This window comes from Shinella sp. S4-D37, assembly GCF_040812195.1.
Lineage (GTDB): Bacteria > Pseudomonadota > Alphaproteobacteria > Rhizobiales > Rhizobiaceae > Shinella.
In genome coordinates this window covers 2543244-2598404 of the sequence record NZ_JBFNXL010000005.1, presented here as the reverse complement: position 1 = coordinate 2598404, position 55161 = coordinate 2543244, and the positions used below count along the sequence as shown (strand labels likewise).

Genomic DNA, 55161 nt, shown 5'->3' with positions numbered 1-55161 from the left:
AGAAGGGATATGCCGCGCCGGCTTCCCCAAGCGATGGTCGTTCGTCTGGCACGTCCCCTCTCCCCGCTTGCGGGGAGAGGGCTAGGGTGAGGGGCAAGCCCTCAATACGGCGCCTCGACCTTGCCCATCGCGACATACACCGTCTTCAGCTCCGAATAGTGCTCCAGCGCGGCGAGCGAGTTCTCGCGCCCGAAGCCGGATTGCTTGGAGCCGCCGAAGGGGATTTCCACGGGGGCGAGGTTGTAGGTGTTGATCCACAGCGTGCCGGCCTCCAGCCGGTCCACCACCCGGTGCGCGCGGGTGAGGTCCGTCGTGAAGACGCCGCCGGACAGGCCGAATTCCGTGGCGTTGCCGCGGGCGATCACCTCGTCCTCATGCTCGAAATCGAGCACGCACATGACCGGCCCGAAGATTTCTTCGCGCGCGATCGTCATGTCGTCGGTGACACCGGCAAAGACGGTCGGCTGGATATAGTAGCCGTCGCCCGAGACGTCGTTCGGAATGCCGCCGCCGGTCAGCAGCGTCGCGCCCTCGGCCTTGCCCTTCTCGATATAGTCGAGGACCTTGTCGCGCTGGGCCTTGGAAACCATCGGCCCGAGCTGCGTTATCTCGTCCATTGGGTCGCCGATGATAATCTTCTCCGTCCGTGCCTTGAGGCGCGACAGGAACCTGTCCCTGATGCCCTTCTGCACGAAGACGCGGGTGCCGTTCGAGCAGACCTGGCCGGTCGAATAGAAGTTGCCCAGCATCGCCCCGCCGATGGCGCTTTCGAGGTCGGCGTCGTCGAAGACGATCAAGGGCGACTTGCCGCCGAGTTCCATCGTCACATGCTTGAGATCGGAGGCTGCCGCCCCGGCGACCTTCTTGCCCGTCGGCACGGAGCCGGTCAGCGAGACCTTGGCGACGTCCGTGTGGTTGACGAGCAGCGGCCCCGTCGTCCGGTCGCCCTGGATGACGTTGTAGAGCCCCTTCGGCAGGCCGGCCTCGATGAGGATCTCGGCGATCTTCAGCGCGCCGAGCGGCGTGTTCTCCGACGGCTTGAACACCATGGCATTGCCGCAGACGAGGGCCGGGGCGCCCTTCCAGCAGGCGATCTGCTGCGGATAGTTCCACGCGCCGATGCCCACGCACACGCCGAGCGGCACGCGCTTGGTGAAGGCGAAATCCTGGCCGAGCGGGATGTAGTCGCCGTTGAGGCCCGCCGCCGCGATGCCGCCGAAGAATTCGAAGGCGTCCGCGCCCGAGGTCGGGTCGGCGACGATGGTCTCCTGGATCGGCTTGCCGGTGTCGAGCGTCTCCAGTTCGGAGAGTTCGCGGTTCCTCTCGCGCATGATCTCGGCAGCGCGCTTGAGGATGCGGCCGCGCGCCGTCGGGCTCATCGCCGCCCATTCCTTCTGGGCGCGCTTGGCGGAGGCGATCGCCTTTTCGACGATGGCCGGCGTTGCGGCATAGAGGCGCGCGATCACTTCGCCGGTGGCGGGGTAGAGGCTCTCGAAGGGCGTGCCGGCCGTGTCTTCCACATACGCGCCGTCGATGAAGTGCGAGGCTTTCGGTTGGGCTTTCATCTCATTCTCCCCGCGGGTAGCGTTTGGAATCCTCAAGGTTGTCGAGGTTCATGTGGTTGCGCATGTAGCGTTCGGAGGCCTTCTGCAGCGGCTGGTGGTCCCAGGGATAATAGGCGCCGTTGCGCAGCGCCTCGTAGACCACCCAGCGCCGCGCCTGGCTCTCGCGCACTGCGGCGTCGAAGGCGGCCATGTCCCAGCGCGCCTCGCGCATCTGCCGGAAGGCCGTGAGCGTCGCCTTGACGACGGGATCGTCCGAGGTCGCAAGGTTGCTGAGTTCGAGCGGATCGGCATCGAGATCGTAGAGCTGTTCCGGGTCGAGTTCGCAGTGGATGTACTTCCACTTGCCCTCGCGGATGCCGACGAGCGGCGCATAGGAGGATTCGGCCGCATATTCCATCAGCACGGGCGCAGTGCGTTCCGCGCCGTTGATGACCGGCAGCAGGCTCTCGCCGTCCGTCCAGGGCATCACCTCCTCCATGGAGATGCCGGCGAGGTCGCAGAGCGTCGGCGTCACGTCGAGGTTCGACGTCGGCGCGCGGTGCAGGCCGGGCGTGACGCCGGGGCCGGCCACCATCAGCGGCACGCGGGCCGAGCCCTCGAAGAAGTTCATCTTGAACCACAGGCCGCGCTCGCCGAGCATGTCGCCGTGATCCGAGCAGAACAGGATCAGCGTGTCGTCCAGCATGCGCGTGCGGGTCAGCGTGTCGACGAGTTCGCCGACCTTCTCGTCGAGATAGGAGATGTTGGCGAAATAGGCCTGGCGCGAGCGGCGCACGTCCTCGCCGCTGATGGCGAACTTTGCGTAGTCGCAGGAGGCGAGGATGCGGGCCGAATGCGGATCCTGTTCCTCCAGCATGCCGACCTCCGGCAGAAGATGCTCGCAGTCCTCGTAGAGGTCCCAGAATTTCTTGCGCGCCACATAGGGGTCGTGCGGATGGGTGAAGGAAACGGTGAGGCACCAGGGGCGGCGGGCCGCGTCGTCGTTCTCGCGGGAGAGGTGATAGAGCTTCTGGTTCGCGAGGAACGCCACCTCGTCGTCATACTCCATCTGGTTGGTGATCTCGGCGACGCCCGCGCCCCTCACCGAACCCATATTGTGATACCACCAGTCGATGCGCTCGCCCGGCTTGCGGTAGTCCGGCGTCCAGCCGAAATCGGCGGGATAGATGTCCGTCGTCAGCCGCTCCTCGAAGCCGTGCAGCTGGTCGGGGCCCACGAAGTGCATCTTGCCCGACAGCGCCGTGTAATAGCCGGCGCGGCGCAGGTGGTGCGCGAAGGTCGGGATCGAGGAGACGTATTCGGCGGCATTGTCGTAGACCCGCGTGCGGCTCGGCAATTGCCCGGCCATGAAGGAGGCGCGGGCGGGCGCGCAGAGCGGCGAGGAGGTGTAGTTGTTGCAAAACCGCGCCGAGCGGGCGGCAAGCGCCTTCATGTGCGGTGCATGCAGGAAGTCCGCCGGCCCGTCCGGGAAGAACTTTCCGTTGAGCTGGTCGACCATGATGATCAGGATGTTCGGCTTGTTGGCGGTCATGGGCGGGTTCCTGAAGTTGCGATTGTGTGCGGGGCTTCACCCCCCTGTGCCCTGCCGGGCATCTCCCCCACAAAGGGGGAGATCGAATCGTGGCACGGCCCTGCCACCAGCCGATCTCCCCCCGTGCGGGGGAGGTGCCCGGCAGGGCACAGGGGGGTATCTCCCGCCCCGTTCATTCCGCGTGCCCCCTCGGGCAGGCCGCGAGCTGCGCAGTCAAATAGCTCTCCGTCAGCGCGATGGAGGATTCGATGCTGACGGGGGCAGAGCGCAGGCCCTGCCGCAGGTAGAGCCCGTCGATCATCGCCGCCGCGCCGTCCGCGATGGCGGAGGCCTTTTTAGCGGGGCACAGCGGCTTGAGGCTCGACAGGAGGTTGGAATTGAGCCGCCGGGCATAGACGACGAGGAGGCGGCGCACGGCCTCGGACCGCTGCGCCTCGGTGTAGAAGGCCAGCCACGCCGCCACCGTCTCGGGCGCGAACTGGTGTGCCTGGAAATTGACGCGGATGATCGCCGACAGCCGTTCGCGCGGCGTCGCCGCCGCCGTCAGCGCCGCCACGGCGTCGGCGCGAAGCTGGCGCAAGAGGCTGCGGATCGTCTCGATGACGAGCTGTTCCTTGGAGCCGAAATAGTGGTGCGCGAGGGCAGGGGAGACGCCGGCGTGGCGGGCGATCTCCGACATGGTCACGGTCAGCGAGCCATGATCGCCGACCGCCCGCAGCGTCGCGTCCACCAGCGCCTTGCGGCGCACCGGTTCCATTCCGACCTTCGGCATGCTCCCTCCCTGATTTTCCGCAAGCGTATTTTTAATTGAGCGATCAATCAATAAAAATCTTCGCGGTCGTACAGGGGCTTGCGCCGGGGTTTCGGTCGGGGCTGTGCACAAAGTGGCAAGGCCCGAAGACGGGCGTCAGGCGACCGCTTTGGCGACAAGGTCCGGATGCCGGCCGATCACCCTCACATAGGCGATGGCGAAATCCGGCGCCGTCGCCCGGGCCTGTTCCCAATCGCGCAGGGTCCCGACGGGCACGCGGAAGCGCTCGGCGAATTCGGTCTGCGACAGGCCGAGCCCTGTTCTGGTCTTTCGGATGAGCCGGGCCCGCTGGCCGCGGTCCATGGCCTCGGCGGTCACGTCGAAATCCTCTGCATCCTCGGGGTCAGAGGGAAGAACGATAGGACTTTTCTTCACCCTTGTTGCTCCTTCTTACGGAAATGAACCGGGGCAGCTCGTCCCGCCACACAAAAACGCCGGTAAACAGCTTCTCTTCCACAAGGCCAATCACCTTGAAGCGCACCTCGCCGTCCTCGACGCGAAACGAGGGGAGGACAAGATGATCGTCATCCTCGAAAAGCCGGTCGCCAAAAGCGAGAGGCAGCTTGTGCTTCTCCCGGTTGACGGCGTCCTTTGTCGGATCGAACCTGTTTCCCATACCAGAATCATACGGAAATTCCGTATATCGGGCAAGGTGCCATACGGGATTTCCGCACCAACGGATGTGAAGGCAACGGACAATGAACTATCTGATCGTCTTTCTCGGCGCGGGCATCGGCGGGGCCGGGCGCCATGGGGTGAACGTGCTGGCCGCGCGGCTGTTCGGCACGGCCTTTCCCGCCGGCACGCTTGCCGTCAACGTGCTCGGCTGCCTGGTGATGGGGCTGGTCGCCGGCACCTTCGCCTTCCGCGGCCACCTGCCGCAGGAAATGCGGCTGTTCCTTGCGACCGGCGTGCTCGGCGGCTTCACCACCTTTTCCGCCTTCTCGCTCGACGCGGCGCTGCTCTGGGAGCGCGGCGAAATGGGCCTGGCCGCGCTTTATGTCGGGGCGTCGGTTGTTTTTTCGCTGCTCGCCGTGGCGGCGGGACTTGTCGTTTCGCGCCTCATGCTCGCGGGAGGTGCAGTGTGAAAGGGCGTGCGACATGCCGGCAGGCCCGTGACCCGGCCGTCGTCAGGGTCGGCGGCGCGCCTTTTCCATATGAGCGGCACATTTTTCAACTTCTTGTAGTTGCTGAAGTTTCATGAAATTGTCATACAATAGAAACGGAATTTTCAGGTCTCGGCGGAGAAACTTCGCGGCAACGTACACCTTTCGGAGCCCCGCATGTCCGCCGCCGAATTGCTTGCCCTTCGCCGCTTCGGAGACGGCGAGATCGTCACGCTCGCCAAGCTGGTGATCGAAACGGCCTTCCAGCCGATCGTCGAGGCCGCGACGGGAGCGGTCTTCGGCTACGAATCGTTGATGCGCGGCTTCGACCGCCTCGGCTTCCACTCACCGCTCGACCTGATCGACCGGGCGCATGAGGCCGGCCAGCTTCTGGCGCTGGAGCACATGGTCAACAGCCGCGCCATCGCCGCCTTCGCCGCGCTGCCGGATTTCCGCTCGCGCACGCTCTTCATCAACCTCGATTCGCGCCTGGTGCCCGAAGGGGCCGACCTCGTCGAGCGCCTTGCCGGCCATCTCGCCCGCGCCGGCATTCCGGCCTCCTCGCTCTGTTTCGAGATATCCGAGCGCTTCGACAACGACACGCAGCCGGAATTCGCCCAGCTTGTGCGGAAACTGCGCCTTGCCGGCTTCAAGCTCGCCATCGACGATTTCGGCGTCGGCCATAACGGGCTGAAGCTGCTCTGCGACCATCCGGTCGATTACCTCAAGATCGACCGCCACTTCATCTCGGGCATGGAGGCGGACGCCCGCAAGCGCCACCTGGTGCGCAACACCGTCAACGCCGCCCATGTGCTCGGCATCCGCGTCATCGCGGAAGGCGTGGAGAGCGAGGCGGAGTTCATCGCCTGCCGCGATGCCGGCTGCGATCTGGTGCAGGGCTGGTTCGTCTCGCGCCCTGTCACGGATTTCTCCGCGCTGAGCCCGGTCTATGCGCAGGTCGCGCGGGCCGGCGGGCGCCGCCGCTCCTCGCGCACGCTGGACAGCATCCTCATCCGCCGCGAGATCGAGCAGGTCGCGGTGCTGCGCGAGAACGAGAGCCTGGAATCGGTCTTCGAGTTCTTCCGGCGCGATCCCAAGCGCACCTTCTTCCCGGTGCTGAATGCCAATGACGAGCCGCGCGGCATCCTGCACGAATACCACGTCAAGGAACTCTCCTATCATCCCTTCGGCCGCGACCTCCTGAAGAACAGGCTCTACCAGAAGAGCCTGTCGCATTTCGTCACCATGGCGCCGATCGCCGACCTCGACACGCCCGCCGAGCAGTTGCTCGACGTCTTCACCGGCATGGGCGGCAACGAATGCGTGATCCTGACGGAGAACATGCGCTATGCCGGCATCCTGTCGGCCTCCTCGCTGCTGAAGATCATCAACGAGAAGCGGCTGAAGACGGCGGAGGACCAGAACCCGCTGACAGGGCTGCCCGGCAACCGCTCGATCCGCGACTACCTGCAGGACAAGGCGCTCGACGGCGACCAGGCCCGCTGCCTGTGCTATTTCGATTTCGACAATTTCAAGCCGTTCAACGATCACTACGGCTTCCACAAGGGGGACCTGGCGCTCTCGCTCTTCGCCTCGCTGATGCGCCGCGACTTCGTCGGCGAGGATGTCTTCATCGGCCATGTCGGGGGCGACGATTTCTTCGCCGGCATTTCCGGCCGGCCCGTCGAGGCGGTGCGCCAGGCGCTGGAGCGCCTGCTGGCCGATTTCTCCCGCGAGGTGCGCTCGCTCTATTCGCCGGAGGACCGGCTTGCCGGGGAGATCCGCGGCCGCGACCGCGCCGGCCAGGAGACGACCTTCCCGATGATGCGCTGCTCGGCCGTCGTCCTCGTCCTGCCGGAGGGCGAGGTGATCGGCGAGGCGGAGCTGATCAGCAGCCGTATCGCCGGCCTGAAGGCGGACGCCAAGGGCAGCGACGGCGGGCTCGTCCTGTCCTCGGCATCGGCAGGGCAGGACGAGCCTGCCGCCGCGCACAGGCTCGCACCTCCGGGCTCCGATTTTTCGCCTGCCGCGCAAAACCGCTGCGCACTTTCGCGCGACATGCTTTAGACTCGGCGCAGGACAACGCCACCTTACCCGCGCAGGGAGATAACCCCATGTCACTTCCCTCATCCATGGCCTATGTCGGGCTCACCGAGCATGGCGGCCCCGACAATCTCGTGGTGATGGAGGGCCGCACGCCGCAGCCGCGGCGCGGCGAGATCCTGGTGCGCGTGGCGGCCGCCGGCATCAACCGGCCGGACGTGCTCCAGCGCAAGGGCGACTATCCGCCGCCGCCCGACGCCAGCCCCGTCCTGGGCCTGGAAGTGGCCGGCGAGGTGGTGGCCATCGGCGAGGATGTCACGGGCTACGCGCTCGGCGACCGGGTCTGCGCGCTGGCGAACGGCGGCGGCTATGCGCAATATTGCGCGGTGCCGGCCGGCCAGGCGCTGCCCTTCCCGAAGGGTTTCGACGCGGTGCGGGCCGCAGCCCTGCCGGAGACCTTCTTCACCGTCTGGGCGAACCTCTTCATGATGGCGGGCCTGAAGCCCGGCGAGAGCGTGCTGATCCACGGCGGCACCAGCGGCATCGGCACGGCGGCGATCCAGCTTGCCGACGCCTTCGGCGCGCGCGTCTTCACGACCGCGGGCACGGCGGAGAAATGCGCCGCCTGCCTTACGCTCGGCGCCAGCCGCGCGATCAACTACCGCAGCGAGGATTTCTGCGCCGTCATCGCCGAGGAGACGGGCCGGGCCGGCGTCGACGTCATCCTCGACATGATCGGCGCGGCCTATTTCGAGCGGAACCTGAAGTCGCTTTCCCGCGACGGGCGCCTGTCGATCATCGCCTTCCTCGGCGGCACCTTCGCGGAGAAGGTGAGCCTCGCGCCCATCCTGCTGAAGCGCCTGCGCCTGATGGGCTCGGCCATGCGCCCGCGCACGGCGGCGGAAAAACAGGAGATCCGCGACGCGCTGCTGGAAAAGGCCTGGCCGCTCTTGGAGGAGGGGCGCGTCGCCCCCGTCATCCACGCCGTCCTGCCGTTCGGCGAGGCGGCGGCCGGCCATCGCATGATGGAGCACGGCGATCATATCGGCAAGATCGTGCTGACCTTCGACTGAGGCGCCGGCGTCAGGGCGCCTGTTCGATCCGGTCGCGGCCGAGGCGCTTGGCGCTGTAGAGCGCCCGGTCGGCGCGCTCGAACAGGTCTTCCATCGCATTGCCGCAATATTCCGCGACGCCGGCGGACATGGTGTAGGTGCAGCCGAGGGAGGCGCGGTGTTCCGCCTGCGCCACATGGCGGCGCAGCCGCTCCACGGCGCGCGTCGCCTCCCGCAGGCCGGCGCCGGGCATCAGCATGAGGAATTCCTCCCCGCCGATGCGCGCGAAGACGTCGCCGCCGCGGATCTGCTGGCGCCCGGCGGCGGCGAAGTGCCGGAGCACCTCGTCGCCCCGCGCATGGCCGTAGCGGTCGTTGATCGCCTTGAAGTGATCGAGGTCGATGAGCGCCAGCGAGAGCTGCGTGCCGTTGCGGCGGGCGATCCGCATCTCCGCATCGAGCCGGGCCATGGCCGCGCGGCGGTTGAGCAGGCCCGTGAGCGGGTCCGTGTTGGCGGCGAGCTGGGCCGCGTCGCGGGCGACCTGCAGCATGCGCTCGTTGGATTTGAGCATGGTGATGTCGGTGAAGGCGCTCCACAGCCAGCCGCCGGCAAGCACCGTCTCGTTCACCAGGAACCAGCGGTCGTCGCGAAGGTCGATCTCGAAGCTGCGCTGCGGGTTGCTGCGCCGCCGGGCGTGGGCCCTGGCGAGGAAGGCGTCGATGGGGCCGCTCACCTTCGGCCCGACGTCCTCGGCATGGCAGTGCTGCAGGATGTCGGCGAAGGTGCGCGCGCCTGGCTGCACGTCGAAAAGCGCGCGGAAGGCCAGCGAGCCGTAGGACAGTTCGTCATCGGGCGTAAACAGCGCGACGGCGACGCCGGAGGCGTCGAGCCCTGCGAGGATGAGATCGGTCGTCGCCCGGTCCCGGATGAGCGCCAGCGGCAGGATGGCGTCGGCATGCGCCATGCCGCTCCCGTCCGGCCACCTCTGCCCGTCGCCTCGTCTCACCCGTCGCGTTCCTTTCGAAGACAGAATCGCCGGGCATCGCGCCGGTCGATCCTCATCTTTTGTGGCAGAAGGCGGCCGGGTCGCAATGAAGACCGTCGGTTTCCGTTAACAAATCGTCAATCCGGCGCCGCGCCCCTTCCGGCCGGAAGGCGGATGGCGAGCAGCACCGCCAGCCCCGCCGGCAGGGCGAGCAGCACATAGAGCCAGCGCGCCGCCGACAGCGCGCCGTCGATGCCGCCGGGGGCGAGAAGGCCCGTCGCGTTGACGACGATGCCGGCGAGCGCCGCCCCGAAGGCGGCGCCGAGCGCCTGCATGGTGGTGATGGCCGCCGAGGCCTTGTCCGTCTCGCCGGCCGGCGCCAGGTGCAGCACATGGGTGACGAGATGGGCCCAGCCCATGCCGATGCCGAAGCCCATCAGGAAGATGAAGGCCGTGGCGGCGGCGAGCGGCAGGAGGCCGCCCGCCGGATCGTGCCGGGCGAGCGTGACGGCGAGGAGGGCGGTCGCCAGCGCCTCCACCAGCGCGCCGGCGACGATCGTCCGGTTGGCGCGCCGTCCCTTCAGGCCGGCGGTGGCGAAGGCCGCGGCCGTCCAGCCGAGCGCCAGCAGCGCCACGAGATAGCCCGAGACGAGCGGGCTCACGCCATGCAGCACCTGCAGGAAATACGGGATGTAGATATCCGAGCAGACCGTCACCAGCAGCATCAGCATGATGAGGTAGATGCGGGCGAGCGGCGAGGAGAGGCGCGCCGTGCCGGCCGGCAGCAGCCGCCCCTCCGCCCGCCGCTCGATGGCGACCGCCGCAAGGACGGCGGCCACGGCTGCCGCGGCGAGGGCGCCGCGCAGCATAGGCGCGGCGACCGAGCTTGCCAGCGACAGCACCAGCACGGCGGCGACGAGCAGCACGATCTGCGGGAACGGCGTCCTCGTCGTCACCCGCTCGCCTTCACCCGACGGCAGCAGCCTCGGCGCGCAGACGGCCATCAGCACCGACAGCGGCACGAGCAGCGCGAAGGCCTCGCGCCAGGCGCTGCCGGCCGCGAAGACGCCGCCGATCGTCGGGCCGAGGAAGGTGGCGATGCCCCAGACGGCGGCATAGAGCGTCGAGGCCGTGCTCCACAGCGGCTCGGGATAGACGTGGCGGATGAAGGCATAGCCGAGCGCTACGAGAAACCCCGCGCCGAGCCCCTGGACCGCCCGGCCGACGAGCACCGTCTCCATGGTCGGCGCGATGGCGCAGACGAGGCTGCCGAGGCCGAAGAGCAGCGCGCCGGCCCGGTAGCAATGGTTGAGCGTCACCTTGCGCGGCCGCACCGCCACGAAGGTGGAGCCGAGCACGGAGGCCGCCACATAGACCGTCGTCGCCCAGGCGAAGAGCGGCAGGCCGCCGATGTCGCGCACGATGGAGGGCATCAGCGTGGCGGTGATGTAGGTCTCCACCGCATGCAGCATGATGCCGCCGCCGAGCATCAGCGTGCCGAACAGGTAGGCGCGGGAGAACAGGCTGGAAAGCCGCGGCGCGGCATCCTTCGGGATCGTGACACTGTCGGACATGGGAAAACCTTGCGAATTCGAGGCCGAAGACCTCGCACGGGGCATACGGCAGTTCAAGCCGTGACTTTTGGTTGGAAGGCGGCCGTTTGCGCGCGCGCCCTCATCCCCGCCGTCGGGCCGGCGGCGCACGGCCTACAGGCAGCGCAGGATCAGGAAGCCGGAAACGACCGCAAGTGCGATTGCCGCGCTGGCTCGCCTCGACCCTGGCTTTGTCTTCAGCATCGCGGCTTTCGAGGTGGCGCTACACGCCGATCCGCCCGATCGCCGGGATCTTGATCGCGGGGCGCACGAAATCCACGCCGGCGACGAGGCCCATGATGTGCAGCTCCAGCCCGGAGCGCAGGCCGGCGGAGATGCCGAGGAGGCCGTAGAGCGTCACATGAACGTCCCTGCCGTCGGGATCGACCGCGAAGATCCGGCCCTCCGGCAGGTAGTCGCGGCCTACCGCGTCGGGCGGCAGCACCACGCCGAGGTCCGGCACCGAGCGCAGCACATGGGCGACGAAGGTGTTGGAGTTCGGCCCCGGCCAGATGCGGTAGCCGCCGGGTTTGGAATAGGGATAGGCGGCGATGGCCGCCTCGATCTTCGGGATCAGCCGCGCCGCCTCCTCGCCGCTGACGCTGACCACCACGCGCGGCGTGTTGGAATACCAGAAGGCATCCGGCGCATAGCCGTTCCTGCGCACCGGCGTGCCCCAGCCCACCTTGTCGTAGCGGTTGTAGCTGCCGTTCGCCGCCTTGGTGACGATCCAGGCATGGCTCGCCACCGCGCCCTTCAGGCCCCCCGTCGCGGCGGAGAAGACGTGGATCGTCGCCTGCGGCGTGTCTTCCGCCCTCGGCAGGATGCCGGCGGATTGCCAGTTCGCCTCGCGCCAGCTCTGCGGCCGGTCCCTGATGTACCAATAGCCCGCCGAGGCGAGGGCCGGCATGAGGTAGATCACCAGGAAGAGAACGAGGACGTTCCTCAACAGTTTCATGCGCGGCGTCTCCGAAATCGCGTGTGCGGACCCAGCTTTTCGGATAATACCGCATCCGAAACCGGAAATTTGAGGGCATGAACATGGCAAACCCCGTCCTTGTCGAGGTCACCCGCGGCGATCTCGTCGAAAGCCGCCATCGCGGCATGGTCGTCGCGGTCGATGGCGACGGCAAGGTGGTGTTCTCGCAAGGCGAGATCGAGGGGGCCGTCTTCCCGCGCTCGGCCTGCAAGGCCATGCAGGGCCTGCCGCTCGTCGAAAGCGGCGCGGCGGATGCCTACGGCTTCGGCAACCGGGAACTGGCGCTCGCCTGCTCCTCGCACAGCGGCGAGCCGGAACATGCGAGCCTTGCCGGCGCCATGCTGGCCGCCGCCGGCGTCGACGAGAGCGTGCTGGAATGCGGCGCCCACTGGTCGTTCGAGCAGCCGGTGCTGATCGGTCAGGCGCGCGGCCTCGAGCGGCCGTCCGCGCTGCACAACAACTGCTCGGGCAAGCATGCCGGCTTCGTCTGCGCCGCCTGCCATACCGGCAAGGACCTCAAGGGTTACGTGCGCTACGAGCACCCCGTCCAGGCGGAGATCCGCGGCGTCATGGAAAGCCTGACGGGCGCGGCGCTCGCCACCGACAATTGCGGCGTCGACGGCTGCTCGATCCCCACCTATGCCGTGCCGCTGAAGGGCCTCGCCCACGGTTTCGCGAAGATGGCGACCGGCACCGGCCTTGCGCCCGAACGCGCCAAGGCCGCGCGCCGGCTGATGGAGGCCTGCATGGCCGAGCCCTTCTACGTCGCCGGCACCGGGCGCGCCTGCACGCGGCTGATGAAGATGGCGCCCGGCCGCATCTTCGCCAAGACCGGCGCCGAGGGCGTCTTCTGCGCCGCCATCCCGGAAAAGGGCATCGCCATCGCGCTCAAATGCGAGGACGGCACGACCCGCGCCGCCGAAAGCATGGTGGCCGCCACGCTCGCCCGCTTCTTCGCCGACGAGCCCGACCTCCACGCCGCCCTGATGGCCGGCGCCAACCGCTCCATGTCCAACTGGAACGGCATCCATGTTGGCGACATCCGCGTCACGGACGCCTTCGCCGCCTGATCGGGCCCGCCGCCGCGGCAGCGGGATGAGGGGCGTCCGATAAGGGGAGGATCAGAGCGGACGGGTGCAGCTCTCGGCCCTGAGCGCGGGAGTACGGAAGAGCCCGAAGGGCAGGTCGCCGAGGGCGCGGGAATCCATCGCCTCGATCTCGGGATGGGCCAGCGGGTCGCGCAGCCAGACGGGCGTCTGCGCCACGTCGATCTCGGCGCGAAGGGCTTCTGCGGCTCTGGAGAAAATCTTGAACATTGCCTTCTCCTTGCGGTTCGTTATCATTGTGTATGGCTGATAATCGCGCCGGAAGACCGTTTCGGCAATCGAGTAGTTCAGGACCGCATTGTAGAAAAGCTATATGAGAAACCTCAACCGCGTGCATCTCAACGGCCTGCGGGCGCTGGAGGCGGTGGGCCGGCTCGGCTCGCTGCAGGCGGCGGCCGAAGAGCTCGGCGTGACGGTCGGCGCGGTGAGCCAGCAGGTCATCAAGGCGGAGGACCAGCTCGGCCGGGCGATCTTCGAGCGCACCGCCCGCGGCCTGCGGCGGACGGCCTTCGGCACGCCGTTCCTGGCGCGGCTCTCGGCGGGCTTCGGCCAGCTTTCCGAGGCGGTCGCCACAACGCAGCGCCGCGACGACGCCATCCTGACGATCTCGGTCGCGCCGATCTTCGCCTCGCGCTGGCTCATCCACCGCATCGACCGCTTCGCCGCCGCCCATCCCGATATCAGCCTGCGCATCGAGGCCTCGACGGCGCTGGTCGATCTTGCGCGCTCGGATGTCGACCTGTGCATCCGCGTCGGCCCCGGCACCTGGCCGGACGTGGCGGCGGAGTTCCTGGTGCCGCAGGTCGTCTTCCCGGTCTGCGCGCCGGCGCTGGCGGCGGGGATCAGGACGCCGCGGGATCTCTCCGCGCAGCCGGCGGTGATCGACGGCAACGACGCCTTCACCTGGGAGCGCTGGCTGGCGCTTGCCGGTTTCGACGTGCCGCCGCCGCGCGCGCGGCACGTCTTCTCCGATGCCTCGCTCTGCCTCGATGCGGCGCTGGCGGGGCAGGGGGTGCTGCTCGCCTATCCGGTGCTCGCCTCCTGGGCGCTGAAGGAAGGGCGGCTCGTCGCGCCGTTCCCCATCCGCGTGGAGACCGGCATGGGCTACTATTTCGTGACGGCGCCGGGCGTGCCGGAGCCGCGCAAGGTCTCGCTGTTCAAGCGCTGGCTGCGCGCGGCGCTGGCCGAGGACGAGGACGGCTTTGCCGGCGCGGTCATTCCGGCTCGCCCTGCCGCGCCGCCATCATCGCCTTGAAGGCCGGGCGCGCCTGGCAGGCCGCAAGCCAGGCCGCAACGTTCGGCGCCGCCTCGAAGAGCTGCTTCTGGCTCATCGCATAGCGGAACACTTCCGCGACGTTGAGGTCGGCGACGGTGAACCGGTCGCCGACGACATGGCCGGTGGCCGCAAGATGGGCGTCGAGCCGCGCGAAACAGGTCGCCAGCGCTTCGGCCGCGCCGCGGATGGTGCGGTGGCCTTCCTCGCTCTCGGCGGATTTCGCATTGTGCAGCAGGACGATCTTCACGGCGTGCGGCTCGACCTGCGTCGCCGCCCACATCGTCCATTGCAGCATCTCCGCCTCCTCGGTGACGGTCCGGCCGGAGAGCGGGCCGCCGTGCTTGCGGGCGAGGTAGAGGTTGATCGCCAGCGATTCCGTCATGACGAAGCCGCCGTCGTCGATGCAGGGAACGAGGCCGGTCGGGTTGACGGACAGGAATTCCGGCGAGCGGGTGTTGAGCGGCGCGTCGGCCGCCTGTCGATCGTCGAGGCGGTAGGCCTGGATGACCGGCACGCTGGCAAACGGCAGGCCGAGTTCGCCGGCGAGCCAGTAGTTGCGCGAGGCGCGCGAGCGGTAGACGCCGTAGATGGTGAGCATGGATCCTCCCTTCGCGCCCGGACGGGCGCGGGTTTGCGCCGGAACAAGGAGCCGCGGCAGCCCCTCTGCTAGAAGGGGGGCGAAACTGCTCGGGGCCTTGCCGGCACCATAGGCGGCGGTTCGGCGCGAAGGTAGAGCGCCGGCCTGATCGATCGATGAATTGTCGTGATGATCCGGGACCGCTTTGCCGCATTGACCTTGCGCCGGCATGGGCCTAAGGGCGAAGGGTCCGCGCGGATCGCGGACGGGGACGACCGATGACACGACGCACGCAACGCTGGGCCGCCTGCCTGCGCATTCTCTGCGCGGTCGCCCTGCTGTTCGTCGGTTTCGCCCACCGCCCGGCCTCCGCCACCGCGCCGACCGCGCTGGAACTCACGCAATACGTCCTTCCTGACGGCACCCTGCCGGACATCTGCCTCAACGACATGGTCGACGGCAAGACGAAGCATGTGACGCCGGTGAAGTGCGAGGCCTGCCGCATCGCGGGGGCCATGCTGATGTCCGCGCCGGCCGATCTCGACGGCGCCGTGATCGCCTTCCGCCGTTTCGCCGCGCTCCCCCTCGTCGAGGAGGCGCTCCGCCCGCGCCGCGAGCGTCCCGGCGCGCCGCCCCGCGCGCCGCCCTTCCTGTCCGCCTGATCGACGCGCCCGCACGCCGGCTTTCCGTCGTGCCCTTCATGACGGGCGTCGTCATCCGCTTCGTGCCGCCGCTGCGGCGCCTGTTTCCTGAACCACAAGCCAGAAAGGACTGTTTCCATGAAACGCATTCTCGCCTCCCTCGTCGCGCTGGCGCTCTCGGCCTCGGCCGCGTTCGCGCACGATTTCACCCTCGGCAGCCTGGAGATCGGTCATCCGGCCTCCAAGGCGACGCTGCCCGGCCAGCCCGTCGGCGGCGGCTTCATGACCATCACCAACAAGGGCGGCGAGGCCGACCGCCTCCTCGCCATCGCCGCGCCCGACGTGTCCGACGACGTGCAGCTGCACGAGATGGCCATCGAGAACGACGTGATGAAGATGCGCCAGTTGCCGGACGGCATCGAGATCCCGGCCGGCGCGACGGTCGAGCTGAAGTCGGGCGGCCTGCATGTCATGTTCATGCGCATCAAGCACCCCTTCAAGGAGGGGGAGACCTTCAAGGCGACGCTGACCTTCGAGAAGGCCGGCGCGGTCGAGGTGGATTTCAAGATCGGGGCCGCAAAGCCGGGTGCCGCCGCGCACGGCGACGATGCCGCCGCCGACCATGGCGGCCACGGCGGCTGACGGGAAGCGGATGAGGGGGCGGTGGCCGTGCCGCCCCCTCATCCACCATGGCGCCTCTCCGTTCGGACAGAAGGAGAGACGCGTCGCGGGACGGGCTCAGCCCGTCCGGTTCCGTTCGATCGTCAGGTGCGCGAAGCTCGATCCTTCGGTCGCAAGGTCCCCGGTGACGCGCTCGTTCCAGCGGTAGCCGGCGATGGCGCCGTCCGGGGTCTCCTCGAAGAGATTGCCGGAGATCAGCGCCGAGCCCGCCTCCTCCACCACGGTCACGGCGCAGCCGACCGGGCTGCGGCGCACCAGGTTGCCGCTGACGACGAGGCCGCGCATGTAAGGCCCCCAGCCGAGCATCAGGCCCCATCTTGCGGCGTTCTCCACCGTATTGCCCGAGACGACCGTGTCGGCCTCCACCGCGATGCCGAAGCCGAAGCCGGCGCCGTCGTGGACATAGGGCCCGTCGAGCCTCAGGTTGCGCACGAGGTTGCCGGTGACGGTGGCAAGCCGCCCGCCCTCGTTGAAATTGACGATGACGATGCCGTTGGCCGCGCCGTCGACGAGGTTGCCGGTAACCAGCGCGCCCTCGAAGCCGAATTCGGAGTAGATCGCCGTCTCGCCGCTGTCGAGGCAGGTATTGCCCGAGATCTGCACGTTCGAGCCGGCATTGGCCCGGATGGCGGAGAAGGCGCAGCCGGAAATATGGTTGTCGCTTATCATCACGCCGTCGGCGCGAAAGACGTTGATGCCGTTGCCGTACTGGCCGGTGCCGCCGAGGGTGGCCGAAATGCGGGCGATGCGGTTGCCCGAGACGATCGTGCCGTCGCGGCCCTTTTCCCAGCGGTGGATGAGGATGCCGCCGTTGCCGCAGTCGAAGACGCGGTTGCCGGTGACCGAGAGGTCGCGGCTCTCGACGGCGTAGAGCGCGTATTCCGCCGCGCCCGAAAGCCGGTTGCGCTCGATGCGCCCGCCGCAGCGCTGCAGGCTGACGGCCGTCTTGGAGGAGCCCTGGATCTCGCAGTTCTCGATCGTCACGTCGGCGACATTGCTGAAATGCACGAGGCCGTCGACCGTGTCGCCGAGCCAGCGGTTCGCCCCGTCGATGACGAGATCGGCAAGCGCGATCCGCCCCGCGCCGTCGGCGGCGAAGAGGTGGCCGTCGCCGCCATAGACGATGCGGGTGGCGCCCGGCACGCCGGTGATGCGCGTCCCGTCGGGCAGCGTGACGTTGGAGACGACATAGTCGCCCGGCGGCAGGAAGACGGGCGTGTTCTTCGCCGCCGCCTGCTTCACCAGCTTTTCGAAGGCCCTGCTCTTGCGGTCGTCCGCGCCGGGGCGCACGCCGTGCGCCGAGGCGTCGATGCTGCCGCGAAGATCGACGTCGACGACCGGCATCCGCTGCGCGCGGGCGAGCGCCGGGACGGCGGCGGCCGCCGCGCCGAGACCGAGGCTTGAGAGAAACAACCGTCTGCTAACCATGAAAGCTCCTTGCCGGCAGGGGAGCAGGAACCGTGCCAGGCGAAACTGTGCCGGAACGGGACGGCCGGGCCGCTGCGCGCCAGGGTTGCCGAAAAGGACGGAAAGGTCCGGATCGGCGGCATTTCTCCGGTTTCCTTTAGGGTTGGATAACGACTCCAGGTGTAGCTTCGGGCATTGCGAAAGGGGAGGCGGCCGGCATTGTCCTTCCCTGCCTTTGGGGCTTGCAGGGATTCATGTCGACGAAACTGTCTCACCTTGGCAATGACGAGGCCGATCCGACGGCGCGATTGATGTCCGCCAGCCAGCGCCTCATCTGCGAGGCGGCGCGGCTCTTCCCGCTCGCCTCCGGGCAGGACGAGCGCACCTTCTGGCTGGAAGCCATGATCGACGAGGTGCCGGACTACCTCTATTTCAAGGACAGGAACAGCCGCTTCGTCGTCGCCAACCGGGCGATCGTCAACGACAACCGCCGCGAGGGGCTGGACGGCCTGGAAGGCCTCTCGGATTTCGATATCCACCCCGAACATGTCGCGCGCGGCTTCTTCGAGATCGAGCAGGAGATCGTCTGCACCGGCCGGCCCATGCTGGACATGGAGGAACTGGTCCGCGATTCCACCGGCCGGCTCAAGTGGCTGCTCACCTCGAAGCTGCCGGTGCGCAATCGCGAGGGTGAGGTGATCGGCATCGTCGGCATCGCGCGCGACATCACCGAGCGCAAGCGCTCCGAGAGCCTGCATGTCGGCCAGGCGCATCTGCTCAAGATGATCGCGCTCGGCGCGCCGCTGCCCGATGTCTTCTCCGCGCTGATCCTGCTGATCGAGGCGCATGTGCCGGATGTCCTCGGCTCCATCCTGACGCTCGCGCCCGACGGCAGGCGCATGCTCAGCGGCGCCGCCCCCAATCTCGATCCCGCCTATTGCAAGCTGATCGACGGCATCGAGATCGGCCCGAAGGTCGGCTCCTGCGGCACGGCGATGTGGCGCGCCGAGCCCGTCATCGTCTCCGACATCCAGGCCGATCCGCTGTGGGAGGACTTCAAGGCCTTCGTCGCGCCCTACGGCTTCCGCGCCTGCTGGTCCGCGCCCATCCAGTCCTACCAGGGCAAGGTGCTGGGCTCCTTCGCGCTCTATTCGCGCAAGACCGGCGAACCCAGCCCCGAATGCATGAAGCTCGTCGGCATGGCGACGCACATCGCCGGCATCGCCATCGAGCGCAAGGAGGCGGAAGACAGCATCCAGTTCATGGCCCATCACGACACGCTGACGGGCCTGCCGAACCGCAGCATGCTGGACGAGCGCGTCGCCTCGGCCATCGAGGCGGCGGACGAGCGCGGCGGCTCGATGACGCTCGCCTTCCTCGACCTCGACAATTTCAAGCTGGTCAACGACAGCCTCGGCCACCATGCCGGCGACGAACTGCTGAAGATCGTCGCGGCGCGCATGCTGCAATGCGTGTGGGCGAGCGACAGCATCGTGCGGCTGGGCGGCGACGAGTTCGTCGTGCTCATCAACGGCGAGATGCGCAAGGGCGAGAGCGTGGAGGACCGGCTGCGCGCCGTGCGCGAGGCGGTGGCCGAGCCCGTGCTCATCGAGGGCCGCTCGTTCCAGATCACCTGCAGCATGGGCGTCGCCGCCTATCCCGAGCACGGCCGCAACGCGACGGAGCTGATGGCCCGCGCCGATGCGGCCATGTACCGGGCCAAGGAGATCGGCCGCGACGCCATGCAGGTCTTCACCGCCGAGCTTGCCAACCGGGCGCACGAGAAGCTGGAGCGCCAGGAGGAACTGCGCCGCGCGCTCGCCCAGGGCGAGCTCTTCCTGCAATACCAGCCGCAGATGGATCTTGCGACCGGCCGCATCTTCGCCGTCGAGGCGCTGATCCGCTGGCGCCATCCCGAGCGCGGGCTGATCGGCCCGGGCGATTTCATCCCGCTCGCCGAGGAGACCGGGCTTATCGGCCCGATCGGCGACTGGACCCTGCACGCCGCCTGCCGGCAGAACAAGGCCTGGCAGGAAAGCGGCCTGCCGGCCATCGTCGTCAGCGTCAACGTGTCGGCCCGCCAGTTCCAGGAGAAGGACTGGGTCGAGCGCGTCGCCGCCGCCCTTGCCGAAAGCGGGCTGGAGGCGCGCTATCTCGAACTGGAACTCACCGAAAGCCTGATCATGCAGGACGTGCAGCAGGCGGTGGAGACCATGCACCGCCTCGAAACGCTCGGCGTGCACCTTGCCATCGACGATTTCGGCACCGGCTATTCCAGCCTTTCCTCGCTGAAGCGCTTTCCCGTCGGCCGCCTCAAGATCGACCGCTCCTTCGTGCAGGACCTGCCCGACGACGGCGACGACGCGGCCATCGCCCGCGCCATCATCTCGCTCGCCCATACGCTGCAATTGCGGGTGATCGCCGAGGGCGTGGAGACGCGCGAGCAGATCGACTTCCTGCGCGAGGCCGGCTGCGACGAGATCCAGGGCTACTACCTCTCCCGCCCCATCGACGCACGCGCCCTCCAGGCGATCCTCTGCATTCCCAATCTCTGAAAATCCCTGCCGTCCGGGCATTTTTCTCTCTTGACAAGGCTATGTTGATATCAACAGTGAATGCCATGCCTGACGATGCCCTGATTCCCTACGAGACGACCCTTTTCGTGCGCGACCATTGCCTGTGCCTGCATGCGCAGCGCGCGGCGCGGGCGCTGGCCCGGCGTTTCGACGATGCGCTTCGCCCCCTCGGCCTCACCAACGGCCAGTTCTCGCTGCTGATGGCGCTGAACCGGCCGGAGCCGCCGCCGATGGGCCCGGTCGCCGCCGTGCTCGCCATGGACCGCACGACGCTGACGGCCGCCCTGAAGCCGCTGGAGCGTCGCGGCCTCGTCGCCGTCGAGGCCGACCCGCGCGACCGGCGCGGCCGGCTGCTGCGCCTGACGGGCGAGGGCCGCCGCCGCCTGACGGCCGCCTTCCCGGTCTGGAAGGAGACGCACGAGAAGGTCGACCGCCAGCTCGCCGCCGTCGACATGGCCACGCTGCGCGCCGGCATGCTGGCGATCGCCTGAGCGGACGCAGGGCAGCCGCGAACGGTCGCCACTGGCAGAGCGCGCGAAAGCCACTATCTTTTCCGCCATGAAGCCAGACCAGCTCCTCCATCCGGCGCCCGCCGGCCTCTATTGCCCCGCCGGCGATTTCTACATAGATCCCGTCCGCCCCGTGGCAAGGGCGCTGATCACCCACGGCCATTCCGACCATGCAAGGGCCGGCCACGGCGCCGTGCTGGCGACGCGCGAGACGCTCGACATCATGGAGATCCGCTACGGCGCGGATTTCTGCGGCACGCGGCAGGCGGCCGCCTTCGGCGAGCGCATCGATCTTTCCGGCGTCACGGTCTCCTTCCACCCCGCCGGCCATGTGCTCGGCTCGGCGCAGATCGCCGTGGAGAAGGCGGGCCTCACCATCGTCGCCTCCGGCGACTACAAGCGCGGCGCGGACCCCACCGTGGTCCCCTACGAGCCGGTGCCCTGCGACGTCTTCATCACCGAGGCGACCTTCGGCCTGCCGGTCTTCCACCACCCCGAGCCGAAGGGCGAGATGGGCAAGCTGCTGACCTCGCTCCGCCAGTTCCCCGAGCGCAGCCATCTGCTCGGCGCCTATTCGCTCGGCAAGGCGCAGCGCGTCATCCGCCTGCTGCGCGATTGCGGCTACGATGCGCCGGTCTATATCCACGGTTCGCTCGCCCGCCTGTGCGACTACTATGTCAGCCGCGGCATCGCGCTCGGCGACCTGCGATCGGCGACGACCGAGGGAAGCCGGCCGGCCGATTTCCGCGGCGCCGTCGTTGTCGGCCCGCCCTCGGCCTTCGCCGACCGCTGGGCGCGCCGCTTCAACGAACCGCTCGTTGCCTTCGCCTCCGGCTGGATGATGGTGCGCCAGCGGGCGAAACAGGGCGGCGTCGAGCTGCCGCTCGTCATCTCCGACCATTGCGACTGGCCGGAACTGACCGAGACGATCCGCGAACTCGCGCCGCGCGAGGTCTGGGTGACGCATGGCCGCGAGGAGGCGCTGATGCGCTGGTGCGAGCTTGCCGGCATCCCGGCTAGGCCGCTGCATCTCGTGGGCTATGAGGACGAGGGGGATTGAGGGTGGAAACGGTTCGTCCTTCGCCGGGTCCGTCTTCGGGGCCGCAACACCCCCCTCTGCCCTGCCGGGCAGAGGGGGGTGCCGCAGGCCCGTCGCATGCAGGCGGAGGACTCTACCGATGAAAGCCTTCGCCACGCTCCTCGATCGCCTCGTCCTCACCCCCTCGCGGGGCGGCAAGCTGACGCTGCTCGCCGACTATTTCCGCGATACGCCCGATCCCGACCGCGGCTATGGCCTTGCCGCCATCGCCGGCACGCTGGACCTGAAGAGCGTCAAGCCGGCGCTGCTTCGCGAGCTCGTGCTGGAGCGCATGGACGAGGTGCTGTTCCGCTATTCCTACGACTATGTCGGGGACCTTGCCGAAACCATCGCGCTCGTCTGGGACCAGGAGCGCAAGGAGCGCGTGCCGGACGACACGCAGCCGCGGCTCGGCGCCGTCGTCGCGCGCATGAACGCGCTCGGCCGCACGGAGGTGCGCGGCGCGGTGCGCGATCTCCTCGACCGGCTCGATCCCTCCACGCGCTTCGCCTTCCTGAAGCTTGCGACCGGCGGCCTGCGCATCGGCGTCTCCGCCCGCCTCGCCAAGCAGGCGCTCGCCGATTTCTCCGGCGGCCGGGACGTCACGGAGATCGAGACGCTGTGGCACGGGCTCTCGCCGCCCTACGAGCCGCTCTTCGCCTGGCTGGAGGGAAGGGCGGAGCGCCCGGTGCTCGCCACCCCCGCCATCTTCCATTCCGTCATGCTCGCCAATCCGGTGGGCGAGGGGGATCTCGACGCGCTCGACCCGGCCGATTTCGCCGCCGAATGGAAATGGGACGGCATTCGCGTGCAGCTTTCGGCCGCCGGCAGCACGCGCCGCCTCTATTCCCGCTCCGGCGACGACATCTCCGCCGCCTTCCCGGATGTGCTGGCGGCGATCGACTTCGAAGGGGTGGTGGACGGCGAACTGCTCGTCGGCGGCACCGCGCGCACGAACAGCCCGACGCGCACCTTCTCCGATCTCCAGCAGCGCCTCAACCGCAAGACCGTCACCGCGCGCATGCTGGAGGATTTTCCCGCCTTCGTGCGCGCCTATGACCTCCTCTTCGAGGGCGACAGGGACGTGCGTCCCGAAGGATTTTCCGACCGCCGCGCCCGTCTCGGCCACCTCATCGAAAAGGCGCCGCACGACCGTTTCGACCTGTCGCCGCTGGTCCCCTTTGCCTCCTGGGAGGAGCTGGAGCAAATCCGCCGCGATCCGCCCGACCCGGTCATCGAGGGAGTGATGCTCAAGCGGCGCGACAGCCCCTACCAGGCCGGCCGCATGAAGGGCCCGTGGTTCAAGTGGAAGCGCGATCCGTTCAACATCGATGCCGTCATGATGTATGCCCAGCGCGGCCACGGCAAGCGCTCGAGCTACTATTCCGACTTCACCTTCGGCGTGTGGACCGACGGCCCGGACGGCCCGATGCTGGTGCCCGTCGGCAAGGCCTATTTCGGCTTCACCGACGCCGAGCTCGACGTGCTCGACCGCTTCGTGCGCAACAACACGACCGACCGCTTCGGCCCCGTGCGCGCCGTTCGGGCCGAGCCCGGCTACGGCTTCGTGCTGGAGGTCGCCTTCGAGGGCATCAACCGCTCCACCCGCCACAAATCCGGCGTCGCCATGCGCTTCCCCCGCATCGCCCGCCTGCGCCAGGACAAGCTGCCCGCCGACGCCGACCGGCTGGAGACGCTGATGGCGATGGTGGAAGCGAAGGAGGCCTGAAGCCGTATCCGAAAGGGAGCCTCCGAAGCTCGATTGCCTTCTAGTCGCCTATAGGCTACCTTTTCATCCATGATCATCAAGGAAGCGCCTGCATTTACGAAATGGCTCTGAGAGACGCAAACGCCCATGCCCGGATCGTCCGCCGGGTTCAGCGTTTGCAGCAAGGCAATCCCGGCCAGGTGAAGGATGTCGGGCGAGGCGTGTCGGAACTGAAGATCGATTGTGGACCGGGCTATCGCGTCTATTTCGCTCAACGCGGCCCGGTCCTGATCCTTTTGCTTTGCGGCGGCGATAAATCGACGCAACGCCGCGATATCAAGCGGGCGATCGAGATCGCCGCGCAATGGAGTGAATGAGATGGCCAAGACGAAGATCGCTGACCTGCCCACCTTCGACGCGGCGGCGCACCTGGATACGCCGGAGCGGCAGGCGGCCTATATCGCGGCGGTTCTCGAAGAGGGCGATATGGCGGAAATCCGCGATGCCATCGGAACGGTTGCGCGCGCGCGCGGCATGGCGGAAATCGCCGCGGCTGCGAACCTCAATCCGAAGAGCATCTATCGTGCGCTCGGCAGCAGTGGAAATCCCGAATTCGCCACCGTTTTCAAGGTTCTTTCCGCCATGGGATACACGCTGACGATCAAACGGCAGGACGCGGCATAGGCGCTCAAAGCCCCAGCGCCGAAAGATCGGGTCCGAGCGGCACGATGCCGTTCGGGTTCAGCGACTTTACCGAATAGTAACCGTGCTTGATATGGTCGATGCTGACCGTATCGCGCACGCCCGTGAGGTCGAGAACGCGCTTCGTATAGGCCGAGAGCGCCGGATAGTCGGCAAGCCGTCGCAGGTTGCACTTGAAGAGGCCGTAATAGGCGGCGTCGAAGCGGACGAGGGTGACGAAGAGGCGGATGTCGGCTTCCGTGAAGGCCGTGCCGGTGAGAAACGGCCCGCCGGCGGCAAGGCGCGCCTCCAGCTCGTCCAGCATCGAAAAGACGCCGTGGAAGGCTTCTTCATAGGCGACCTGCGTGGTGGCGAAGCCGGCGCGGTAGACGCCGTTGTTGAGCGCGGGATAGATGCGTTCGTTGAGCGCGTCGATCTCGCCGCGCAGGGCCTCCGGGTAGAGGTCGACGCTCTCGTCCGCCAGCGCGCCGAAGCCGCTGTTCAGCATGCGCACGATATCGGCGGATTCGTTGTTGACGATCGTCTTCGATCTCTTGTCCCAGAGCACCGGAACGGTGGCGCGGCCGGTGAAGGCGGGGTCGGCGCGGGTATAGAGCTCGTGCATGTAGGTCGCGCCGTTGAGGGCGTCGCGGTTCGCGCCCGGATAGTCGCCGAAGCGCCAGCCCCGGTCGGTCAGCACCGGCTCGACGACGGAGACGGAGATCGCGTCCTGAAGCCCCTTCAGCCGGCGGGCGATCAGCGTGCGCGAGGCCCAGGGGCAGATCAGCGCGACATAGAGCTGGTAGCGCCCGGCCTCGGCGGCAAAGCCGCCTTCGCCCGTCGGGCCGGCGGTGCCGTCGGGCGTCACCCAGTTGCGGAAGCTCGAAACCTGGCGCACGAAGCCGCCCTTGGCATCCTTTGCCTGGACGGGCTGCCAGTCTTCCGTCCATTCGCCGTTGACGAGCATCGCATCACCTCATTCCGGTTGAACCTGCCCTTCGGCATAACGCCCGTGCGCGAAAACGGCAACTCGCCGGGCGGTTGACACAGCGTTCACAAAGTGGCCGGGCGGTGACAGGAGCGGCGAAAAGGCGGCGCGCAAGCCTGAGGCCAGCCGCGATTGCCACAATTGCGGCAGGGTTATGGACCTAATTTGCCGTTCGTTAGTTAGTGATTCAGCCTCTCGCCCCATTCTACGCTTCCGCATAACGGATTTTGACGATCTCCATGACCGATACCGCGCTCTCCCGCCGCCGCTTCCTGCAGTTTTCCGGGCTCGCCATGGCGAGCGGCCTTGCCGGCTGCACCTCCTCGATGAACACGGACCGGTTCCGCGACGAGACCCGGCCCTATTTCCGCAATCCCGCGCTGGAGGGCAGGCCGGAATATATCGACGGCCGGCAGCCGACGAGCCTCTACGGCCAGACCCCGCCCTCGGGCCTCCTGCCGGAATCCTCCCGTTACGCGGCGATCTACGGACAGGTCTTCGACGGCGGCTACCAGGTGCCGGCGGTGCCCTACCAGCAGATCGACGCGCGCTACTATCGCCAGGAGGTCGAAAGCCCGTTCGGCGAGCGGCCGGGCACGATCATCGTCGATACGGGCAACCGCTTCCTCTATCTCATCCTGCCGAACGGCCGCGCCATGCGCTACGGCGTCGGCATCGGCCGGCAGGGCTTTTCCTGGTCGGGCCGCGGCGTCATCCAGTGGAAGCAGGCCTGGCCGAAATGGACGCCGCCGGACGAGATGGTCTCGCGCCAGCCGGAACTGGTGAAATATTCCGCGTCCAACGGCGGTATGCCCGGCGGCCTCAACAATCCGCTCGGCGCGCGCGCGCTCTACATCTTCCAGAACGGCCAGGACACGCTCTACCGCCTGCACGGCTCGCCGGAATGGAAATCCATCGGCAAGGCCGTCTCCTCCGGCTGCGTGCGCATGCTCAACCAGGATGTGATGGATCTCTACGACCGCGTGAAGGGCAAGGCGCCGATCCTGGTGATCTGAGCGCAAACCGTCTCCCGCCAACCTCTCTTCCGCAAACCTCTCTTTCGTCATGGTCGGGTCAGGCCCGACCATGACGGAGGAGAGGTTTGCGGGCCTTTACAGGTCGGGTCTAATCCGCCGTTGGCGAAATCAGGTGCGCGCCGTCGATCCGCGGCAGGTCGCCCGAAGAGACGGCCTTGCCGCCCTCCATGCGCACCTTGCCTTCGGCAACGAGCCGCAGCGCCAGCGGATAGCTCCGGTGCTCCACCGTCAGCACCCGTGCGGCGAGCGTGTCTGATGTATCGTCCGGCAGCACCGGCACGGCGGCCTGCACGATGGCCGGACCTTCGTCCATGCCCTCGGTCACGAAATGCACCGTGCAGCCGGCGATGCGCATGCCCGCGTCGAGGGCGCGCCGGTGCGTGTCGAGGCCCGGAAAGAGCGGCAGCAGGGATGGGTGGATGTTGAGGATGCGGCCTTCATAGCGGCTGACGAAGGCGCCGGAGATGAGGCGCATGTAGCCGGCAAGGCAGATGAGATCGGGCGAGAGCGCGTCGAGCGCTTCGAGGATGGCCGCCTCATGGGCCTCCTTGCTGGCGAAATCCTTGCGCAGGAAGGCGCGGGCCGGAATGCCGAGCGCTTCCGCTTTGGCAAGCCCGCCGGCCTCCGCCTTGTCGGAGAAGACGGCGACGATCTCCGCCGGGAAATCCGGGTCCTCCGCGGCCTTCGCCAAAGCCAGCATGTTGGAGCCGCCGCCGGAGATGAAGACGACGACGCGCTTGCGGGATCGGCTCATAGGGCGAGCGTGCCCTTGTAGATCGTGCCGGCGGCGCCCTCTTCGCGCGCGACCATGCGGCCGAGGCGGAAGACGCTTTCGCCCTCGCGGGTGAGGACAGCGGCAACCTCGTCGGCCTTGTCGGCCGGCACCACGGCGATCATGCCGACGCCGCAGTTGAAGGTGCGCAGCATTTCCGTCGCCGCCACGCCGCCGGTCTTGGCGAGCCAGGAGAAGACGGCCGGCGCCTTGACGGCGGCAAGGTCGATCTCGGCGGCAAGATGCTTCGGCAGCACGCGCGGAATGTTTTCCGGGAAGCCGCCGCCGGTGATGTGCGCCAGTGCCTTGATCGACCCCGTCTCGCGGATCGCCTTCAGGAGCGGCTTCACATAGATCTTCGTCGGCGCCAGCAGCGCCTCGCCGAGGCTCTTCGCAGCGTCGAACGGGGCAGGCGCGCCCCAGGCGAGGCCCGAGAGCGTGACGATCTTGCGCACCAGCGAATAGCCGTTGGAATGGACGCCCGAGGAGGCAAGGCCGAGGATGACGTCGCCCTCGGCGATGTCGCCGGCGGGCAGCAGCTGGCCGCGTTCGGCCGCGCCGACGGCAAAGCCGGCAAGGTCGTAGTCGCCATGCGAATACATGCCCGGCATTTCCGCCGTCTCGCCGCCGATAAGCGCGCAGCCGGCCTGCCGGCAGCCTTCGGCGATGCCCTCGACGATGGCCGCGCCCTGGTCGGGGTCGAGCTTGCCGGTGGCGAAATAGTCGAGGAAGAAGAGGGGTTCCGCGCCCTGCACCACGAGGTCGTTGACGCACATGGCGACGAGGTCGATGCCGACCGTGTCGTGGCGGTCCGCGTCGATGGCGATCTTCAGCTTGGTGCCGACGCCGTCATTGGCGGCGACCAGCACCGGATCCTTGAAGCCGGCGGCCTTCAGGTCGAACAGGCCGCCGAAGCCGCCGATCTCGCCGTCCGCGCCCGGGCGGCGCGTCGAGCGCACGGCCGGCTTGATCTTCTCCACCATCAGGTTGCCCGCGTCGATGTCGACGCCCGCATCGCTATAGGTCAGACCGTTCTTTCCCGACTGGCTCATGGCTCTCGTCTCCGGCTTGAGGCCTCTCGCGGCCTGCTTGGGGCTTGTCGCGCCCGATTGGCATGGCGGGGGATGAAGTGCAAGCGGAATGCCGGGAATGCGGGGATTTTTTCACCGGTTTGCGAATGAAAGCGGGCCGCAAACTCGTCCGCACAATGGGGAAACCGAGGAAAACCCTGCGGCATTACCCGGTTGCCCCGCCGAGCCTTGACCTTTCTTGCCCCCGCATCCTATCTCCTCATGCGATACGGCGAAACACGAGGAAGAAACGCGATGGCAGCCCATATCAGCGGCGCGGGACTGAAGCGGCAGGTGGTCTTCTGGCTCATCGCGCTCGGCTTCCTCCTCCTCTTCCTCCTGGTGTTCAGCGATATCCTGCTGCCCTTCATCGCCGGCATGGCGCTCGCCTATTTCCTCGATCCGGTGGCCGACCGGCTGGAGCGCATCGGCCTCAGCCGCCTGATGGCGACGGTGGTCATCCTCGTCGCCTTCGTCATCCTCTTCGCGCTGTCCTTGATGATCGTCATCCCGCTGCTCGCCACGCAGGCGGCGGATTTCCTGGAGAAGCTGCCGGGCTACGTCACCCAGTTGCAGGAGCTGGTGGCGAGCTTCAACCCCGATCTCCTGCCCACCTGGATCAGCAGCCAGATGGGCACGATCAAGCAGAGCTTCTCCTCCATCCTCGCCGAAGGCGCGGGCTTCCTCGGCACGGTGTTCAAGCAGCTGTGGAACTCCGGCATGGCGCTGGTCAACATCGTCTCGCTGTTCGTCATCACGCCCGTCGTCGCCTTCTATCTCCTGCTCGACTGGGACCGCATGATCGCCAAGGTGGACAGCTGGGTGCCGCGCGACCATGTCGCAAACGTGCGCCAGATCGCCGCCGAGATGGATGCCGCGATCGCCGGCTTCGTGCGCGGGCAGGGCTCCATCTGCATCATCCTCGGCCTGTTCTACGGCATCGGGCTCTCCTTCGCCGGACTCAATTTCGGCCTGCTGATCGGCCTCTTCGCCGGCCTCATCAGCTTTATCCCCTATGTCGGCTCGCTGGTCGGGCTGGTGCTGGCGGTGGGCGTCGCCGTCGTGCAGTTCTGGCCGGATTACTGGATGGTCGTGCTGGTCGCCGTCATCTTCTTCGCCGGCCAGTTCGTCGAGGGCAACATCCTGCAGCCCAAGCTCGTCGGCTCGCGCGTCGGCCTGCATCCGGTCTGGCTGATGTTCGCGCTGGTCGCCTTCGGCGCGCTGTTTGGCTTCGTCGGCCTGATGATCGCCGTGCCGGCCGCCGCCGCCGTCGGCGTGCTTGTCCGCTTCGGCCTCAAGCGCTACCTTGACAGCGATCTTTACTACGGGGCGAGCAAGCCCGTCCTGCTCGAAGAGAGCACGCCGGAAGAATGAACGGCAGCATATAGTATCCGAGTAGCACCATGACCTCGCGCAAGACCGCCGAACAGTTGCCGCTGGCCTTCGGGCACGACCCCGCGACGGGCCGGGAGGACCTGCTCGTCGCCGCGCCGGTCGATGCCGCCGTGGCGATGATCGACGCCTGGCCGCACTGGCCCTCGCCGGTGGTCGTCATCGCCGGGCCGGTCGGCTCGGGAAAGTCGCATCTCGCCGCCATCTGGCGCGAGCGGACGGGGGCGCAGATCATCGAGGCGAAGGCGGGCAGGGGCGCCGAACAGGCCGCGGAACGCGGGCCCGTGCTCATAGAGGACGCCGACCGCGCCGGCTTCGACGACCGCACGCTCTTCCACATCATCAACAATGTGCGCCAGAACGGCCATACGCTGATGATCACCAGCCGGCTCTGGCCGATGTCCTGGCCGGTCGAGCTGGCGGACCTGCGCTCGCGCCTGAAGGCGGCCACGGTGGTGGAGATCGGCGAGCCGGACGACGAACTGCTCTCGCAGGTCATCATAAAGCTCTTCGCCGACCGCCAGCTCTTCGTGGACGATCGGCTCGTCGCCTATATCGTCGCGCGCATGGAACGCTCGCTGGAGGCCGCCCAGACCCTCGTCGAGCGCCTCGACCGGCTGGCGCTCGCCCGCGGCAGCCGCATCACCCGCACGCTGGCGCAGGAGGTGCTGGGAGAAATGGTCGGCGGGGAGGAGTAGAGGGCGTATCCCGTGGCATCCCCCTCTGCCCGTAAATTCCACCTCCCCGGATTGACTGTCACAGTTCCGTCGTCAAACTGGGATAGGAGCCGGGTGACGGTCAAACGGGCGGAATGCGAAATGGATACAGCGACTTCGGACCTCTCTCAGGAAAAGCCCGCCGGCCGTGCGGCCCCGGAGGGCGTGACGGTCGACGTCGACGCCCTGATGGCAAGCCCCGAACGCTTCATCAACCGCGAATTCTCGTGGCTGCAGTTCAATCGCCGCGTCCTTGAAGAGACGCTGAACACCGCCCATCCGCTCTTGGAGCGCGTGCGCTTCCTGTCGATCTCGGCGGGCAATCTCGACGAGTTCTTCATGGTGCGCGTCGCCGGCCTCGAAGGCCAGGTGCGCCAGGGCGTCGGCATCCGCAGCCCCGACGGCAAGACCGCGGCCGAACAGCTCGACGATATCCTCAAGGAGATCGACAATCTCCAGATGGAGCAGCAGGCCTCGCTCGCCGTGCTCCAGCAATATCTCGCCAAGGAGGATATCCTCATCGTCAGGCCGACGGCGCTGTCCAGCGAGGACAAGGTCTGGCTGCAGCAGGAATTCACCCAGTCGATCTTCCCGGTCCTGACGCCGCTGTCGATCGACCCGGCCCACCCGTTCCCCTTCATCCCCAACCTCGGCTTCTCGATCGGCCTGCAACTGGAAAGCACGACGGGCAAGGAGCCGATGACGGCGCTGCTCCGCCTGCCGGTCGCGCTCGACCGCTTCATCCGCCTGCCCGATGCCAAGGGCGCGATCCGCTACATCACGCTGGAAGACGCCGTCGGCCTCTTCATCGGCAGGCTCTTTCCCGGCTACATCGTGCGCGGCTCGGGCACCTTCCGCATCATCCGCGACAGCGATATCGAAGTGGAGGAAGAGGCCGAAGACCTCGTGCGCTTCTTCGAGACGGCGCTGAAGCGCCGCCGCCGCGGCTCGGTGATCCGCATCGAGACCGATTCGGAAATGCCCGATACGCTGCGCCGCTTCGTCGTCGGCGAGCTGAACGTGCCCGACAACCGCGTCGCCGTCCTGCCCGGCCTGCTTGCCCTCAACACGCTGTCGGAAATCGCCAAGGCGCCGCGCAACGACCTGAGGTTCGAGCCCTACAATGCCCGATTTCCCGAGCGCGTCCGCGAGCACGCCGGAGACTGCTTCGCCGCCATCCGCGAAAAGGACATGGTCGTCCACCACCCCTACGAAAGCTTCGACGTGGTGGTCCAGTTCCTTCTCCAGGCTGCGCGCGATCCTGACGTCCTGGCGATAAAGCAGACGCTCTACCGCACCTCCAACGACAGCCCCATCGTGCGCGCGCTGATCGACGCGGCCGAGGCCGGCAAGTCGGTGACGGCGCTGGTGGAACTGAAGGCCCGCTTCGACGAGGAGGCGAACATCCGCTGGGCGCGCGACCTGGAGCGCGCCGGCGTGCAGGTCGTCTTCGGCTTCATCGAACTGAAGACCCATTCCAAGATGTCGATGGTCGTGCGCCGCGAGGAGGGCAGGCTTCGCACCTACTGCCATCTCGGCACCGGCAACTACCACCCGGTCACGGCGAAGATCTACACGGACCTGTCCTTCTTCACCTGCAACCCGACCATCGCCAGCGACATGGCGAACATCTTCAACTTCATCACCGGCTACGGCGAGCCGGAAGCCGGCATGAAGCTCGCCTTCTCGCCCTATACGCTACGCCCGCGCATCCTGCGCCACATCGAGGAGGAGATCGCCCACGCCAAGAACGGCGCGCCGGCGGCGATCTGGATGAAGATGAACTCGCTGGTCGATCCCGAGATCATCGACGCGCTCTACCGCGCGAGCCAGGCGGGCGTGGAGATCGACCTCGTCGTGCGCGGCATCTGCTGCCTGCGCCCGCAGGTTTCCGGCCTTTCCGACAACATCCATGTGAAATCCATCGTCGGGCGCTTCCTCGAACATTCCCGCATCTTCTGCTTCGGCAACGGCCACGGGCTTCCCTCGGACAAGGCGCTGGTCTATATAAGCTCCGCGGACATGATGCCGCGCAACCTGGACCGGCGAGTCGAGACACTCGTGCCCTTGATCAACCGGACGGTGCATGAGCAGGTTCTCTCGCAGATCATGCTGGGCAATCTCATCGATAACCAGCAGAGCTACGAGATTCTTGCGGACGGAACGTCCCGGCGCATGGAAGTGCAGCCCGGCGCCGAGCCGTTCAACGCTCAGCACTACTTCATGACCAATCCCAGCCTGTCGGGCCGGGGTGAGGCCCTGAAGTCCTCGGCACCCAAGGCGATCGCGGGCTGGAAAGGCCGGCGGAAGAAGTAAACTGGATATGCATGGTTGAGTCTGAAGCCCAGGGGCGTTTGCCTGGAATTGCCCCGGTGTCAGTCGTGGATATCGGTTCCAACTCGATTCGCCTCGTCATCTACGAGGGCATGAGCCGTTCGCCGGCCATCCTGTTCAACGAGAAGGTCATGTGCGGCCTCGGCAAGGGGCTCGCCAAGACCGGCCGCATGGACCCGGCGAGCGTCGAGCGGGCGCTGGCCGCCCTCCACCGCTTCAAGGCGCTCTCCTGGCAGGCGCGCGCCTCCACCATGTTCGCGCTGGCGACCGCCGCCGCGCGCGAGGCGCAGAACGGCCCCGATTTCATCCACCAGGCGGAAATGATCCTCCGCCAGAAGGTCCGCGTGCTGACCGGCGAGGAGGAGGCCTATTTCTCCGCGCTTGGCATCGTCAGCGGCTTTCACGATCCCGACGGCATCGTCGGCGACCTCGGCGGCGGCTCGCTGGAGCTGATCGACGTGGCGGGCGCCATGATCGACAAGGGCATCACGCTGCCGCTCGGCGGCATCCGGCTTTCGGAATCCTCCGGCGGCTCGCCCGCCCAGGCGCGCATCGTCGCGCGCAAGTACCTGCGCACCGCCAACCTCCTGAAGAACGGCACCGGCCGCGCCTTCTACGCCGTCGGCGGCACCTGGCGCGCCATCGGGGCGCTGCATATGGAGGTGCAGAGCTATCCGCTGCACATGATCCAGGGCTACGAACTCGGCTTTTCCGACGCCATGGACTTTTTGACCGATATCGTGACGGCGAAGGACCAGAAGGACGCCGCCTATGCGACGATCTCCAAGGGCCGCCGCAACCTCTTGCCCTTCGGCGCCGTCGCGCTGCAGGAGACGATCGCCATCATGAAGCCCTCGCGGGTCTTCTTCTCCGCCCAGGGCGTGCGCGAGGGCTTTCTCTATTCGCTGCTGCCGGACCGGGAGAAGGCGCGCGACCCGCTCATCGCCGCCGCAGGCGAACTCGCCATCCTGCGCGCCCGCTCGCCGGAGCATGCGCGCGAGCTTGCCGAATGGACCGGCCGCATGATGCCGCTCTTCGGCATCGTCGAGACGCAGGAGGAGCGCCGCTACCGCGAGGCCGCCTGCCTGCTCGCCGATATCAGCTGGCGCGCCCATCCCGATTACCGCGGTCTTCAGGCGCTGAACCTCATCGCCCACGGCACCTTCATCGGCATCACCCATCCCGGCCGCGCCTTCATCGCGCTCAGCAACTACTATCGCTTCGAAGGGCTCAACGACGACGCCGTCAGCAGTTCGCTGGCCGGTATCGCCACGCCCCGGCTGCGCGAACTTGCCAAGCTCGTCGGCGGCCTGCTGCGCGTCGTCTACCTGTTCTCCGCCTCCATGCCCGGCGTCGTGCCGCAGCTCGGCTTCCGCAAGGCGGCCGGGTCGGATGTCGACCTCGAATTCGTCGTGCCCGCCGATTGTTCGGAACTTGCCGGCGAACGGCTCGACGGCCGCCTGCAGCAGCTTGCCAGGCTGACCGGCAGGAAGCTCGCCTTCCGGTTCCTGTGAGGCCGGTCATGAGAGGCGCACTCCTTCTCGCCGCCCTGCTCTTTGCCGCAAGCGCGTCCGCGCAGGACTGGCAGGCGGTGGAGCGCGTCGAGCCCTACGACGTCACGGGATCGACCGGCCTCGACATCTACCGGTCGATCGGCGCGCGCGGCCCGAAGCTGGGCGTCGCCCGCGTCATCGCCCATACCGGCTTCAAGCTGACCTGGACGCGCAAATACGAGCGCCATGGCTATGCCTGCACCATCACGGTCAACCGGCCGAAGCTGATCATCACCTACACGCTGCCTCGCCTGAAGACCAAGCTTTCCGGCCCGCTGAAGAGCCGCTGGGACGCCTTCATCGCCGGCGTGACCGCCCATGAGAAGGTGCACGGCGATTTCATCAGGGACATGGTGAGGGAGATCGAGGCGGCAAGCGTCGGCATGACCGTCGAGAACGACCCGACCTGCCGCAAGATCCGCCCGCAGCTCCAGGCCAAACTCGGCGAACTTTCCGACGCCCAGCGCGCCCGCAGCCGCGCCTTCGACGCGGTCGAACTGACCGACGGCGGCAACGTGCACCGGCTTATCCTGCAGTTGGTCGATCCCCGCTGAACGGCCTGTTGCCAGGCACCCGTTTTTAGCGCAGTCTCAAGTAGCGTTGCTGAAAACGCTTGGGAGTTCGGCGCGGCGCCTCCCATCGTCAATCGGGAGGGGATGGGCATGGGGACCATAACGTCGAACTACAGCGCGAAGCTCGATGGAAAGACGAGTGTCAAGGTTGGCGAGGATACGTATGCCTGGAATGAAAGGCAGCAACTTTACGCGATCGATATCCTGTCGGATTTCGAAGGCCCCACGCTGACAGCCCGCCTGACGCTGACCGGCAAATCCTGGTTCCTCGACCACATCCACTTCGGCGACAGGATAGACGCGGTCATCGACGACAAGGCGACGGGAACGGCAGACAGCGGCCTCGTGACCATCGGGGTGATTTCCGCGCGGGGACTGGGGACGAACACCATCACCTTGAGGAACGCGGAGGCGGATGTCATCCGCGGCGGCCAGGGACGCGAGAACGTGAGCGTCGGCTACTGGGTCGCCCAGATATATCTCGGCACCGGCGACGACAAGGTGTCCCTGACGGGGGCCGGCGAAGTCGGCAGCATCGATCTCGGGCGCGGCAACGACGTGGTGAAGACCGCCAGCGGCCTGCTCGGCACGGTCTATGCCGGCAGGCAGTCCGATACCGTTCTGCTCGGCAAGGGCGGGGCCGATTTCATCGATCTCGGCCGCGACGCCGATACCGTCAAGCTCAGCATGCTGGCCGACAAGGGGCAGGCCGTGGTGCTGAGCGGCGGCGAAGGCGTTTCGTCATCGACGGACAAGGATTCCGACACCGTCGATTTCTCCGCCTTCTCCAGCAAGCTGACCGTCGATCTCAACGGCCAGGCCACCGTGAAGAGCGGGCACGGCAATTTCTACATCCGCAACTTCGAGAACGCCTTCGGCGGTAGCGGCAAGGACGTGCTCGTCGCCAATACGGACGCCAATCTCCTCAAGGGCAACGGCGGCGCGGACCATTTCGTCTTCAAGTCGGCGAAGGCCGCGGCGGGCGACACGATCCTCGATTTCTCCCGGTCGCAGAAGGACAAGATCGATCTCGGCGCTATGGACGCCAGCACGAAGAGCGGCGGCGACCAGGATTTCACCTTCATCGGCACCGCCGGGTTCCACAAGAAGGCCGGCGAATTGCGCTACGAGAAGAAGGGCGGCGACACGCTCGTCCACGGCGACGTGAACGGCGATGGCAAGGCGGATTTTTCCTTTACCATCGACGCCAGCCTCAGCCTCAAGGCGAGCGACTTCATCCTTTGATCGCGGCTTTCGCGGGAGGGCGAGGGGATCCGGGAACCAGACGGACTCCGGGTTTCTCTGTTTTCGTTTGTCTTTTCGGAAAGCCGGTTCCCGCTTTTCCCTGACAAACTCCAGACGGTGAGCGCCGCGAAGCGCCCGGGCGTCGTGCCGCAGCTCGCCTTCCGGTTCCTGTGAGGCCCGGTGTGCTCCTCCTTGCCGCCCTGCTTTTTGCCGCAAGCGCGTCCGCGCAGGACTGGCAGGCGGTGGAGCGCGTCGAGCCCTACGACGTCACGGGATCGGCAGGCCTTGGCATCTATCGGTCGATCGGCGCGCGCGGCCCGAAACTCGGAGAACTTTCCGACGCCCAGCGCGCCCGCAGCCGCGCCTTCGACGCGGTCGAACTGACCGACGGCGGCAACGTGCACCGGCTCGTGCTCGGACTGGTTGATTCGAAGTAGGAAAACGCCTCCCTGTTGTCTTGTCCGGCGGCTTCCGCTAGCTTCCCGGGCATCGAGCCAGGAATGCATTTGCGGGGAGGATGGATATGGCGATTTTCAAGACGAAGGCATTCGGGGGAGCCGGTGTCGAGTTCGCGGCGCTCGATATCGAGGCGCTTGCCGGCTACGATTTCTGGAGGGCGACGTCCAAGTCGGTCAGGCTCTACGACAATGCCGAGAACTACACGCTCTTCAGCGGCAGCGGCCTCAAGTTCAAGCAGTCGGGCAGCGCGCTCACGGATGTCACCGCCGGAACGGTCAACGGGCTGGACGTCGTGGTGAGCGGCACGAAGATGCTCTCCGTCACCCACCTCTCGCTCAAGGCCGCGAAGATCTACGATTATTTCGACGCCAACGATGCCAGGGGCGCACTGGACTATCTCCTGTCCGGCAACGACACGATCAGCGGCACGAAATATGCCGACGCGCTTTTCGGCGGTGCCGGCAGGGACACGATCAATGGCGGCGCGGGCAAGGATACGCTGAAGGGTGACGCCGGCAACGACAAGCTCTACGGCGGTGCCGGCAAGGACACGCTCCATGGCGGTTCGGGCGCCGACACCTTCGTCTTCAAGTCGCTCAAGGATTCGACCGTTGCCGCCTCCGGCCGCGACACGATCAAGGATTTTTCGCACAAGGCCGGCGACACGGTCGACCTGAAGGCGATCGACGCCAGCACGAAATCCAGCGGCAACCAGGCCTTCAAGTTCATCGAAGATGACGCCTTCCACAAGAAGGCCGGCGAATTGCGCTACGAGAAGACGGGCGGCAAGACCCTCGTCGAGGGCGACGTCAACGGGGACGGCAAGGCCGACTTCTCGATCCTCTTCAATGCGAAGATCGATTTCGCGAAGGGTGACTTCATCCTCTGAAGGTCCCTTCTCGCGGGCGCGTGAATGCGGCGCGCGCGAAATCTCTACAGTTCAACCGCTTCGATCTTCCTGTCGACGAAGCGTAGCGCCACCTTGCCGCCGATGAGGTGGAGGGCCGTCTCGCCGAAAAGCTCGCGGCGCCAGCCGGAGAGCGCGGCGACCTCGGCCGTCTCGCCATCGGCGGCGATCTTTTCCAGGTCGTCGCTGTTGGCGATGATCTTGGCCGCGACGCCTTCCTTCTCCGAGACGATCTTCAAAAGCACCTTCAGCATTTCGCTGGCGGCGGCGGCGCCCTCCGGCACATGGGTCTGGCGCGGCAGGCGCGGCAGGTCGGCCTTCGGGATGGCGAGCGCCTCGTTGATCGCCTCCAGGAGGGCCGCGCCCGATTGCGAGCGCTCCCAGCCCTTGGGAATGGTGCGCAGGCGCCCCAGCGCCTCGGCGTCGGCCGGCTGCTGCTGGGCGATCTCGTAGATCGTGTCGTCCTTCAGGATGCGCGAGCGCGGCACGTTGCGGCCTCGCGCCTCGCGCTCGCGCCAGGCGGCGACCTTCTGCAGCACGGCCAGCTCGACCGGCTTCTTGACGCGCATCTTCAGCCGCCGCCAGGCGTCGTCCGGATGCAGGTCGTAGGTCTCGCGCGATTCCAGCACCGCCATTTCCTCGGTCAGCCACAGCGAGCGGCCGGCGGCCTCCAGCTTCTCCTTGAGCGCGAGATAGACGTCGCGCAGATGCGTGACGTCGGCCAGCGCGTATTCGAGCTGCTTTTCGCTGAGCGGGCGGCGGCTCCAGTCGGTGAAGCGCGAGGACTTGTCGATATGCACGCTTTTGATCTTCTGGACGAGCTGGTCGTAGGACACGCTGTCGCCGAAGCCGCAGACCATGGCGGCGACCTGGGTGTCGAAGATCGGATGCGGGATGAGGTCGCCGCGGTTGACGATGATCTCGATGTCCTGCCGGGCGGCGTGGAACACCTTCAGCACCGCCGGGTTCGCCATCAGGGCGAAGAAGGGGGCAAGGTCGAGCCCCTTGGCGAGCGGATCGACGATCACCTCGGTCTCGGGGCCCGCGAGCTGGATCAGGCAGAGTTCCGGCCAGAAGGTGGTTTCCCGCAGGAACTCCGTGTCGATGGTCAGATACTCGGAACGGGCGAGTGTCTCACAGGCTTCGGCAAGGGCCGCGGTGGTCTCGATGATCTGCATGGGGGCTCGGGCGGACTTTCTCGTTTTGGATCGGGCAGCTTTAGACGTTCCACGGTTTTGCCACAATCGAAAACTTGAGCGGGAGGGGCAAGGCACGCCCTCTCCTGCGTCATCCTCGGGCCCGACCCGAGGATCCACAGCCGCAGGGCAGGGCCTTTCGGCCGTCCTCACGTCACCCGCACATAGCTCGTCATGCCGGTCTTCTGGTGCTCGATGATGTGGCAATGGAACACCCAGTCGCCCGGATTGTCGGCGACGAGGGCGAGCTGCACCTTCTCGTCCGGCAGGATGAGGTAGGTGTCGGAGAAATGCGGGCGGAGCGCCTGCTTGCTGGAATTCATCGGCCGGAAGACGAGGCCGTGCAGGTGGAGGGGGTGGACCTGCGGCGTCGGGTTCTCGACGTTGAGGATATAGGTCCTGCCCGCCTTCATCTCGGCGAGGGGGGCGGTGGGGTCGCCCGTGTCGTCCGCCCACGGCACCTTGTTGATGGCCCAGAAATTGTAGCCGAGCGAGCCGCAGATGCCGTCCTTCGGCCGTTCCTCCGCCGAGGCGCTGAGGACGAAGGGGATCTCGGTGGCGGCGGAAAGGTCCGGCTCGGGCAGCGGATTTTGCGCAAGCGGCGGCAGGTCGCGAACATCGCGCTTCAGCGAGGTGCCGGTGGCGCGGAAGGTGGCGAGCGCCGCAGGCTTGGTGCCGCGCAGGTCCTTCAGCGCCGCGACGGCGCCCTCCGCGTCGGGCATGCGCAGCGCGAGGTCGAGCCGCTGGCCGGGGCCGATCATCAGGTGGTCGAGCGTAAAGCGCGTCCCTGCCGGGTTGCCGTCGAGGGCGATGACGGTCGCCTCCGCGCCCTCCACCTGGAGCGCGAGGATGCGGGTGACGTCGGTCGCGGCAAGGCGCAGGCGCACGAGGCCGCCGGCCGGCGCGTCGTATTGCGGCGCCTGGCGCCAGTTGGCGGTGCGCACCGTGCCGAAGGTGCCGGCGCGGGCGGCGTCGCGTGGCTTGAACTGCGCGATGAACTGGCCGTCGCCGCCGAGCCGCCAGTCGCGCAGGTTGAGCACGATCTCGGCGTCGAAGACGGGATCTGCCGGGTCCTCCACGACGATGAGGCCGGCAAGGCCGCGGCCCATCTGCGTGAGCGTGTTGCAATGGGGGTGATACCAGAAGGTGCCGGCATCGGGCGGGGTGAAGGCATAGTCGAACCCGTCGCCGCCATAGACATAGGGCTGGGTCAGGAAGGGCACGCCGTCCATCGCATTGTCGATGCGCAGCCCGTGCCAGTGGATCGTCGTCGGCTCGTCGAGCCGGTTGTCGAGGCGCAGCGCAAAAGCCTCGCCGCGCCGCATGCGCAGCACCGGCGGCACTTCCGCATCGCCATAGGTCATGACGCCCTTCGTCGGGCCCTTGTCGGTGAGCATCGCCTCGCCGGGGCGGGCGACAAGCGTCGTCGCCGCGTGCGCTCTCGCCGGCCCGCCGAAGCGGCCCGCAAGGCCGACGCCGCCGGCATAGGCCCCGGCGACGAGTGCGCCCTTCATCAGCGTGCGGCGTGTCAGCATGGCGGTCCCTCCGGTGCGTCCCCTCGCTTCTAAACCTGAGCGCAGGGCTCAGCAATAAGCCGTGCCCGACCAGATCGCCGCAGGCTCACGTCTCGCCGTTGCGGTCCTTGTCGGCGAGCTTGTTGAAGAAGAAGGAGGTGCGCAAGAGGTTGCGGAAGCGGCTGCGCCGTTTCCCGGCGGGCACGCCGGGGCGCGCGCCCATGCGCAGCGCCGTATAGGCCATGAAGGCGACGAGGACGACGGCGGTGTAGAAGAACAGCGCCTGCGGGCCGAAGAACTGCAGCAGCACGGAGGCGAAGAGCGGGCCGATGATCGCCCCGCAGGACCAGAAGAACAGCATGCCGGCGGAAACCAGCGCGTGCTCGCCCTCGCCCGCATGGTCGTTGGCATGGGCCGAGCAGAGCGAATAGAGCGGCATGGCGAAGGCGCCGAAGACGAAGATGCCGACGAGGTTCTTCCATTCGTCGCTGCCGGCGAGGAAGGCGAGGTAGAGCGCGGCGAGCGCCGAGCCGAGCGTGGCGACGAGGATGATCAGGCGCCGGTCGAGCCGGTCGGAATAGAGGCCGAGCGGATATTGCAGCACCACGCCGCCGACGATGCCGGCGCTCATGAAGCTGGCGATCGCCGTCACCGTCAGGCCGATGTCATGGGCGTAGATCGGCCCGAGATTGCGGAAGGCGGCATTGGTGAGGCCGACGACGATGCAGCCGACGGTGGCGAGCGGCGAGATGTTCCAGAGCTTCTTCACGTCGAAGCGGATCGCTTCGGGCACCGTCGGGCTGGAACGGTCGGCCAGCGAGATCGGCACCAGCGACAGCGACAGCGCCATGGTGACGACGGCGAACAGCTCGAAGCCGCCGATGCCGATGCCGGGAATGGCATATTGCGCGGCGGTGACGGAGCCGAGGTCGACGACGCGGTAGATGGAGAGCGTGCGCGCCCGGTTGGAATTGGTGACCGCGGCGTTCAGCCAGCTTTCCACGGTGGCGAAGAGGCTGGCGAAGCAGATGCCGGAGACGAGCCGCATGGCGAACCAGAAGACCGGGTCGATGACCAGCAGCATGGCGATCGCCGAGGCCGAGGCGATGGCCGCCATGGCCGAGAAGGTGCGGATATGGCCGATGGCGCGCAGCATGCGCGTCACATAGATGCAGCCGATGGCGAAGCCGACGGAATAGCCCGCGCCGATAATGCCGATCACCGGGGTGGAGAACCCCTCGTGCGAGGCGCGCAGCGCGATGAACGTGCCCTGCAGTCCGTTCCCCCCGATCAGGATGCCTGCGGTGACGAGAAGGGGAATCAGGGGGCGAATCGTGGACATGCGGCCACTATGGCGAAGGATTTGGTGAATGGGAGAGGGAAAGCGGAGCGGGGGCTGAAATGTAGGGCTTGCACCGCGACCGCACCTACTCGTCCAGCAATTCCCCCATGATGCGCAGGTGGTCGGACTGCAGGGGCTTTTCGAAATAGCTCTTCACGAAACTGTACCGCATCGCCCGCTCGCGGTCCTTGCCGAGATGGGAGCTCGTCAGCATGGCGACGACGGGGGCGTGCACCTCGAATTCCTCGGCATAGCGGTCGAGGAACTCGAAGCCGTTCATCACGGGCATGTTGATGTCGAGGATGATGGCGTCCGGCGTCTCGCGATGCAGGATGTCGAGCGCCTGCGCGCCGTCGAACGCCTTCAGGATGCGGATCGACGGATCGTATTTGCGGATGATGTATTCGCAGATGAACTGGTCGTTCTCGTCGTCGTCGACGACCAGGATCGAATGGATATTCATGCTTGATCCCCGTGGGGCAGTTCCAGGATGAACCGGCTGCCCTTGTCTCTAGCTTCGTAGAGCGCCGTGCCGCCGAGGGCCTCCGCGCTCTTTCTCAATATATAGAGGCCGAGCCCGCTGCCGAAGGACCGGTTCGGGTGCAGCCGTTTGAACATCTTGAACAACAAATGGCGGCTTGCGGGCGGAACGCCCAGGCCGTTGTCCTCCACCGACAGCCGCAGCTTGCCGGCATAGCGGAAGGCGCGGATGTCGATCGCCGGCGTCTCTTCCTTCGGATCGTGATACTTGACCGCGTTGGAAAGCATGTTGCCGACGATGACCTGGAATTTCGACGGCTTGCTGACGATTGTCAATTCTTCCGGCACATGATTCTCGATGCGGATCCGCGCGGAATCCTCAAGATGCGACAGCGCCTCGATGGCCTCGGAAACCAGCGCCCTCAGCGCGATGGGCCGGGCTTCCTCCTCCATCAGCCGGTTGCGGGTGATGGTGATGATGTTCTGGATCAGGTGGTCGAGGCGGCGGAAGTTCTGCTCCATGCGCTGCAGCGTCTGGCCGAGCGCGGCAAGTTCTCCCTCCGCCAGCATGTCCCTGGAGATGGTGAGCAGGCCGAGCGAGGAGGCGATCGGCGAGCGCAGGTCGTGCGAGGTGCGGTAGGCGAATTCCTCCAGCTCGGCATTGGCCTCGATCAGCGCCTGCTCGCTCGCCTTGCGCTCGGAAATGTCGCGCACGATGCCGCTGTAGATGACCGCGCCGTCGAGCTCCAGCTTGGCGACGGCAAGGTCGAGCGGGAAGACGGAGCCGTCCTTGCGCCGGCCCTCCACCTCGCGGCCGATGCCGATGACCTTTGCCTCGCCGCTGCGGTTGTAGTTGGCGATGTAGCCGTCGTGCTCGCCGTGATAGGGCTCGGGCATCAGCATCTTGACGTTGCGGCCGACCATCTCCTCCGGGGGGAAGCCGAAGATGCGCGTGGAGGCGGGGTTGGCCGACAGGATGATGCCGCGGTCGTCGATGGCGATGATGCCGTCCACCGCATTGTCGATGATGGCGCCGAGGCGGGCGCGGCTTTCGGCAAGGTCCGCCGCCATGCGCCGCGCGCGGCGCGAGGAGACGTAGAGATGGGCGACGAGGCCGCCATAGAGCGCGCCGGAGATCAGCACCAGCGAGGAGAGCGTCGAGCGGGCGGCCGAGCCGCTGCTGGAGAAGGTGATGCCGAACGCCGCCTCGTAGCGCGCCAGCTCGTAGTAGCTCATGGCGAGCAGCAGCAGGTAGGTGGCAAGGCCGAGCATGGCGGCGAGCGTCACCCGCTGGTAGCCGGTCGCTTCCGTGCCGACGAAGATGATCGCGATGCTGACGGCCACGAAGCAGCTGGCGCTCTGGAAGGACATGCGCGTGAAGCGGATCCAGTCATGGGCGAAATCCAGCGAGATCGCATAGCCGATCAGCGCGGCGGCGGCGATGATGAAGGTGACGAAGCCGAGCGCCACCTGCACCATGCCGTTCCGGCCGGCGAGCGCCCGCAGCGCCAGCGCCAGGCTGACCAGCATCAGGCAGAGCGACGTGTTGGGGGCGATGCGCCCCGGCAGGCTGGTGCCGATATCGACGAAGGGCGTGTGGAGCAGCGTGTCGATGCCCACGTCGATGCCGAAGAGATGCTGGGAGAGCGCGAGCGCGCCGTAGAGGAAGACCGGCGCCATCATCAGCGCCGGCAGGCGGCCATATCGGCGCGCGACAAGGCCGAGCGCCGTTCCGACGACGAGGAAGGCGAGCGCCGCGTTGAACTTCATGCCGAACAGCGAGGGGTGGCGCGCCGCAAGGCCGGCGGGCTCGGACAGCCAGAGCGTCATCATGGCGATGCCCACGGCGATGCACCAAAGGCTCGCCGCGACGTTCGCCCTCTGCCAGGACCATGCAAATGCCAAGAATGCCCCCTTCGCGGTTCGCCCGCCGCGCGCACTCTAGCGCGATGGTTGAATCGCGAACAGATGAGGGGATGAGAAAATCCGCCTTTTTAGGCGGCGTCGTCCTGCGCCGCGCCGGTGTCGAGCCGTCCGGCGAGCGTCTGGAGGTCGGCGGTCAGCGCCTGCAGGGCCTCGAGCGAGCAGCCGGTCGCCTCGCCGATCGCAAGGCGGATGGCCACGGCCTCGCGCTTCATCGCCCGGCCCTTGTCGGTGAGGGTGACGAGCACCTGCCGCTCGTCGCTCCTGTCGCGGGCGCGGCGGATGTAGCCGGCCCCCTCCAGCCGCTTGAGGAGCGGGGAGAGCGTGCCGGAATCAAGGCCGAGCCTTGCGCCGAGCGCCTTCACCGTGCGCCCGTCCTCCTCCCACAGCGTCATCAGCGCGATATATTGCGGGTAGGTGAGGCCGTAGGGGTCGAGCAGGGGCTTGTAGGCGCGGTTCAGCGCATGGGCGGCCGAATAGACGGCGAAACAGAGCTGCCGGTCCAGCGCCAGCATGCCCGCCGGGATATCGTCCGTCTCAGCTTCGTCACGTTTGTCGATCATGCTGCCATTGTCGCACAAATGGCCGAAATTGCAATTTGCAAAATCATATTGCACGCAATCTAATTTTGCGCTATGCAGATAACACCATCAACGAAACCAGGAAGGAGACATTCCATGCCCATTCTCTACAGGACCAAGGCCTCTGCAACCGGCGGCCGCGCCGGCCATGGCGCCACCGAAGACGGCACCGTCGACGTCACGCTCACCGTGCCGACGGAACTCGGCGGCGACGGCGCGACCGGCGCCAACCCGGAAAAGCTGTTCGCCGTCGGCTATTCGGCCTGCTTCCTCGGCGCGCTGAAATTCGTCGCCGGCAAGGAAAAGGTAAAGATCCCCGATGACGCCAGGGTCACCGCGACCGTCGGCATCGGCCCGCGCGAGGACGGCGGCGGCTTCGGCCTCGACGCGGCGCTCGAAATCTCCGTGCCCGGCGTCGACAAGGCCGTGGTCGAGGACCTCGCGAAGAAGGCCCATGTCGTGTGCCCCTACAGCCACGCCACCCGCGGCAATCTCGACGTCAAGACCACCATCGTCTGACCGGTCCTGCCGGGATCGACAAAGGCCGTCCGGAAAATCCTCCGGGCGGCCTTTTTCGTGTTCCATCCGGAACAGCGGCGGGCAGGGCGGTGTGCGATCTTCTGATCACCGGATGAGAGAGGCTCATCCCCAACAACACAGATCAGGAGAGACCCCATGCGCAAGATCATCGTTTCCGCCACCGTTGCCCTCGTTGCCGCCATCTCCTTCGCCGCCCCCTCGCAGGCCGGCTATTACAGCTACGGCTACCAGCCCCATTGCTTCATCAAGAAGGTGAAGGCCTATGACTACTACGGCAACATCATCATCAAGAAGATCAAGGTCTGCAAGTAGGCGTCCCCGGCACAGACCTTTGAGCGAAAGGCCCGGAGCCCCAGCCTCCAGGCCTTTTGTCGCGCGTCCGCACGGCAATCGATCTTGTCATAAGAAAAAGGAGTGCTATATTCTTTCTCATGAAAGGAGAAAGGCCATGCAGCGCAAACCAGTCGTCGAGGCCAATGCCGAAGGCGTCGTGCTCACCAAGGCGGCCGTCAATGCGGCGGAGCGGCTTGGGCTGACGGCGCGCGTCCTCTCGGCCGTCATCGGCGTCTCGGAGGCGACGGTCTCCCGGCTGAAGCGGCAGGACGTTCTGCTGGAGCGCGGCACCAAGCCGTTCGAGCTGGCGGTGCTGCTCGTGCGCCTCTTCCGCTCGCTCGATGCCGTCACCGGCGGCGACGAGGGCGTCGCGCGCGCCTGGATGACGGCGGACAACAGCGTGCTCGGCGCGCGCCCCGTCGAGCGCATCGTTTCCATTTCCGGCCTTGTCGATGTCCTTGCCTATCTGGACGCCCGCCGCGCTCTCGTCTGAGGCGCGGCCCTTCTCGGGCCCCGTCTGGCGTTTCGTCGAGGCGCAGCACCGCGTCTCGACGCTGAAGCTCGTCGATACGCTGGACGAGCAGGCGCTGCTGGAGGAGCTTCTGGAGGAGAGCAAGCCGGTGCTGCCGCCCGAATGCGCCGGCCTCGACTATCTGCTCGCAACCCCCTTCCGCTACGGCGCGGTCTATCCGCACGGCTCGCGCTTTCGCCGCGCCGGGCGCACGCTCGGCGTCTACTATGCGGGGCTTTCCGTCGAGACGGCGCTTGCCGAAATGGCCTTCTACCGGCTGCTGTTCTTCGCCGAATCGCCCGCAACGCCGCTGCCGGCCAATGCCGCCGACTACACCGCCTTTTCCGCCCGCGTCGAGACCGGCGCGGCGCTCGACCTCACCGCCCCGCCGCTCGACAGGGACGCCGCCCTCTGGACGCACCCGACCGACTATGCCGCCTGCCAGTCGCTGGCCGACGGCGCGCGGGCGGCCGGCCTTGCCGCCATCCTCTACCGCTCGGTGCGCGATCCGGCCGGCGGCGCCAACATGGCGCTCCTCACCGCGTCGGCCTTCGCCGCGCCGAAACCGCTGGAGCGCCAGACCTGGCGCATCCGGCTCTCCCGGCTCGGCGTGCAGGCGCTGTGCGACCACCCGCCGCGCCGCATCGGCTTCTCCCGCGAGGATTTTCGCGCCGACCCGCGCATCGGCTGACGCCGCCATTTCCGGGTGAGGGGCGTGCATATGGAACTCGACGGTGCCTTTCTCCCCTTCTCCCCGGTGGCGAGAAGGGGATGGGGCGACGGTTTCCTTCTATCGGCAAGGAGAGATGCCGGAAGGCCACGGACGGCTCACCCCGACAAGGCCGCCTCGGCGAAAAACGCCTCGGGCCCGTCCGCCTCGATGAGCCGCCGCTTCTCGATCACCCAGAAGCGGTTGGCCACCGCCCGCACGAAGGCGCGGTCGTGCGAGACGAAGAGGCAGCTCGCCCCGTTGGCCGTCAGCTCGCGCTCCAGCGCCTCCTGGCCCTCGATGTCGAGATGGTTGGTCGGCTCGTCGAGCAGGTAGACGTTCGGGTCGGTCAGCCGCAGCACCAGCATGCCGAGCCGCGCCTTCTGCCCGCCGGAAAGCTGCCCCACCGGCCGCCCCTGCATCTCGATGGAAAGCCCGGCGCCGGCAAGCAGGCTGCGCGCCCGCTGGTCGCCGACATCGAAGCGGCGGATGATCGTGCCGTGCGGCGTCTCGGCGTCGGAAAGGTCCGACAGCGCCTGGTCGCCGTAGCCGAGCACCAGCGAGGGCGTCGCCTTGATGCCCCCCTGATGATCGGCGCCCGCCGCCGTGATCGCCGCGTGCAGCCGCCGCACGAGCCGCGTCTTGCCGGCCCCGTTGAGCCCGAGCAGCACGATGCGGTCGCCCTGGCAGATGAATTTCCGGCCGGTGCGGAAGAGCAGCGCGCCGTCGGGCGTCTCGATGGCGGCGTCCTCCAGCGTCACCAGCACCTTGGCATGGGTGCCGCGGTTGGCAAGGCGGATGGCGCCGGCCGAGCGTTCCTGGTGGGCGGCGCGCGCGGCGTCCTCGATCCGCCCGGCCCGTTCCTTCAGCTGTTTGGTCTTGACCACCAGGAGGTCGCTGCCGGAATTGATGCCGATATTGTTGAGCTTGGCCGCCTGCTGGCGCAGGTGCTGAGCCGCCTTCATGTCCTTCTCGAAGCGCCGCGCCTCGGCCGCGTCCGCCTCGTCGAGCGCCGCGCGGGCGCGCGAATAGGCAAGCGCGAACACCTGTGAGCGCTCGGGGCGCAGGAACAGCGTGCGGTTGGTCACGGCGTCGAGGAAGGCGCGGTCGTGGCTGGAGATGACGACCGGCATGTCGCGCGGCAGGCTGGCGAGCCACCCCTCCAGCCGGGCGATCTTCGACAGGTCGAGATGGTTGGTCGGCTCGTCGAGGAGCAGCACGTCCGGCTCGCCGACCCGCATCCGGGCGATCAGCGCGATGCGCTGCCAGCCGCCGCTGAGCTGGCCGAGCGGGCGCTCGCGCAGCGCCTCGGGCACTTCCAGCTCCTCCAGCGTGACATCGGCCCGCCAGCCTTCGCTCTCCTGCTGTTCGGGGGAAAGGGCGCTCAGCACGGCCTCGCGGAAGGTCAGCGCCTCCAGGCCGGCGGGAAGGTTCTGCTCCATATGCCCGACGGTGAGGCCGCGGGCGCGAAAAATCTCGCCGGTCGTCGGCTCGAAAGCGCCGGTGATGCATTTGAGCAGGGTGGATTTTCCCCGCCCGTTGGCGGCGACGAGGCCGATCCGGTCGCCGGCGGCGACGGAGAGGCTGAGATCGGCGAAAAGCGGGGTGGAAAGGGTGACGCCGAGGGCGCGGATGTTGATGAGCGACATGGAACGATCTCTGGTCTTCAAAGCCCCGCGGCGCGGCATCGGCCGTCGGTCACGCGGAATGGCTCTAGGGACAGGGATGCGGCCAAAGCCGCATCCGCCGGTAAGGCGGACCAGAAGAAGAGGTGTTCGTTCCGATCAGCCCTGCAAACGCATCTGCAGGGCAAGATCAGGACCATGCGTGCGGTTCGGCAGGAAGTCGGTCTTCACGCGCAGCCCTCTGTTGCGTGTTGCGAACGGGGAAGGGATAGCATCGGCTTGCGGGGTTTGGCAAGCGGGCGGAGCCGCCCGCAGCCCTACCGCCGCAAGCTGCCGAGGATGCCGCGCACCAGCGCGCGGCCGAGCGAGGAGGCGACGGTGCGGGCGACGGACTTCATCGCCGCTTCCGCCACGGTCTCGCGCTGGTAGCCGGAGCGGGCCTTCGGCTGTTTGGGCGCGGGCTGGGCGGCGGGTTCGTCGTCGCCGAAGCCGGGCAGGGTCCAGCGGCTGCCGCCGGAGGACTGCGGGCTCGCCTCCGCCTGTTCCTGCGCGGCGGCGGCATCGGCCGCCTTCTTGGCGCGCGCGGTCAGCATCTCGTAGGCGGATTCGCGGTCGAAATCCTCGTCATAGAGGCCGGCGACGGGGCTGACGCCCATGATCTCCTTGCGCTCGGCCTCGGTGACCGGGCCGAGGCGCGAGGCCGGCGGGCGGACCAGCGTGCGCTCCACCATGGAAGGCGCGCCCTTGCCCTCCAGCGTCGAGACGAGCGCCTCGCCGGTGCCGAGATTGGTGATGACCTCGGCGCAGTTGAAGTCCGGGTTGGGGCGGAAGGTGTCGGCGGCGGTCTTCACGGCCTTCTGCTCGCGCGGCGTATAGGCGCGCAGCGCATGCTGCACGCGGTTGCCGAGCTGGGCGAGCACGGTTTCCGGCACGTCGAGCGGGTTCTGGGTGACGAAATAGACGCCGACGCCCTTGGAGCGGATGAGGCGCACGACCTGCTCGACGCGCTCGGTGAGCACCTTCGGCGCGTCGTTGAAGAGCAGGTGCGCCTCGTCGAAGAAGAAGACGAGCTTCGGCTTGTCGGGATCGCCCACTTCCGGCAGCACCTCGAACAGTTCCGAGAGCATCCAGAGCAGGAACGTGCCGTAGAGGCGCGGGTTCATCATCAACTTGTCGGCGGCGAGCACCGAGATCGCGCCGCGCCCGTCATTGGTGGTGCGCATGATGTCGGAGATCTTCAGCGCCGGCTCGCCGAAGAACTGCTCGGCGCCCTGCTGTTCGAGGATCAGCAATTCGCGCTGGATCGAGCCGACCGAGGCCTTGGAGATGAAGCCGAACTGATTGGAGAGCGCCGAGGCATTCTCGCCCATATAGTTGAGCAGCGCCTGGAGGTCCTTCAGGTCGAGCAGCGGCAGGCCGCCCTGGTCGGCGATCTTGAAGGCGATGTTGATGACGCCTTCCTGCGCGTCCGTCGCGTTCATCAGGCGCGACAGCAGGAGCGGGCCCATCTCGGAAATGGTGGTGCGGACGCGGTGGCCCTTCTCGCCGTAGAGATCCCAGAAGATCACCGGGAACTGCTGGAACTCGTAGGGCGTCAGGCCGATCTGGTCGGCGCGCTTCTGCAAAAAGTCCTTGGCCTCGCCGATGGCGCCGATGCCCGACAGGTCCCCCTTCACGTCGGCGCAGAACACCGGCACGCCGGCATTGGAAAAGCCCTCGGCGAGGATCTGCAGCGTCACCGTCTTGCCGGTGCCGGTGGCGCCCGTCACGAGGCCGTGGCGGTTGCCGAACTTCAAATCCAGGTATTCCGGCTTGTTGTTGCTGTCGTCCGGCTTGCGGCTGGTGCCGATATAGAGTTTTCCGTCCTGAAGAATGGATTCCGTCACGTTGAAACTCCCTCGAAAGCCGTTCCGAACCGGTCGCCGCCCGTGGGCGCATCGCCGCGCCGGGCAGGTTTTCATTGAATCGTCTCAGGCAGGTTATAAGGATAGTCCGGCACGGGAACAACACGCTTTCAAAGGGGGCCCGCCCGGCCGTGGGGCCTCGTGCGGCCGGCTTGAGTTTGCCGGGCAATTCATTTACCTTGACGTTAACGTCAATTCTTTTCGGAGGATATTCCATGAACGAACTCGTCACCCGCGTTGCCGATGCCGTCGGCATCGAGGCGGCCCTCGCGGAAAAGGCCATCGGCATGATGCTCGGCTTCCTGCAGCGCGAGGCCGCCGACGGCCCGGTCGCCCGCATGATCGAGGCCATTCCGGGCGCCTCCGAACTGGTCGCCCGGTACAATGGCGAAGGCGAGGGCGGGGGCCTGCTGGGCGGGCTGATGAGCGCCATCGGCGGCGGCGGCGTCATGGGCCTCGGCCAGCAGCTGATGAGCCAGGGTCTCGGCATGGGCGAGATCACCGGCCTTGCCAGGGAAACCATGGCGGTTGCCCGCGAGCATGCCGGTGCCGAGGTGGTCGACGAAGTCGTCGCCTCCGTCCCGGGCCTCAGCCAGTTCGTCTGAGCGGGCCACTGTAAGCCCGGACAGACAAGGGTAGGCAGGAATGTCACCTGTGCCGGCAGATAGAGGAAATGCCCCTACCGCCGCCGCGCCAGCATCAGCGCGGCGGTGAAGAGCGTCAGGCCGATACCGACGGCGAGCGGCCCCGCCTTCGGTCCGCCGGCCTCCATGATCGCGCCCGTCAGGGCCGAGCCCGCCCCGCTGCCGGCCGCATAGGCGAGGGCGAAGGCGGCGGCGCCGGCCACCAGCATGGCGCTGCTGTAGCGCTCGCCGAGCATGGTCAGCGCGCAGGTATAGAGCGAGAAGGTGGCCGTGCCCATCAGCGCGAAGACCGAAAGGATGGCGATCTCCGACTGCATCGAGGGCAGGATGAGATAGCTCGCCGCCGCGGTGCTGACGGCCGCCATGGCGACGCGCTCGCGCGGCAGCTTGTCGAGCAGGAGGCCGATGAAGGGCTGGGCGATGGCCGTCGGCAGCGCCAGCACCGTCACGCTGATCGCCGCGAAGGCCTCCGTATGCCCCGTCTTCACGAAATAGACCGGCATGGCGGAAATCGCCGCGATGTCGGCGAAGCCGAAGACGAAGACCATGCCGACGAGCAGCGGCGCGGCCCTGAAGAAGCGGAAGACGTCGCCCGTGGACGAGGGTTCCGGCACGGTCCGGGTCGAGAACATCAGCATGGCGGTGGCGAAGGCGACGATGGCAAGGTAGACGGCGGTCAGCGCGAAGCCGAGCCCGCCCTCGCTGCCGAGCAGCGGAATGGCGAGCGGCCCGGCGGCAAAGCCCGCGCACATGCCGGCGCCGTAGATGCCGGAGACCCGGCCGCGCAGCCGGTCCGGGCAGGCCGCGCTCAGCCAGGCTTCGCCGAGCATGAAGATGAGGCTGGCGAAGAAGCCGAGCAGGAAGCGGGCGACGAACCAGACGGCAAAGGAGGACGACGCCGCGAAGGTGGCAAGGCACAGCGAGCAGCCGACGAGGCTGGCGATGATCAGCCGGTCGGCCCGCCAGCGCGCCGTCAGGCTGCCGAGCAGCAGCGTCGAGGCGGCAAGGCCGGCGGCGAAGGCGAGCGCGTTGACGCCGATCAGCGCCGGCGAGAAGCCGCGCGCCTCCAGCGTCAGCGAGATCAGCGGATAGGTGAGTCCCTGCGCCACGGAAAAGGCGGTGACGCCGAGGATGACGGCGGCAATGGCCGGCCAGTCCGGCAAGAAGACGGTTGACGACGAGGACGGCATGAAGGGCTCCCGGCGCCGCATCGGCGCGCGCTCCTCCATATCGGATGAGGGGCCTGTTTGGGAAGGGGCGGTTCAGGCGATGGTGCGGAGCAGGGCGTGCAGGATGCTGCCCATATGTGCATGGCTGATCCCCTTGTCGACATCCGCCGCCCGGTGCACCACGACGAGGTCGAGCGCCTGTATAACGATGATATATTGCCCGCCCGCGCCGCTGGCATAGACGATCGGCCAGTCCGTCGCGAGGGCGTCGCCCAGCGCGTTCGCCGCCGCCGACCACCAGAGATAGCCGTAGCCGCGCCCGCCGCCGAGATCGGTTAGCGGCCGCGTGCTCTCCGCCACCCACGCCTGCGGCACGACCTGCCGGCCCTCCCAGCGGCCGCCTTCAAGGACCAGCACGCCGACACGCGCGAGATCCCGGCCGGAAAGGCGCATCTTGTAGACGGGATGGCGCGATTGCGGGCCGGCAACGTCGGAAATGTCCTCGACGGCGAAATCCTGCATCCGGAGGGGATCGGCGACGTATTCGCGGAAGGCCGCCGCGAGCGTGCGGCCAGTCTCCTGCCGGTAGATCGTGCCGAGCGCGTTGAAATCCCAGTTGTTGTAGTACCAGAACGTCCCGGGCGCGTGGCTGCCGCGCGCCGGCCGGCCCGGCTCCATGCCGTAGACGCAAGGGTGGTAGACGCCGGAGCGCGATGCCAGGAGGTCGGCGACCGTCGCCTGCCTCTCCTCTGCCGTCAGCGGCGAGAGATCGTTGATGCCGAGGTCCGCCAGCGTGGCGCTCATGTCGATTTCGCCGGCCTCGACGGCGATGCCGTAGAGGAGGCCGATCAGCGATTTGCGCACCGAGGCGACGCTGGAGCGATGGGCATGGAAGCCGCGCGCGAAAACCACCTCGCGGCCCCTGACGGCGAGCAGCGCCGTGGAGCCGCCAGCGGCAAGCAGGGTGTCGAGGTCGTTCAACGGGGCCTCCGGCGGCTGGGGAATCGGTCGCCAAGTTTGGCATGGAGGTGCCTTCGAAAGAAAGTCCGGGGGCGAGAAGGCGGGACTATTCCTGCCCGGCCTCGTCTACCGTCTTGTCGTCGCCCGTCTTCGCCCGTTCGGCGGCGGCCGCCTCGCGCTCGCTTTCGCGCACGACATGCAGGAACTCGGCGGCGATGGGCGGCGAGACCTCGACCGTCCTCTTCTGCTTGTCGTAGACGCACAGATAGGTGATCTGGCTCTTCGATTCCGGCGAGAGCCCCTCGATCGCGGCAAGGCCGAAGGACTGGGTGCCGGTCGGCTCCACGAAGACGTTCGGCGTGCCGAGCGTTTCCGGCAGGCCCGCAAGGCAGCGCTTCTCCACGTCGGCGCGGAATTCCTCCCAGGCATCGGGCGAGGAGGCATGGGCGAGGGGTGCGGCGAACGGGGCGGCAAGGACGAGGGGGAGGGCGCAAAGGAGGCGAAGATGCATGTGAAGCTCCGTATCGGGGATATCGGACAAAATGTCCGAAATCGCATCCGGTTCCGCTTGTCGTTGAAAGAGCAGGGGAATCGGGAATGATTTTGTCGCATGCCAGGAAAAATTGGAACCCGGGCGGTTGCCTCTTCCCCTTGCCGCTCCTATGTTTCGCTCACGGATTTCATTGAAAAAATTCCGTCGCCAAGAGGAGACACCACGATGGCTTTCGAACTTCCGCCGCTTCCCTACGATTACGATGCGCTCGCGCCCTTCATGTCGCGCGAAACGCTCGAATATCACCACGACAAGCACCACAAGGCCTATGTCGACAACGGCAACAAGCTGGCGGAGGAAGCGGGCCTTGCGGACCTCTCGCTGGAAGAGATCGTCAAGAAGTCCTACGGCACCAACCAGGGCCTCTTCAACAATGCCGGCCAGCACTACAACCACGTCCATTTCTGGAAGTGGATGAAGAAGGGCGGCGGCGGCAAGAGCCTGCCGGGCGCCCTTGCGAAGGCGATCGACAGCGACCTGGGCGGCTATGACAAGTTCAAGGCCGATTTCGTCGCCGCCGGCACCACGCAGTTCGGCTCCGGCTGGGCCTGGCTCTCCGTCAAGGACGGCAAGCTCGCCATCTCCAAGACCCCGAACGGCGAGAACCCGCTGGTGCACGGCGCAAGCCCGATCCTCGGCGTCGACGTCTGGGAGCACTCCTACTACATCGACTACCGCAACGCCCGCCCGAAATACCTCGAGGCCTTCGTCGACAGCCTGATCAACTGGGACTACGTCCTGGAACGCTACGAGGCGGCCACGAAGTAAGGCGTTTTGCGCTTTCGAATTCAGGAGACCCCGGCCGGGAACGGCCGGGGTTTTTCTTTCATCGACAAGAGGAATGAGGGTGGCGCGGATGCCGACACGACGGCCCCGGCCCTGAATGAAAGGCACCCGCATTCAGGTCCGCAGCGTCGGTCCCCCCGCATCCCGCCGGCCAGCCGGTCGCGGCAGGCCATCGGCCCGATAGAGCAGACCGAGCCAGGCGGCCAGGATGACGGCGGGGGCGACCGGCCAGCCGAGCAGGCCGAGGCCCGGCATGATCATCGCAATGAGGGAAAGGCCGATGAGGGTGCGGCGCCATGACGGGTGGAGCGGCCCGCGCTCCGTCCAGAGCACGGCGGCGATGATGAGCGCGACGAGATCGTAGTTCAAGAGATAGGGCACGGCGAGCGTGGTGGCGAACAGCGTGCTCGCCGCGCGCATGTCCGGTCGGGCAAGACGGGGCAGGCTGGCGCCGTAGAGTGCGAGCATCGCCACGGCGAAAGGCAGGTGCGCCGTGAACGCCGATGCGGCGTCCCCCCCCAGGCTGCGCACCGAGCCGTAGACTGTCGGCATCATGTGCAGGAAGATTCCCTCCGCTTCCCGCATGACGGCGGTCTGGTAGGGGATGATCTGGTCGATGTAGCCGGTCCATGCCTCGACGCCGAACACGGCGGCGGAAAGAGCGACAAGCGCCAAGGCGGTGAAGCTGGCACTGGCGATCACCACCCACTGACGCTCCCAGAGCAACAGCAGCGGAAGCAGGACACCAAGCTGCGGCTTGACGGTGAGCAGCCCGAAGCACAGTCCCGCCACGATTGGCCGCCGGTCGCGCAACGCAAGCCCCGCCAGCATCAAGGCGCTGAGCAGGAAGCCGTTCTGCGTGGCGATGCCGTTGGTGAGGATCGGGGGAAGCAGCAGCAGGAGCTGCCACCATCGCGGCCGGGGGCAGGCAAGGCGCGCGGCCGCACACAGGAAGAGGAAGGTCGCGGTCACGAAGGAAAGCAGCGCCGCCTTGTAGGGCAGAAGCCCAAGCGGCAGCATCAGCAGAAGGTAGTGCGGCGGATAGCTCCAGGCATGCCAGGGATAGTCCGCGCCGAAAAGCGACCGCATATGCGCAAGGTAAGCCGCCTGCGGGCCGAAGACCTCACCGATGCGCCCCTCCAGCGCCAGCCCGGCGGCGACCCAGTAGTTGGCAAAGTCCTTGTCCGTCCATCGAAGGCTCGGGGCACCCGGTTCGAGCGCGACCGCCATGATGGCGATCGCGCCGGCGATGGCCGCGAGGATGAAGACGGCAAGGAAGGGATCGGCAACTCGTTTCATGGGCCGGGGCGCTTTCGGGCAAGGATCGCCGAAACCCTGCCACGGCAAGGTAAAGGAACGTTTCAAGCGCCTTGCCGGCGGGCCATCAAAAAGATTTTACTGTGTGGAATCGCCCAAAATGCAAATATGCCCATGCATCGTAA

General features: G+C 67.2%; 54 protein-coding genes. 28 read left to right on the top strand and 26 right to left on the bottom strand.

Going from position 1 to position 55161, the window contains the following annotated elements:
- Positions 1 to 101: 101 nt before the first annotated feature.
- The 5 genes from betB to AB3G45_RS20230 all read right to left on the bottom strand — a co-directional run bounded on the left by betB (position 102) and on the right by AB3G45_RS20230 (position 4523).
- Positions 102 to 1565, bottom strand: coding sequence for a betaine-aldehyde dehydrogenase (betB, locus tag AB3G45_RS20250; RefSeq protein WP_367832251.1), 1464 nt, complete (start codon positions 1563 to 1565; stop codon positions 102 to 104).
- A gap of 1 nt (position 1566) precedes the next feature.
- Positions 1567 to 3096 (bottom strand): choline-sulfatase, encoded by a 1530-nt coding sequence (gene betC / locus AB3G45_RS20245; protein WP_367832250.1) that lies wholly within the window; start codon positions 3094 to 3096, stop codon positions 1567 to 1569.
- A gap of 172 nt (positions 3097 to 3268) precedes the next feature.
- Complete coding sequence (gene betI / locus AB3G45_RS20240; RefSeq protein WP_367832249.1) at positions 3269 to 3868, bottom strand: transcriptional regulator BetI; 600 nt, start codon at positions 3866 to 3868, stop codon at positions 3269 to 3271.
- 135 nt (positions 3869 to 4003) lie between these two features.
- A complete protein-coding gene (locus AB3G45_RS20235) occupies positions 4004 to 4282 on the bottom strand; it encodes a helix-turn-helix domain-containing protein (protein WP_367832248.1) in 279 nt (92 codons plus the stop codon).
- A complete protein-coding gene (locus AB3G45_RS20230) occupies positions 4251 to 4523 on the bottom strand; it encodes a BrnT family toxin (RefSeq protein WP_367832247.1) in 273 nt (90 codons plus the stop codon). Before AB3G45_RS20230 ends, AB3G45_RS20235 begins: the two co-directional genes overlap by 32 nt.
- Positions 4524 to 4605: 82 nt before the next feature.
- On the opposite strand from AB3G45_RS20230, the gene crcB reads away from it, so the two are divergent.
- The 3 genes from crcB to AB3G45_RS20215 all read left to right on the top strand — a co-directional run bounded on the left by crcB (position 4606) and on the right by AB3G45_RS20215 (position 8129).
- The gene (gene crcB, locus AB3G45_RS20225; protein WP_367832246.1) at positions 4606 to 4995 is read left to right on the top strand and encodes a fluoride efflux transporter CrcB; all 390 of its coding nucleotides are present in this window, start codon (positions 4606 to 4608) and stop codon (positions 4993 to 4995) included.
- 195 nt (positions 4996 to 5190) lie between these two features.
- Complete coding sequence (locus tag AB3G45_RS20220; protein WP_367832245.1) at positions 5191 to 7080, top strand: EAL domain-containing protein; 1890 nt, start codon at positions 5191 to 5193, stop codon at positions 7078 to 7080.
- Positions 7081 to 7127: 47 nt separating this feature from the next.
- Complete coding sequence (locus AB3G45_RS20215) at positions 7128 to 8129, top strand: NAD(P)H-quinone oxidoreductase (protein WP_367832244.1); 1002 nt, start codon at positions 7128 to 7130, stop codon at positions 8127 to 8129.
- Positions 8130 to 8139: 10 nt separating this feature from the next.
- On the opposite strand, the gene AB3G45_RS20210 is transcribed toward AB3G45_RS20215, so the two are convergent.
- The 3 genes from AB3G45_RS20210 to AB3G45_RS20200 form a co-directional block, all read right to left on the bottom strand.
- A complete protein-coding gene (locus AB3G45_RS20210; RefSeq protein ID WP_367832243.1) occupies positions 8140 to 9072 on the bottom strand; it encodes a diguanylate cyclase in 933 nt (310 codons plus the stop codon).
- 158 nt (positions 9073 to 9230) lie between these two features.
- A complete protein-coding gene (locus tag AB3G45_RS20205; protein WP_367832242.1) occupies positions 9231 to 10667 on the bottom strand; it encodes an MFS transporter in 1437 nt (478 codons plus the stop codon).
- 241 nt (positions 10668 to 10908) lie between these two features.
- On the bottom strand, positions 10909 to 11643 hold the full coding sequence (locus AB3G45_RS20200) for a DUF3750 domain-containing protein (protein WP_367832241.1): 735 nt from the start codon (positions 11641 to 11643) through the stop codon (positions 10909 to 10911).
- Positions 11644 to 11726: 83 nt separating this feature from the next.
- Here AB3G45_RS20200 and AB3G45_RS20195 point away from each other — a divergent pair, with 83 nt between their 5' ends.
- Positions 11727 to 12734 (top strand): asparaginase, encoded by a 1008-nt coding sequence (locus tag AB3G45_RS20195; protein WP_367832240.1) that lies wholly within the window; start codon positions 11727 to 11729, stop codon positions 12732 to 12734.
- Positions 12735 to 12785: 51 nt separating this feature from the next.
- Here AB3G45_RS20195 and AB3G45_RS20190 read toward each other — a convergent pair whose 3' ends face one another.
- The gene (locus AB3G45_RS20190; RefSeq protein ID WP_367832239.1) at positions 12786 to 12980 is read right to left on the bottom strand and encodes a hypothetical protein; all 195 of its coding nucleotides are present in this window, start codon (positions 12978 to 12980) and stop codon (positions 12786 to 12788) included.
- Between the two features lie 103 nt (positions 12981 to 13083).
- On the opposite strand from AB3G45_RS20190, the gene AB3G45_RS20185 reads away from it, so the two are divergent.
- Positions 13084 to 14025, top strand: coding sequence for a LysR substrate-binding domain-containing protein (locus tag AB3G45_RS20185; RefSeq protein WP_367832237.1), 942 nt, complete (start codon positions 13084 to 13086; stop codon positions 14023 to 14025).
- Here AB3G45_RS20185 and AB3G45_RS20180 read toward each other — a convergent pair.
- Positions 13985 to 14644: a glutathione S-transferase family protein gene (locus AB3G45_RS20180; RefSeq protein ID WP_367832236.1), complete on the bottom strand. Its 660-nt coding sequence runs from the start codon at positions 14642 to 14644 to the stop codon at positions 13985 to 13987. The genes AB3G45_RS20185 and AB3G45_RS20180 overlap by 41 nt on opposite strands.
- Positions 14645 to 14901: 257 nt before the next feature.
- On the opposite strand from AB3G45_RS20180, the gene AB3G45_RS20175 reads away from it, so the two are divergent.
- Positions 14902 to 15285 carry a hypothetical protein gene (locus AB3G45_RS20175; protein WP_367832235.1) on the top strand — a complete coding sequence of 128 codons (384 nt, stop codon included), beginning with the start codon at positions 14902 to 14904 and terminating at the stop codon, positions 15283 to 15285.
- A 117-nt stretch (positions 15286 to 15402) separates the two neighbouring features.
- The gene (locus AB3G45_RS20170) at positions 15403 to 15906 is read left to right on the top strand and encodes a copper chaperone PCu(A)C (RefSeq protein WP_367832234.1); all 504 of its coding nucleotides are present in this window, start codon (positions 15403 to 15405) and stop codon (positions 15904 to 15906) included.
- A 96-nt stretch (positions 15907 to 16002) separates the two neighbouring features.
- Here the strand turns inward: AB3G45_RS20170 and AB3G45_RS20165 are convergent, their stop codons facing one another.
- Positions 16003 to 17373, bottom strand: a complete 1371-nt coding sequence (locus tag AB3G45_RS20165; RefSeq protein WP_367832233.1) for a TIGR03808 family TAT-translocated repetitive protein — start codon at positions 17371 to 17373, stop codon at positions 16003 to 16005.
- Positions 17374 to 17606: 233 nt separating this feature from the next.
- Between AB3G45_RS20165 and AB3G45_RS20160 the strand changes: the two genes are divergently transcribed.
- The 6 genes from AB3G45_RS20160 (at position 17607) to AB3G45_RS20135 (ending at position 23907) form a co-directional block, all read left to right on the top strand.
- Positions 17607 to 19907: an EAL domain-containing protein gene (locus AB3G45_RS20160; protein WP_367832232.1), complete on the top strand. Its 2301-nt coding sequence runs from the start codon at positions 17607 to 17609 to the stop codon at positions 19905 to 19907.
- A gap of 65 nt (positions 19908 to 19972) precedes the next feature.
- Positions 19973 to 20419: a MarR family winged helix-turn-helix transcriptional regulator gene (locus AB3G45_RS20155; RefSeq protein ID WP_367832231.1), complete on the top strand. Its 447-nt coding sequence runs from the start codon at positions 19973 to 19975 to the stop codon at positions 20417 to 20419.
- A 67-nt stretch (positions 20420 to 20486) separates the two neighbouring features.
- Positions 20487 to 21497, top strand: a complete 1011-nt coding sequence (locus AB3G45_RS20150) for a ligase-associated DNA damage response exonuclease (protein WP_367832230.1) — start codon at positions 20487 to 20489, stop codon at positions 21495 to 21497.
- Between the two features lie 118 nt (positions 21498 to 21615).
- Entirely contained in the window at positions 21616 to 23244 is a 1629-nt protein-coding gene (locus tag AB3G45_RS20145) for a cisplatin damage response ATP-dependent DNA ligase (protein ID WP_367832229.1), read from the top strand.
- 101 nt (positions 23245 to 23345) lie between these two features.
- Positions 23346 to 23600, top strand: a complete 255-nt coding sequence (locus AB3G45_RS20140) for a type II toxin-antitoxin system RelE/ParE family toxin (RefSeq protein WP_367832228.1) — start codon at positions 23346 to 23348, stop codon at positions 23598 to 23600.
- A 1-nt stretch (position 23601) separates the two neighbouring features.
- A complete protein-coding gene (locus tag AB3G45_RS20135) occupies positions 23602 to 23907 on the top strand; it encodes an addiction module antidote protein (RefSeq protein ID WP_367832227.1) in 306 nt (101 codons plus the stop codon).
- A gap of 4 nt (positions 23908 to 23911) precedes the next feature.
- On the opposite strand, the gene AB3G45_RS20130 is transcribed toward AB3G45_RS20135, so the two are convergent.
- Positions 23912 to 24871, bottom strand: a complete 960-nt coding sequence (locus AB3G45_RS20130; protein WP_367832226.1) for a glutathione S-transferase family protein — start codon at positions 24869 to 24871, stop codon at positions 23912 to 23914.
- A 260-nt stretch (positions 24872 to 25131) separates the two neighbouring features.
- On the opposite strand from AB3G45_RS20130, the gene AB3G45_RS20125 reads away from it, so the two are divergent.
- Positions 25132 to 25908, top strand: a complete 777-nt coding sequence (locus AB3G45_RS20125; protein WP_367832225.1) for a L,D-transpeptidase — start codon at positions 25132 to 25134, stop codon at positions 25906 to 25908.
- Positions 25909 to 26017: 109 nt separating this feature from the next.
- On the opposite strand, the gene purN is transcribed toward AB3G45_RS20125, so the two are convergent.
- Complete coding sequence (gene purN, locus AB3G45_RS20120) at positions 26018 to 26683, bottom strand: phosphoribosylglycinamide formyltransferase (protein WP_367832224.1); 666 nt, start codon at positions 26681 to 26683, stop codon at positions 26018 to 26020.
- A complete protein-coding gene (gene purM / locus AB3G45_RS20115; protein ID WP_367832223.1) occupies positions 26680 to 27753 on the bottom strand; it encodes a phosphoribosylformylglycinamidine cyclo-ligase in 1074 nt (357 codons plus the stop codon). Before purM ends, purN begins: the two co-directional genes overlap by 4 nt.
- 273 nt (positions 27754 to 28026) lie before the next feature.
- Here purM and AB3G45_RS20110 point away from each other — a divergent pair, with 273 nt between their 5' ends.
- From AB3G45_RS20110 to AB3G45_RS20075, 8 genes are all read left to right on the top strand, one after another.
- On the top strand, positions 28027 to 29145 hold the full coding sequence (locus tag AB3G45_RS20110; protein WP_367832222.1) for an AI-2E family transporter: 1119 nt from the start codon (positions 28027 to 28029) through the stop codon (positions 29143 to 29145).
- Between the two features lie 29 nt (positions 29146 to 29174).
- A complete protein-coding gene (gene hdaA / locus AB3G45_RS20105) occupies positions 29175 to 29861 on the top strand; it encodes a DnaA regulatory inactivator HdaA (RefSeq protein ID WP_367832221.1) in 687 nt (228 codons plus the stop codon).
- 120 nt (positions 29862 to 29981) lie between these two features.
- The gene (locus AB3G45_RS20100) at positions 29982 to 32195 is read left to right on the top strand and encodes an RNA degradosome polyphosphate kinase (protein WP_367832220.1); all 2214 of its coding nucleotides are present in this window, start codon (positions 29982 to 29984) and stop codon (positions 32193 to 32195) included.
- 11 nt (positions 32196 to 32206) lie between these two features.
- Complete coding sequence (locus tag AB3G45_RS20095) at positions 32207 to 33727, top strand: Ppx/GppA family phosphatase (protein WP_367832219.1); 1521 nt, start codon at positions 32207 to 32209, stop codon at positions 33725 to 33727.
- 8 nt (positions 33728 to 33735) lie between these two features.
- A complete protein-coding gene (locus AB3G45_RS20090; protein WP_367832218.1) occupies positions 33736 to 34320 on the top strand; it encodes a DUF922 domain-containing Zn-dependent protease in 585 nt (194 codons plus the stop codon).
- Between the two features lie 108 nt (positions 34321 to 34428).
- Positions 34429 to 35583, top strand: a complete 1155-nt coding sequence (locus tag AB3G45_RS20085; RefSeq protein ID WP_367832217.1) for a M10 family metallopeptidase C-terminal domain-containing protein — start codon at positions 34429 to 34431, stop codon at positions 35581 to 35583.
- 182 nt (positions 35584 to 35765) lie between these two features.
- Positions 35766 to 36020, top strand: a complete 255-nt coding sequence (locus tag AB3G45_RS20080) for a hypothetical protein (RefSeq protein WP_367832216.1) — start codon at positions 35766 to 35768, stop codon at positions 36018 to 36020.
- A gap of 86 nt (positions 36021 to 36106) precedes the next feature.
- A complete protein-coding gene (locus tag AB3G45_RS20075; protein WP_367832215.1) occupies positions 36107 to 36931 on the top strand; it encodes a hypothetical protein in 825 nt (274 codons plus the stop codon).
- Between the two features lie 44 nt (positions 36932 to 36975).
- Here the strand turns inward: AB3G45_RS20075 and rnd are convergent, their stop codons facing one another.
- From rnd to AB3G45_RS20045, 6 genes are all read right to left on the bottom strand, one after another.
- Positions 36976 to 38121 carry a ribonuclease D gene (gene rnd, locus AB3G45_RS20070; RefSeq protein ID WP_367833630.1) on the bottom strand — a complete coding sequence of 382 codons (1146 nt, stop codon included), beginning with the start codon at positions 38119 to 38121 and terminating at the stop codon, positions 36976 to 36978.
- A 173-nt stretch (positions 38122 to 38294) separates the two neighbouring features.
- A complete protein-coding gene (locus tag AB3G45_RS20065; protein ID WP_367832214.1) occupies positions 38295 to 39680 on the bottom strand; it encodes a multicopper oxidase family protein in 1386 nt (461 codons plus the stop codon).
- A gap of 85 nt (positions 39681 to 39765) precedes the next feature.
- Positions 39766 to 41001 (bottom strand): MFS transporter, encoded by a 1236-nt coding sequence (locus AB3G45_RS20060; RefSeq protein ID WP_367832213.1) that lies wholly within the window; start codon positions 40999 to 41001, stop codon positions 39766 to 39768.
- An 85-nt stretch (positions 41002 to 41086) separates the two neighbouring features.
- A complete protein-coding gene (locus tag AB3G45_RS20055) occupies positions 41087 to 41464 on the bottom strand; it encodes a response regulator (RefSeq protein WP_367832212.1) in 378 nt (125 codons plus the stop codon).
- Entirely contained in the window at positions 41461 to 43386 is a 1926-nt protein-coding gene (locus AB3G45_RS20050; protein ID WP_367832211.1) for a PAS domain S-box protein, read from the bottom strand. Before AB3G45_RS20050 ends, AB3G45_RS20055 begins: the two co-directional genes overlap by 4 nt.
- 89 nt (positions 43387 to 43475) lie before the next feature.
- Positions 43476 to 43967, bottom strand: coding sequence for a MarR family winged helix-turn-helix transcriptional regulator (locus tag AB3G45_RS20045; RefSeq protein ID WP_367832210.1), 492 nt, complete (start codon positions 43965 to 43967; stop codon positions 43476 to 43478).
- 114 nt (positions 43968 to 44081) lie between these two features.
- Here AB3G45_RS20045 and AB3G45_RS20040 point away from each other — a divergent pair, with 114 nt between their 5' ends.
- The 4 genes from AB3G45_RS20040 (at position 44082) to AB3G45_RS20025 (ending at position 46060) form a co-directional block, all read left to right on the top strand.
- A complete protein-coding gene (locus AB3G45_RS20040) occupies positions 44082 to 44504 on the top strand; it encodes an organic hydroperoxide resistance protein (protein ID WP_367832209.1) in 423 nt (140 codons plus the stop codon).
- Between the two features lie 156 nt (positions 44505 to 44660).
- Complete coding sequence (locus AB3G45_RS20035; protein ID WP_367832208.1) at positions 44661 to 44837, top strand: hypothetical protein; 177 nt, start codon at positions 44661 to 44663, stop codon at positions 44835 to 44837.
- A 136-nt stretch (positions 44838 to 44973) separates the two neighbouring features.
- Positions 44974 to 45351 carry an antitoxin Xre-like helix-turn-helix domain-containing protein gene (locus AB3G45_RS20030; protein ID WP_367832207.1) on the top strand — a complete coding sequence of 126 codons (378 nt, stop codon included), beginning with the start codon at positions 44974 to 44976 and terminating at the stop codon, positions 45349 to 45351.
- Positions 45311 to 46060, top strand: coding sequence for an RES family NAD+ phosphorylase (locus AB3G45_RS20025; RefSeq protein ID WP_367832206.1), 750 nt, complete (start codon positions 45311 to 45313; stop codon positions 46058 to 46060). The genes AB3G45_RS20030 and AB3G45_RS20025 overlap by 41 nt, the downstream gene beginning before the upstream one ends.
- A gap of 137 nt (positions 46061 to 46197) precedes the next feature.
- Here the strand turns inward: AB3G45_RS20025 and AB3G45_RS20020 are convergent, their stop codons facing one another.
- Both AB3G45_RS20020 and AB3G45_RS20015 read right to left on the bottom strand, forming a co-directional pair.
- Complete coding sequence (locus tag AB3G45_RS20020; RefSeq protein ID WP_367832205.1) at positions 46198 to 47727, bottom strand: ABC-F family ATP-binding cassette domain-containing protein; 1530 nt, start codon at positions 47725 to 47727, stop codon at positions 46198 to 46200.
- Positions 47728 to 48020: 293 nt separating this feature from the next.
- Positions 48021 to 49577, bottom strand: a complete 1557-nt coding sequence (locus AB3G45_RS20015; protein ID WP_367833629.1) for a helicase HerA-like C-terminal domain-containing protein — start codon at positions 49575 to 49577, stop codon at positions 48021 to 48023.
- Positions 49578 to 49822: 245 nt separating this feature from the next.
- On the opposite strand from AB3G45_RS20015, the gene AB3G45_RS20010 reads away from it, so the two are divergent.
- The gene (locus AB3G45_RS20010) at positions 49823 to 50212 is read left to right on the top strand and encodes a hypothetical protein (protein WP_367832204.1); all 390 of its coding nucleotides are present in this window, start codon (positions 49823 to 49825) and stop codon (positions 50210 to 50212) included.
- A 74-nt stretch (positions 50213 to 50286) separates the two neighbouring features.
- Here AB3G45_RS20010 and AB3G45_RS20005 read toward each other — a convergent pair whose 3' ends face one another.
- From AB3G45_RS20005 to AB3G45_RS19995, 3 genes are all read right to left on the bottom strand, one after another.
- Complete coding sequence (locus AB3G45_RS20005; protein WP_367832203.1) at positions 50287 to 51441, bottom strand: MFS transporter; 1155 nt, start codon at positions 51439 to 51441, stop codon at positions 50287 to 50289.
- 72 nt (positions 51442 to 51513) lie between these two features.
- The gene (locus AB3G45_RS20000) at positions 51514 to 52401 is read right to left on the bottom strand and encodes a serine hydrolase domain-containing protein (RefSeq protein ID WP_367832202.1); all 888 of its coding nucleotides are present in this window, start codon (positions 52399 to 52401) and stop codon (positions 51514 to 51516) included.
- 85 nt (positions 52402 to 52486) lie between these two features.
- The gene (locus AB3G45_RS19995; protein ID WP_367832201.1) at positions 52487 to 52891 is read right to left on the bottom strand and encodes a hypothetical protein; all 405 of its coding nucleotides are present in this window, start codon (positions 52889 to 52891) and stop codon (positions 52487 to 52489) included.
- A 207-nt stretch (positions 52892 to 53098) separates the two neighbouring features.
- On the opposite strand from AB3G45_RS19995, the gene AB3G45_RS19990 reads away from it, so the two are divergent.
- Complete coding sequence (locus tag AB3G45_RS19990) at positions 53099 to 53701, top strand: superoxide dismutase (RefSeq protein WP_367832200.1); 603 nt, start codon at positions 53099 to 53101, stop codon at positions 53699 to 53701.
- Positions 53702 to 53833: 132 nt separating this feature from the next.
- Here the strand turns inward: AB3G45_RS19990 and AB3G45_RS19985 are convergent, their stop codons facing one another.
- Positions 53834 to 55018, bottom strand: coding sequence for a glycosyltransferase family 87 protein (locus AB3G45_RS19985; RefSeq protein WP_367832199.1), 1185 nt, complete (start codon positions 55016 to 55018; stop codon positions 53834 to 53836).
- Positions 55019 to 55161 lie beyond the last annotated feature (143 nt).

Excerpts from the sequence above, each read along its gene's own strand:
- AB3G45_RS19995 (WP_367832201.1), bottom strand. The coding sequence starts at position 52,891 with ATGCATCTTCGCCTCCTTTGCGCCCTCCCCCTCGTCCTTGCCGCCCCG.
- AB3G45_RS19990 (WP_367832200.1), top strand. The coding sequence starts at position 53,099 with ATGGCTTTCGAACTTCCGCCGCTTCCCTACGATTACGATGCGCTCGCG.
- AB3G45_RS20215 (WP_367832244.1), top strand. The coding sequence starts at position 7,128 with ATGTCACTTCCCTCATCCATGGCCTATGTCGGGCTCACCGAGCATGGC.
- AB3G45_RS20025 (WP_367832206.1), top strand. The coding sequence starts at position 45,311 with ATGTCCTTGCCTATCTGGACGCCCGCCGCGCTCTCGTCTGAGGCGCGG.
- AB3G45_RS20170 (WP_367832234.1), top strand. The coding sequence starts at position 15,403 with ATGAAACGCATTCTCGCCTCCCTCGTCGCGCTGGCGCTCTCGGCCTCG.
- AB3G45_RS20195 (WP_367832240.1), top strand. The coding sequence starts at position 11,727 with ATGGCAAACCCCGTCCTTGTCGAGGTCACCCGCGGCGATCTCGTCGAA.
- AB3G45_RS20045 (WP_367832210.1), bottom strand. The coding sequence starts at position 43,967 with ATGATCGACAAACGTGACGAAGCTGAGACGGACGATATCCCGGCGGGC.
- AB3G45_RS20040 (WP_367832209.1), top strand. The coding sequence starts at position 44,082 with ATGCCCATTCTCTACAGGACCAAGGCCTCTGCAACCGGCGGCCGCGCC.
- AB3G45_RS20205 (WP_367832242.1), bottom strand. The coding sequence starts at position 10,667 with ATGTCCGACAGTGTCACGATCCCGAAGGATGCCGCGCCGCGGCTTTCC.
- AB3G45_RS20030 (WP_367832207.1), top strand. The coding sequence starts at position 44,974 with ATGCAGCGCAAACCAGTCGTCGAGGCCAATGCCGAAGGCGTCGTGCTC.
- AB3G45_RS20175 (WP_367832235.1), top strand. The coding sequence starts at position 14,902 with ATGACACGACGCACGCAACGCTGGGCCGCCTGCCTGCGCATTCTCTGC.
- AB3G45_RS20100 (WP_367832220.1), top strand. The coding sequence starts at position 29,982 with ATGGATACAGCGACTTCGGACCTCTCTCAGGAAAAGCCCGCCGGCCGT.
- AB3G45_RS20150 (WP_367832230.1), top strand. The coding sequence starts at position 20,487 with ATGAAGCCAGACCAGCTCCTCCATCCGGCGCCCGCCGGCCTCTATTGC.
- AB3G45_RS20130 (WP_367832226.1), bottom strand. The coding sequence starts at position 24,871 with ATGCTCGTCAACGGCGAATGGACGGAAGACTGGCAGCCCGTCCAGGCA.
- betB (WP_367832251.1), bottom strand. The coding sequence starts at position 1,565 with ATGAAAGCCCAACCGAAAGCCTCGCACTTCATCGACGGCGCGTATGTG.
- AB3G45_RS20055 (WP_367832212.1), bottom strand. The coding sequence starts at position 41,464 with ATGAATATCCATTCGATCCTGGTCGTCGACGACGACGAGAACGACCAG.
- AB3G45_RS20010 (WP_367832204.1), top strand. The coding sequence starts at position 49,823 with ATGAACGAACTCGTCACCCGCGTTGCCGATGCCGTCGGCATCGAGGCG.
- purM (WP_367832223.1), bottom strand. The coding sequence starts at position 27,753 with ATGAGCCAGTCGGGAAAGAACGGTCTGACCTATAGCGATGCGGGCGTC.
- AB3G45_RS20135 (WP_367832227.1), top strand. The coding sequence starts at position 23,602 with ATGGCCAAGACGAAGATCGCTGACCTGCCCACCTTCGACGCGGCGGCG.
- AB3G45_RS20085 (WP_367832217.1), top strand. The coding sequence starts at position 34,429 with ATGGGGACCATAACGTCGAACTACAGCGCGAAGCTCGATGGAAAGACG.
- AB3G45_RS20095 (WP_367832219.1), top strand. The coding sequence starts at position 32,207 with ATGGTTGAGTCTGAAGCCCAGGGGCGTTTGCCTGGAATTGCCCCGGTG.
- AB3G45_RS20090 (WP_367832218.1), top strand. The coding sequence starts at position 33,736 with ATGAGAGGCGCACTCCTTCTCGCCGCCCTGCTCTTTGCCGCAAGCGCG.
- hdaA (WP_367832221.1), top strand. The coding sequence starts at position 29,175 with ATGACCTCGCGCAAGACCGCCGAACAGTTGCCGCTGGCCTTCGGGCAC.
- AB3G45_RS20065 (WP_367832214.1), bottom strand. The coding sequence starts at position 39,680 with ATGCTGACACGCCGCACGCTGATGAAGGGCGCACTCGTCGCCGGGGCC.
- AB3G45_RS20200 (WP_367832241.1), bottom strand. The coding sequence starts at position 11,643 with ATGAAACTGTTGAGGAACGTCCTCGTTCTCTTCCTGGTGATCTACCTC.
- AB3G45_RS20145 (WP_367832229.1), top strand. The coding sequence starts at position 21,616 with ATGAAAGCCTTCGCCACGCTCCTCGATCGCCTCGTCCTCACCCCCTCG.
- AB3G45_RS20035 (WP_367832208.1), top strand. The coding sequence starts at position 44,661 with ATGCGCAAGATCATCGTTTCCGCCACCGTTGCCCTCGTTGCCGCCATC.
- AB3G45_RS20020 (WP_367832205.1), bottom strand. The coding sequence starts at position 47,727 with ATGTCGCTCATCAACATCCGCGCCCTCGGCGTCACCCTTTCCACCCCG.
- AB3G45_RS20155 (WP_367832231.1), top strand. The coding sequence starts at position 19,973 with ATGCCTGACGATGCCCTGATTCCCTACGAGACGACCCTTTTCGTGCGC.
- AB3G45_RS20060 (WP_367832213.1), bottom strand. The coding sequence starts at position 41,001 with ATGTCCACGATTCGCCCCCTGATTCCCCTTCTCGTCACCGCAGGCATC.
- AB3G45_RS20230 (WP_367832247.1), bottom strand. The coding sequence starts at position 4,523 with ATGGGAAACAGGTTCGATCCGACAAAGGACGCCGTCAACCGGGAGAAG.
- AB3G45_RS20210 (WP_367832243.1), bottom strand. The coding sequence starts at position 9,072 with ATGGCGCATGCCGACGCCATCCTGCCGCTGGCGCTCATCCGGGACCGG.
- AB3G45_RS20180 (WP_367832236.1), bottom strand. The coding sequence starts at position 14,644 with ATGCTCACCATCTACGGCGTCTACCGCTCGCGCGCCTCGCGCAACTAC.
- betI (WP_367832249.1), bottom strand. The coding sequence starts at position 3,868 with ATGCCGAAGGTCGGAATGGAACCGGTGCGCCGCAAGGCGCTGGTGGAC.
- AB3G45_RS20125 (WP_367832225.1), top strand. The coding sequence starts at position 25,132 with ATGACCGATACCGCGCTCTCCCGCCGCCGCTTCCTGCAGTTTTCCGGG.
- AB3G45_RS20220 (WP_367832245.1), top strand. The coding sequence starts at position 5,191 with ATGTCCGCCGCCGAATTGCTTGCCCTTCGCCGCTTCGGAGACGGCGAG.
- AB3G45_RS20160 (WP_367832232.1), top strand. The coding sequence starts at position 17,607 with ATGTCGACGAAACTGTCTCACCTTGGCAATGACGAGGCCGATCCGACG.
- AB3G45_RS19985 (WP_367832199.1), bottom strand. The coding sequence starts at position 55,018 with ATGAAACGAGTTGCCGATCCCTTCCTTGCCGTCTTCATCCTCGCGGCC.
- AB3G45_RS20005 (WP_367832203.1), bottom strand. The coding sequence starts at position 51,441 with ATGCCGTCCTCGTCGTCAACCGTCTTCTTGCCGGACTGGCCGGCCATT.
- purN (WP_367832224.1), bottom strand. The coding sequence starts at position 26,683 with ATGAGCCGATCCCGCAAGCGCGTCGTCGTCTTCATCTCCGGCGGCGGC.
- betC (WP_367832250.1), bottom strand. The coding sequence starts at position 3,096 with ATGACCGCCAACAAGCCGAACATCCTGATCATCATGGTCGACCAGCTC.
- crcB (WP_367832246.1), top strand. The coding sequence starts at position 4,606 with ATGAACTATCTGATCGTCTTTCTCGGCGCGGGCATCGGCGGGGCCGGG.
- AB3G45_RS20185 (WP_367832237.1), top strand. The coding sequence starts at position 13,084 with ATGAGAAACCTCAACCGCGTGCATCTCAACGGCCTGCGGGCGCTGGAG.
- AB3G45_RS20190 (WP_367832239.1), bottom strand. The coding sequence starts at position 12,980 with ATGTTCAAGATTTTCTCCAGAGCCGCAGAAGCCCTTCGCGCCGAGATC.
- AB3G45_RS20140 (WP_367832228.1), top strand. The coding sequence starts at position 23,346 with ATGGCTCTGAGAGACGCAAACGCCCATGCCCGGATCGTCCGCCGGGTT.
- AB3G45_RS20110 (WP_367832222.1), top strand. The coding sequence starts at position 28,027 with ATGGCAGCCCATATCAGCGGCGCGGGACTGAAGCGGCAGGTGGTCTTC.
- AB3G45_RS20165 (WP_367832233.1), bottom strand. The coding sequence starts at position 17,373 with ATGGTTAGCAGACGGTTGTTTCTCTCAAGCCTCGGTCTCGGCGCGGCG.
- AB3G45_RS20075 (WP_367832215.1), top strand. The coding sequence starts at position 36,107 with ATGGCGATTTTCAAGACGAAGGCATTCGGGGGAGCCGGTGTCGAGTTC.